53 protein-coding genes and 1 pseudogene (2 of these 54 cut by a window edge) are annotated in these 56,316 nt (G+C 69.2%); 27 read left to right on the forward strand and 27 right to left on the reverse strand.

The features are described 5' to 3' along the window. On the reverse strand, window positions 1-853 hold the 5' portion of the coding sequence (amaB, locus tag ACWGKS_RS08535; RefSeq protein ID WP_452522196.1) for an L-piperidine-6-carboxylate dehydrogenase. Its footprint begins 695 nt before the window's first position; the window shows 853 of its 1,548 coding nt (coding positions 1-853); the start codon lies at window positions 851-853; its stop codon lies off the left edge, out of view. Window positions 854-1,028: 175 nt separating this feature from the next. Between amaB and ACWGKS_RS08540 the strand changes: the two genes are divergently transcribed. The 3 genes from ACWGKS_RS08540 (at window position 1,029) to ACWGKS_RS08550 (ending at window position 4,827) form a co-directional block, all read left to right on the forward strand. Beyond that, on the forward strand, window positions 1,029-2,099 hold the full coding sequence (locus tag ACWGKS_RS08540; protein WP_452522198.1) for a pyroglutamyl peptidase: 1,071 nt from the start codon (window positions 1,029-1,031) through the stop codon (window positions 2,097-2,099). A gap of 148 nt (window positions 2,100-2,247) precedes the next feature. Next, window positions 2,248-3,909 carry a polysaccharide deacetylase family protein gene (locus ACWGKS_RS08545; protein ID WP_452522200.1) on the forward strand — a complete coding sequence of 554 codons (1,662 nt, stop codon included), beginning with the start codon at window positions 2,248-2,250 and terminating at the stop codon, window positions 3,907-3,909. A gap of 195 nt (window positions 3,910-4,104) precedes the next feature. Then, on the forward strand, window positions 4,105-4,827 hold the full coding sequence (locus tag ACWGKS_RS08550; RefSeq protein WP_452522201.1) for a polysaccharide deacetylase family protein: 723 nt from the start codon (window positions 4,105-4,107) through the stop codon (window positions 4,825-4,827). Window positions 4,828-4,933: 106 nt separating this feature from the next. Here ACWGKS_RS08550 and ACWGKS_RS08555 read toward each other — a convergent pair whose 3' ends face one another. Continuing rightward, window positions 4,934-6,343, reverse strand: coding sequence for an aldehyde dehydrogenase family protein (locus tag ACWGKS_RS08555; RefSeq protein ID WP_452522203.1), 1,410 nt, complete (start codon window positions 6,341-6,343; stop codon window positions 4,934-4,936). Window positions 6,344-6,405: 62 nt separating this feature from the next. On the opposite strand from ACWGKS_RS08555, the gene ACWGKS_RS08560 reads away from it, so the two are divergent. Continuing rightward, a complete protein-coding gene (locus tag ACWGKS_RS08560; RefSeq protein WP_452522205.1) occupies window positions 6,406-7,032 on the forward strand; it encodes a TetR/AcrR family transcriptional regulator in 627 nt (208 codons plus the stop codon). A 21-nt stretch (window positions 7,033-7,053) separates the two neighbouring features. On the opposite strand, the gene ACWGKS_RS08565 is transcribed toward ACWGKS_RS08560, so the two are convergent. From ACWGKS_RS08565 to ACWGKS_RS08575, 3 genes are all read right to left on the reverse strand, one after another. Beyond that, complete coding sequence (locus tag ACWGKS_RS08565) at window positions 7,054-7,509, reverse strand: DUF6653 family protein (protein ID WP_452522207.1); 456 nt, start codon at window positions 7,507-7,509, stop codon at window positions 7,054-7,056. 118 nt (window positions 7,510-7,627) lie between these two features. Continuing rightward, complete coding sequence (locus tag ACWGKS_RS08570) at window positions 7,628-8,521, reverse strand: hypothetical protein (protein WP_452456751.1); 894 nt, start codon at window positions 8,519-8,521, stop codon at window positions 7,628-7,630. Continuing rightward, the gene (locus ACWGKS_RS08575; RefSeq protein ID WP_452456750.1) at window positions 8,518-9,258 is read right to left on the reverse strand and encodes a helix-turn-helix domain-containing protein; all 741 of its coding nucleotides are present in this window, start codon (window positions 9,256-9,258) and stop codon (window positions 8,518-8,520) included. The genes ACWGKS_RS08570 and ACWGKS_RS08575 overlap by 4 nt, the downstream gene beginning before the upstream one ends. A 150-nt stretch (window positions 9,259-9,408) precedes the next feature. Here ACWGKS_RS08575 and glsA point away from each other — a divergent pair, with 150 nt between their 5' ends. Together glsA and ACWGKS_RS08585 are read left to right on the forward strand one after the other, a co-directional pair. After that, window positions 9,409-10,680, forward strand: a complete 1,272-nt coding sequence (glsA, locus tag ACWGKS_RS08580) for a glutaminase A (protein WP_452456749.1) — start codon at window positions 9,409-9,411, stop codon at window positions 10,678-10,680. Window positions 10,681-10,924: 244 nt separating this feature from the next. Further along, window positions 10,925-12,028: an Rv2578c family radical SAM protein gene (locus ACWGKS_RS08585; RefSeq protein WP_358506071.1), complete on the forward strand. Its 1,104-nt coding sequence runs from the start codon at window positions 10,925-10,927 to the stop codon at window positions 12,026-12,028. Window positions 12,029-12,077: 49 nt separating this feature from the next. Here the strand turns inward: ACWGKS_RS08585 and ACWGKS_RS08590 are convergent, their stop codons facing one another. Both ACWGKS_RS08590 and ACWGKS_RS08595 read right to left on the reverse strand, forming a co-directional pair. Beyond that, on the reverse strand, window positions 12,078-13,013 hold the full coding sequence (locus tag ACWGKS_RS08590; RefSeq protein ID WP_358506074.1) for a sigma-70 family RNA polymerase sigma factor: 936 nt from the start codon (window positions 13,011-13,013) through the stop codon (window positions 12,078-12,080). Between the two features lie 10 nt (window positions 13,014-13,023). Continuing rightward, window positions 13,024-14,214 (reverse strand): NAD(P)/FAD-dependent oxidoreductase, encoded by a 1,191-nt coding sequence (locus tag ACWGKS_RS08595; RefSeq protein ID WP_358506077.1) that lies wholly within the window; start codon window positions 14,212-14,214, stop codon window positions 13,024-13,026. Window positions 14,215-14,713: 499 nt separating this feature from the next. On the opposite strand from ACWGKS_RS08595, the gene ACWGKS_RS08600 reads away from it, so the two are divergent. Both ACWGKS_RS08600 and ACWGKS_RS08605 read left to right on the forward strand, forming a co-directional pair. Continuing rightward, window positions 14,714-15,472: an ABC transporter ATP-binding protein gene (locus ACWGKS_RS08600; RefSeq protein WP_358506216.1), complete on the forward strand. Its 759-nt coding sequence runs from the start codon at window positions 14,714-14,716 to the stop codon at window positions 15,470-15,472. 6 nt (window positions 15,473-15,478) lie between these two features. After that, on the forward strand, window positions 15,479-18,076 hold the full coding sequence (locus ACWGKS_RS08605; RefSeq protein ID WP_358506080.1) for an ABC transporter permease: 2,598 nt from the start codon (window positions 15,479-15,481) through the stop codon (window positions 18,074-18,076). A 149-nt stretch (window positions 18,077-18,225) separates the two neighbouring features. Here ACWGKS_RS08605 and ACWGKS_RS08610 read toward each other — a convergent pair whose 3' ends face one another. Next, the gene (locus ACWGKS_RS08610; RefSeq protein ID WP_067603825.1) at window positions 18,226-19,731 is read right to left on the reverse strand and encodes a hypothetical protein; all 1,506 of its coding nucleotides are present in this window, start codon (window positions 19,729-19,731) and stop codon (window positions 18,226-18,228) included. A 451-nt stretch (window positions 19,732-20,182) separates the two neighbouring features. Between ACWGKS_RS08610 and ACWGKS_RS08615 the strand changes: the two are divergent. After that, window positions 20,183-20,401 (forward strand): annotated as a pseudogene (locus ACWGKS_RS08615) (Uma2 family endonuclease); the annotation flags it as partial. Window positions 20,402-20,589: 188 nt separating this feature from the next. Here the strand turns inward: ACWGKS_RS08615 and ACWGKS_RS08620 are convergent. After that, a complete protein-coding gene (locus ACWGKS_RS08620; protein ID WP_067603829.1) occupies window positions 20,590-20,775 on the reverse strand; it encodes a DUF397 domain-containing protein in 186 nt (61 codons plus the stop codon). Beyond that, window positions 20,772-21,533, reverse strand: a complete 762-nt coding sequence (locus ACWGKS_RS08625) for a Scr1 family TA system antitoxin-like transcriptional regulator (RefSeq protein WP_358506086.1) — start codon at window positions 21,531-21,533, stop codon at window positions 20,772-20,774. Before ACWGKS_RS08625 ends, ACWGKS_RS08620 begins: the two co-directional genes overlap by 4 nt. 98 nt (window positions 21,534-21,631) lie before the next feature. Here ACWGKS_RS08625 and ACWGKS_RS08630 point away from each other — a divergent pair, with 98 nt between their 5' ends. The 7 genes from ACWGKS_RS08630 to ACWGKS_RS08660 all read left to right on the forward strand — a co-directional run bounded on the left by ACWGKS_RS08630 (window position 21,632) and on the right by ACWGKS_RS08660 (window position 27,971). Further along, window positions 21,632-21,913, forward strand: a complete 282-nt coding sequence (locus ACWGKS_RS08630) for a hypothetical protein (RefSeq protein WP_358506088.1) — start codon at window positions 21,632-21,634, stop codon at window positions 21,911-21,913. Continuing rightward, window positions 21,910-22,152: a hypothetical protein gene (locus ACWGKS_RS08635; protein ID WP_067599639.1), complete on the forward strand. Its 243-nt coding sequence runs from the start codon at window positions 21,910-21,912 to the stop codon at window positions 22,150-22,152. The genes ACWGKS_RS08630 and ACWGKS_RS08635 overlap by 4 nt, the downstream gene beginning before the upstream one ends. Window positions 22,153-22,275: 123 nt before the next feature. Further along, entirely contained in the window at window positions 22,276-23,109 is an 834-nt protein-coding gene (locus tag ACWGKS_RS08640) for a MurR/RpiR family transcriptional regulator (protein ID WP_358506091.1), read from the forward strand. Window positions 23,110-23,192: 83 nt separating this feature from the next. Continuing rightward, on the forward strand, window positions 23,193-24,359 hold the full coding sequence (locus tag ACWGKS_RS08645) for an ABC transporter substrate-binding protein (protein ID WP_358506094.1): 1,167 nt from the start codon (window positions 23,193-23,195) through the stop codon (window positions 24,357-24,359). 50 nt (window positions 24,360-24,409) lie between these two features. After that, complete coding sequence (locus ACWGKS_RS08650; RefSeq protein WP_067599623.1) at window positions 24,410-26,188, forward strand: ABC transporter permease; 1,779 nt, start codon at window positions 24,410-24,412, stop codon at window positions 26,186-26,188. Window positions 26,189-26,226: 38 nt separating this feature from the next. Next, window positions 26,227-27,339 (forward strand): ABC transporter ATP-binding protein, encoded by a 1,113-nt coding sequence (locus tag ACWGKS_RS08655; protein WP_358506098.1) that lies wholly within the window; start codon window positions 26,227-26,229, stop codon window positions 27,337-27,339. Then, the gene (locus ACWGKS_RS08660; protein ID WP_067599620.1) at window positions 27,336-27,971 is read left to right on the forward strand and encodes a histidine phosphatase family protein; all 636 of its coding nucleotides are present in this window, start codon (window positions 27,336-27,338) and stop codon (window positions 27,969-27,971) included. Before ACWGKS_RS08655 ends, ACWGKS_RS08660 begins: the two co-directional genes overlap by 4 nt. A 109-nt stretch (window positions 27,972-28,080) precedes the next feature. Here the strand turns inward: ACWGKS_RS08660 and ACWGKS_RS08665 are convergent, their stop codons facing one another. Then, a complete protein-coding gene (locus tag ACWGKS_RS08665; RefSeq protein WP_358506101.1) occupies window positions 28,081-30,210 on the reverse strand; it encodes a HelD family protein in 2,130 nt (709 codons plus the stop codon). 391 nt (window positions 30,211-30,601) lie between these two features. Here ACWGKS_RS08665 and ACWGKS_RS08670 point away from each other — a divergent pair, with 391 nt between their 5' ends. Both ACWGKS_RS08670 and ACWGKS_RS08675 read left to right on the forward strand, forming a co-directional pair. Next, on the forward strand, window positions 30,602-30,724 hold the full coding sequence (locus tag ACWGKS_RS08670) for a hypothetical protein (protein ID WP_452522214.1): 123 nt from the start codon (window positions 30,602-30,604) through the stop codon (window positions 30,722-30,724). 368 nt (window positions 30,725-31,092) lie between these two features. Next, window positions 31,093-31,389 (forward strand): YrhK family protein, encoded by a 297-nt coding sequence (locus ACWGKS_RS08675; protein ID WP_067599614.1) that lies wholly within the window; start codon window positions 31,093-31,095, stop codon window positions 31,387-31,389. Window positions 31,390-31,748: 359 nt separating this feature from the next. Here ACWGKS_RS08675 and ACWGKS_RS08680 read toward each other — a convergent pair whose 3' ends face one another. The 5 genes from ACWGKS_RS08680 to ACWGKS_RS08700 all read right to left on the reverse strand — a co-directional run bounded on the left by ACWGKS_RS08680 (window position 31,749) and on the right by ACWGKS_RS08700 (window position 35,220). Continuing rightward, on the reverse strand, window positions 31,749-32,720 hold the full coding sequence (locus ACWGKS_RS08680; protein ID WP_358506105.1) for a CPBP family intramembrane glutamic endopeptidase: 972 nt from the start codon (window positions 32,718-32,720) through the stop codon (window positions 31,749-31,751). A gap of 53 nt (window positions 32,721-32,773) precedes the next feature. Continuing rightward, window positions 32,774-33,382, reverse strand: a complete 609-nt coding sequence (locus ACWGKS_RS08685; RefSeq protein ID WP_358506219.1) for a DUF3887 domain-containing protein — start codon at window positions 33,380-33,382, stop codon at window positions 32,774-32,776. Window positions 33,383-33,560: 178 nt separating this feature from the next. Continuing rightward, complete coding sequence (locus ACWGKS_RS08690; protein WP_157090958.1) at window positions 33,561-34,049, reverse strand: hypothetical protein; 489 nt, start codon at window positions 34,047-34,049, stop codon at window positions 33,561-33,563. Window positions 34,050-34,228: 179 nt separating this feature from the next. Continuing rightward, complete coding sequence (locus tag ACWGKS_RS08695) at window positions 34,229-34,963, reverse strand: SDR family oxidoreductase (RefSeq protein WP_067599601.1); 735 nt, start codon at window positions 34,961-34,963, stop codon at window positions 34,229-34,231. Then, on the reverse strand, window positions 34,963-35,220 hold the full coding sequence (locus ACWGKS_RS08700) for an Atu4866 domain-containing protein (RefSeq protein WP_067599704.1): 258 nt from the start codon (window positions 35,218-35,220) through the stop codon (window positions 34,963-34,965). The genes ACWGKS_RS08695 and ACWGKS_RS08700 overlap by 1 nt, the downstream gene beginning before the upstream one ends. A gap of 141 nt (window positions 35,221-35,361) precedes the next feature. On the opposite strand from ACWGKS_RS08700, the gene ACWGKS_RS08705 reads away from it, so the two are divergent. Then, window positions 35,362-36,189 carry a helix-turn-helix domain-containing protein gene (locus ACWGKS_RS08705; protein WP_067599598.1) on the forward strand — a complete coding sequence of 276 codons (828 nt, stop codon included), beginning with the start codon at window positions 35,362-35,364 and terminating at the stop codon, window positions 36,187-36,189. Here ACWGKS_RS08705 and ACWGKS_RS08710 read toward each other — a convergent pair. Next, a complete protein-coding gene (locus ACWGKS_RS08710) occupies window positions 36,186-37,028 on the reverse strand; it encodes a YihY/virulence factor BrkB family protein (protein WP_223809112.1) in 843 nt (280 codons plus the stop codon). The genes ACWGKS_RS08705 and ACWGKS_RS08710 overlap by 4 nt on opposite strands. A gap of 287 nt (window positions 37,029-37,315) precedes the next feature. On the opposite strand from ACWGKS_RS08710, the gene ACWGKS_RS08715 reads away from it, so the two are divergent. Continuing rightward, a complete protein-coding gene (locus tag ACWGKS_RS08715; RefSeq protein ID WP_358506111.1) occupies window positions 37,316-38,329 on the forward strand; it encodes a hypothetical protein in 1,014 nt (337 codons plus the stop codon). Window positions 38,330-38,394: 65 nt separating this feature from the next. Here ACWGKS_RS08715 and fahA read toward each other — a convergent pair whose 3' ends face one another. From fahA to ACWGKS_RS08740, 5 genes are read right to left on the reverse strand one after another with little or no spacing between them, the layout of a single operon-like run. Then, window positions 38,395-39,606 (reverse strand): fumarylacetoacetase, encoded by a 1,212-nt coding sequence (gene fahA, locus ACWGKS_RS08720; protein ID WP_358506114.1) that lies wholly within the window; start codon window positions 39,604-39,606, stop codon window positions 38,395-38,397. Window positions 39,607-39,626: 20 nt separating this feature from the next. Next, window positions 39,627-40,457, reverse strand: a complete 831-nt coding sequence (locus ACWGKS_RS08725; RefSeq protein ID WP_087101759.1) for a hypothetical protein — start codon at window positions 40,455-40,457, stop codon at window positions 39,627-39,629. An 11-nt stretch (window positions 40,458-40,468) separates the two neighbouring features. Next, a complete protein-coding gene (locus tag ACWGKS_RS08730) occupies window positions 40,469-41,674 on the reverse strand; it encodes a homogentisate 1,2-dioxygenase (protein ID WP_087101761.1) in 1,206 nt (401 codons plus the stop codon). 56 nt (window positions 41,675-41,730) lie between these two features. Next, window positions 41,731-43,413 carry an FAD-dependent monooxygenase gene (locus ACWGKS_RS08735; protein ID WP_358506120.1) on the reverse strand — a complete coding sequence of 561 codons (1,683 nt, stop codon included), beginning with the start codon at window positions 43,411-43,413 and terminating at the stop codon, window positions 41,731-41,733. A gap of 59 nt (window positions 43,414-43,472) precedes the next feature. Beyond that, entirely contained in the window at window positions 43,473-44,435 is a 963-nt protein-coding gene (locus tag ACWGKS_RS08740) for an MBL fold metallo-hydrolase (protein ID WP_087103500.1), read from the reverse strand. Window positions 44,436-44,672: 237 nt separating this feature from the next. On the opposite strand from ACWGKS_RS08740, the gene ACWGKS_RS08745 reads away from it, so the two are divergent. Together ACWGKS_RS08745 and ACWGKS_RS08750 are read left to right on the forward strand one after the other, a co-directional pair. Beyond that, window positions 44,673-45,212 carry a MarR family winged helix-turn-helix transcriptional regulator gene (locus tag ACWGKS_RS08745; RefSeq protein WP_087103498.1) on the forward strand — a complete coding sequence of 180 codons (540 nt, stop codon included), beginning with the start codon at window positions 44,673-44,675 and terminating at the stop codon, window positions 45,210-45,212. An 83-nt stretch (window positions 45,213-45,295) separates the two neighbouring features. Then, window positions 45,296-46,351 carry an aminotransferase class V-fold PLP-dependent enzyme gene (locus ACWGKS_RS08750; RefSeq protein WP_358506125.1) on the forward strand — a complete coding sequence of 352 codons (1,056 nt, stop codon included), beginning with the start codon at window positions 45,296-45,298 and terminating at the stop codon, window positions 46,349-46,351. Between the two features lie 25 nt (window positions 46,352-46,376). On the opposite strand, the gene ACWGKS_RS08755 is transcribed toward ACWGKS_RS08750, so the two are convergent. After that, window positions 46,377-47,303 carry a LysR family transcriptional regulator gene (locus ACWGKS_RS08755; RefSeq protein ID WP_358506128.1) on the reverse strand — a complete coding sequence of 309 codons (927 nt, stop codon included), beginning with the start codon at window positions 47,301-47,303 and terminating at the stop codon, window positions 46,377-46,379. Between the two features lie 114 nt (window positions 47,304-47,417). Between ACWGKS_RS08755 and ACWGKS_RS08760 the strand changes: the two genes are divergently transcribed. The 3 genes from ACWGKS_RS08760 to ACWGKS_RS08770 are packed head-to-tail and all read left to right on the forward strand — an operon-like array spanning window position 47,418 to window position 50,455. Further along, window positions 47,418-48,773, forward strand: coding sequence for a CitMHS family transporter (locus tag ACWGKS_RS08760; protein WP_358506131.1), 1,356 nt, complete (start codon window positions 47,418-47,420; stop codon window positions 48,771-48,773). 45 nt (window positions 48,774-48,818) lie between these two features. Beyond that, the gene (locus tag ACWGKS_RS08765; RefSeq protein ID WP_358506134.1) at window positions 48,819-50,126 is read left to right on the forward strand and encodes an acyclic terpene utilization AtuA family protein; all 1,308 of its coding nucleotides are present in this window, start codon (window positions 48,819-48,821) and stop codon (window positions 50,124-50,126) included. After that, window positions 50,123-50,455 (forward strand): AtuA-related protein, encoded by a 333-nt coding sequence (locus ACWGKS_RS08770; RefSeq protein ID WP_358506137.1) that lies wholly within the window; start codon window positions 50,123-50,125, stop codon window positions 50,453-50,455. The genes ACWGKS_RS08765 and ACWGKS_RS08770 overlap by 4 nt, the downstream gene beginning before the upstream one ends. A 12-nt stretch (window positions 50,456-50,467) precedes the next feature. On the opposite strand, the gene ACWGKS_RS08775 is transcribed toward ACWGKS_RS08770, so the two are convergent. After that, window positions 50,468-50,923, reverse strand: a complete 456-nt coding sequence (locus tag ACWGKS_RS08775; protein WP_358506140.1) for a nitroreductase family deazaflavin-dependent oxidoreductase — start codon at window positions 50,921-50,923, stop codon at window positions 50,468-50,470. Window positions 50,924-51,088: 165 nt separating this feature from the next. After that, complete coding sequence (locus tag ACWGKS_RS08780; RefSeq protein ID WP_087103482.1) at window positions 51,089-52,381, reverse strand: GNAT family N-acetyltransferase; 1,293 nt, start codon at window positions 52,379-52,381, stop codon at window positions 51,089-51,091. Between the two features lie 147 nt (window positions 52,382-52,528). Here ACWGKS_RS08780 and ACWGKS_RS08785 point away from each other — a divergent pair, with 147 nt between their 5' ends. Both ACWGKS_RS08785 and ACWGKS_RS08790 read left to right on the forward strand, forming a co-directional pair. Continuing rightward, entirely contained in the window at window positions 52,529-53,506 is a 978-nt protein-coding gene (locus ACWGKS_RS08785) for an N-acetylglucosamine kinase (protein WP_358506222.1), read from the forward strand. An 83-nt stretch (window positions 53,507-53,589) separates the two neighbouring features. Further along, complete coding sequence (locus ACWGKS_RS08790; protein ID WP_358506143.1) at window positions 53,590-54,438, forward strand: siderophore-interacting protein; 849 nt, start codon at window positions 53,590-53,592, stop codon at window positions 54,436-54,438. A gap of 18 nt (window positions 54,439-54,456) precedes the next feature. On the opposite strand, the gene ACWGKS_RS08795 is transcribed toward ACWGKS_RS08790, so the two are convergent. Then, window positions 54,457-55,815 (reverse strand): dihydrolipoyl dehydrogenase family protein, encoded by a 1,359-nt coding sequence (locus ACWGKS_RS08795; RefSeq protein ID WP_358506146.1) that lies wholly within the window; start codon window positions 55,813-55,815, stop codon window positions 54,457-54,459. A 31-nt stretch (window positions 55,816-55,846) separates the two neighbouring features. Then, on the reverse strand, window positions 55,847-56,316 hold the 3' portion of the coding sequence (locus ACWGKS_RS08800; protein WP_358506149.1) for an ABC transporter ATP-binding protein. It continues 460 nt past the right edge of the window; the window shows 470 of its 930 coding nt (coding positions 461-930); its start codon lies beyond the right edge, outside the window; its stop codon occupies window positions 55,847-55,849.

Consider the following 56,316-nt stretch of genomic DNA (forward strand, 5'->3'; position numbering starts at 1 on the left):
CCAGGTCCAGGTCGGCCGAGGGCGCCACCACCGCGGCGTTGTTACCCCCCAGCTCCAACAGGTACCGACCCATCCGAGCCGCCACCTTCGGCGCCACCGCGCGACCCATCGCCGTGGACCCGGTCGCCGACACCAACGCCACCCGGGCGTCCTCCACCAGCACCGAACCCACCTCGGCGCCGCCCAGCACCACCCGGTGCACCCCTTCCGGGGCGCCCACGTCCGCGGCCGCGCGCATCAACAACCCGTGGCAGGCCAACCCCGTCAGCGAGGCCGTCTCCGAGGGCTTCCACACCACCGTGTCACCGCACACCAGGGCCACACAGGTATTCCACGACCACACCGCCACCGGGAAGTTGAAGGCGGTGATCACCCCGACCACCCCCAAGGGGTGCCAGGTCTCCATCAGCCGGTGCCCGGGACGCTCCGAGGGCATGGTGCGCCCGTACAACTGGCGTGACAACCCCACCGCGAAGTCGCAGATGTCGATCATCTCCTGCACCTCGCCCAGCGCCTCGGAGCGGATCTTGCCCGCCTCGATGGTCACCAGCTCGGCCAGGTCCCCCTTGTGTTCGCGCAGCAACTCGCCCAGACGGTGCACCAGTTCTCCGCGCCGGGGCGCGGGGGTGTCACGCCAGGTGGAAGCGAAGGTCTCGGCGGCCTCGGTCACGGCCCGTTCGGCGCTTTGGGGGGTATCGAACTCCACGTCGAACAGGTCCTGCCCGGTGATCGGTGTGCGGGCACTCCCGCTCGCTCCGACCGGCTCGGGCAGATGGGTCACACCGCACCGTTCCAAAGCGGTCCGCGCGCGTTCGGCGAGGACCTGCGTGTCGGGTAGGGAACCGTTGGTCATCAGTTTTGCTCTCTCCGTTGAGAGGGACGACGGACACCTCACACCTTGCCAACTCCGCGCCCCACAAACCAGACCCATCGTCACTCTCGCCCCGCCCCACGGGCCTTCACGGCTTTTTCGTCACCCGTGAACGTTAGACTCGGCGGGCCCATCCCCGACTCGGACAGACCACCCCGTGCACCCTGCCACCACCCTCGAAGAGGACCGCGCCCGCCTGCCCTTCCCCCGCAGGTCGCTGGCCCGGTCCGGATTCGACGCCGCCGATCCTCTCTTCAACGCCGACCTGCGCGACTCCACCACCTACGAACAGGTCCGGGAGGTGGTCACCTCCCACGCCTCCCGCCTGTGGACCGAGGCCACCCGGACCTCCACCAACGGCCCCGTGGACGACCGCCCCCTGTACTGGGCCAGACTCACCCTCTCGGCGCGCCTACGCGCCTGGAGTCCGTCCTTCGATCTGAGCCCGGACGAGCACGCCGAACTCCTGCGCCTGTGGGAACGCACCTCCCGCGGCATCACCGACCTGGAATTCCCACCGGGAGACCGGTGGGTGCGCGTGGTCGTGACCGGTTTCGACCCCTTCGGGCTGGAGGAGGACCTGGAGTGCTCCAACCCCTCCGGGGCCGCCGCCCTGGCCCTGCACGGCTGGACCTTCCCCGTGGGCGAGCGCACCGCGGTGGTGCGCTCGGCGCTGTTCCCGGTGCGTTGGGACGACTTCGCCCACGGCCTGGTGGAGGACGCCCTGGCCACCCGGCACGGTGTCGTCGACGCCGCACTGACCCTGAGCCGTGGTCGCCCCGACCGCTTCGACCTGGAGGTGTTCAACGGCGCCTGGCGCGGAGGGGGCCTGGACAACGTCGGTGTGGGTCGCACCGGGCAGATCCCGCTACCCGAGGGGCCGGGTCCCCAGTGGACGCGTTCGTCCCTGCCGGTGGAGCGCATGGTGGAGGCGGCCTCGGGCCCCTTCATCGTGGTGGCCAACACCGAGGTCGTCGAGGTGGCGGCGGACGCGGACGAAGAGGTGCGGCGCCCCCAGGGACCGAGCGAGGGCTCTGCCGCCCGGGCCGGTGGCGGCGGGGACTACCTGTCCAACGAGATCGCCTACCGCAACACCGTGTTGCGTGATCGGACCGGCACCGGGGCGCGTTCGGGTCACGTGCACCTGCCGCGGACCACCCGCCCGGACGAGCACGTGCCGATGGGGGAACAGTTGCGCCTGCTCGTGGCCGCGGCGGTGACGGAGTAGAGCCTTCTTTCGGGGCCCGACGCGCCCGGTCGCGTGTCGGGCCCCGAACTTCGCATTCCACCCACGATGGGGCGATTTATTACTCTTTGAAATGCTAAGGTCGCGCTGCGTCCCACTCAGGACCCCCCTCCTTCGATATGGTCCACCCGTGGTTGTCACCTCACTGCAACGAAAAGTCACCGTCTGTAGCGCCCTGGGGCTGCTTCTGCTCCCCGGCTGCCAGGCGGCGGACACGACCGATCCCTACGCCGAAGCCATCGGATTCATCTCCGCCGACCTACCGGACCTGCACACACGCACCGTGTCCGTGGAAACCGACCACAACACGGTGAGCTACCGGTATCCGGTACTGGGTGAGTCGCACCCGCTTTCGATCCAAGTGCGCACCGCCATGGCCGAACGCCAGACCGCCTTCCTGGAAGAGGCACCCGAGGGGCGCGCTCCCGAACTGAACCAGGACACCGAACTGTTGGCCGCTTCCGCCGACGTCATCGGCCTACGCCTCAACGTCGTCGACTCCACCGCGCAGGGCCCCGAGTCCTCCACGCTGTGGTACGACGCCCATGGCGGGCAGGTGTTGCCCTGGACCTCCCTGTTCCGTGACGAACAGGCCCTGGCCCAGGCACACGTGAACCTGGTCGATGTCCTGCGGGAGGAGTACGAACTGGCCGACGAGGAACTGCCCGACCCGCTCGGCGAGGTCGCCGCCTACGCCGAGTCCCTGGCCACCGAACAGCAGGGCCGGGAGAGCGAGACCCAGGAGGGGGAGGGCCGCGACACCAAGGAGCAACCGGCGCCCGCCGACTCCTCCGACCAATCCAAGGACTCCGAGGACGAGGACGGCTCCGACCGTTCCGATGACACCGACGACTCCGACGGGGACGAGCGTGCGGCCCTGCCTCCGGGGGAGGCCGACCTCACCGACCCCGACCAGGCCCAAGAGGTGGCCGATGCCTGGGCCCACTCGCCACTGGCCGACCTGGCCTTCAGCACCGCCGGCGGCCTGGCCGTACGCATGGCCCCCGACCAGGTGCCCGGGTCCGGCAACGACGACGAGGTCCTGGTTCCCATCGAACCCGAGGTGGCCGAGGAGACACTGTCCGAACTGGGCTACCAGGCCCGGGACGCCGCCGTCCACGGCAACGCCTCGACCGAGAGCCTGGACCTGGGGCCCGAGGCCACCACCGAAGGCACCACCTTGGACTGTGCCCAGGCCAAATGTGTGGCCCTGACCTTCGACGACGGCCCCGGTGAGCACACCGAGGCGCTGCTGGACAGCCTGGACGACTACCAGGCCAAGGCCACCTTCTACGTCCTGGGCTCGTTGGTGGGCGAGTTCCCCGACGTGGTCGAGCGCACCGCCGCCGAAGGACACGAGGTCGCCAATCACACCTGGAAGCACGACGATCTGGCCACCATGTCCGACGACGCCATCCGAAAGGACCTACAGCGCACCGACGACGCCATCGAGGAGATCACCGGCGAGGCCCCGGTGACCATGCGCCCGCCCTACGGCTCGCTCAACGCCACCGTGCGCAGCGCCACCGGGCATCCGCTCATCCTGTGGGACGTGGACACCATGGACTGGGAGAGCCGCGACACCAAGGCCGTGTCCAAGCACGCCCTGGACGAGACCCAGGCGGGCAGCGTGGTGCTCTTCCACGACATCCACAAGTCCACCGTGGACGCCATCCCGAAGGTCCTGGCGGGCCTGCACGAGGAGGGCTACCACTTCGTGACGGTCAAGGACCTGTTCGGATTGAACGATATGGAGGCGGGCGAGGTCATCACCGACGCCCGACTGAATTGATCGGGGGTAGAAGGGGCCGGGGCGTGGACGACGCCCCGGCCCCTTCTGCGTGTGCCATCCGGCCCCCGCATCCCCTGGGGCACGGCGCGACCCTCGTTCCATCCCCCTGACGGAGCGAGGAGTCCTTGCTCACTTCGAGGCTCTGAACTGGGCTTACCTTTGCCCCCACCCGAAACTTCGCATACATTTCGACGCGTGAACGTTACCTCTTTGATGCGTAAGGCCGCCGCTGGCGGGGTATTGGCCACCACCGGGCTCTTGACCCTGACCACGCTCCCCGCGGCCGCGGACACCGAACGCCCCCGACCCGACTGCGCCGACGTCAAGTGCGTGGCCCTGACCTTCGACGACGGCCCCGGTGAGCACACCGACGAACTCCTCGACATCCTCGACGAGAACGACGCCAAGGCCACCTTCTACGTCCTGGGCACCAAACTCGACTCCCACACCGAGGAGGTCGAGCGCATGGTCCGGGAAGACCACGAGGTCGGCAACCACACCTGGGACCACGCCGACCTGGCCACTCTGTCGGCGAGCAAGATCAAGGACGACCTCCAGCGCACCGACAAGGCCATCAAGGACGTCACCGGTCAGACGCCCACCACCATGCGCCCGCCCTACGGCTCCCTCAGCGACACCGCCCGCGAGACCATCGACAAGCCCATGCTCCTGTGGGACGTCGACACCCTGGACTGGCAGCACCGTGACCCCGAGACCACCGTGGACATCGCCGAAGAGGAGACCGACGAGGGCAGCGTCCTGCTCTTCCACGACATCCACGAGACCACCGTCGAGGCCATCCCCGACGTGCTGGAGACCCTCTCCGAGGACGGCTACGAGTTCGTGACCGTCGACGAGATGATGGGCTCCGAGGTCGAGGCCGGCACCGCCTACTCCGACGCCCGTTCCCTGGGTTGACCGGGCGGGTCGGAACCGTGAGGGGTAACACACCGCGGTCCGAACACGCGGAGGATCCCCCTCGTGTTCGGACCGCCCGGCCGACCTTCGCGATACCGGCGCCGCCTCACACCATCCGACGCATCAGTTTCTCCTTGAACTCCGTGATCGGGGCGTAGGCCAGCTTCATCGTGTCCAGCGCCAACGACTTGTCCAACACCGGCTTGACGTGCGAGAACGTTTCGATGGAGGCCTCGGCGTGGTAGGCGCCCATCCCGCTCTCACCCACACCGCCGAAGGGCAGGTCCGGCACGGCCAGGTGCGCGATCGGCAGCCCGAACGCGACCCCGCCCGAGGACGTCTCGGTGATCAACCGTCGCTTGGTGACCTCTGAGTCGGTGAACCCGTACAGCGCCAACGGCTTGTCCCGCTCATTGACGAACCGGATCGCCGCGTCCAGGTCCGGGACCGTGATCACCGGCAGGATCGGACCGAAGATCTCCTCCGCCATCACCGGGCTGTCGGGGTCCACACCGCCCAACACCGTGGGCTCCATGTACAGCGAATCACGATCGGCGCGTCCACCGGCGACGACCTCACCACTGTCCAACAACGCGCTGAGCCGGTCGAAGTGCCGCTCGTTGACGATGCGCCCGTAGTCGGGACTCGTCTTGGGGTCGGAGCCGAACATCTCGGTGATCGCCGTCGCCAACTCACGCTGGAGCCCTCGCGCGGTGTCGCCGATGGCCAACACGTAGTCCGGGGCCACACAGGTCTGGCCCGCGTTGGTGAACTTGCCCCAGACCAGACGCCGAGCCGTGGTGGCCAGGTCCACGCCCGGCTCCACCACCGCCGGGCTCTTGCCGCCGAGCTCCAACGTCACCGGTGTCAGGTGCTTGACCGCGGCCGCCATCACGATCCGCGCCACCGCCGCGTTGCCGGTGTAGAAGATGTGGTCGAACCGCTCCTCCAGCAGGGCGGTGCTCTCGGGCACCCCGCCCTCGACCACGGCCACGGCCTCGGTGTCCAGGTAGCGCGGCACCAACTCGGCGAGCGCGCCGGAGGTGGCCGGGGCCAGCTCGCTGGGTTTGACCACCGCGCTGTTACCCGCCGCGATGGCGCCGGCCAACGGCGCCAACGCCAGGTTCAGTGGATAGTTCCACGGGCTGATGATCAGCACCGTGCCCAACGGCTCACGCACCCATCGCGCCTTGGCCGGGGCCAGCGCCATCGGCACCCCCACCCGCTTGGGCCGCAGCCACGAGGCCAGGTTCCTCAGAATGTGGTCGATCTCATTGACCACGTACCCGATCTCGGTGGTGTGCGCCTCCAGGGAGGGCTTGCCCAGATCGTCCTTCAGGGCCTTGTCCCAGGTGGGACGCTCCTCGGTGAGCATCCGGCGCAACGCCCGCAGCTGGGCCCTTCGCCAGGAGATCGGCTTGGTCCGGCCGTTGTCGAAGGTGGACCGAAGACGCGCGACCACAGGCGGGATCTCGGTGGTCAACGTCAGGGGTTGGGGAGTCTCGGTGTCAGCCATGCCCTGGATACTAAACGAAAACGTTTCGTTTTTACCAGGTGCCGGCCACTAGGATTCATCCCATGACGACGGACCATCTGCCCGACACGACCGCACCGGCCGCCCCCCGAGGGAGGCCCCGCGACGCCGGCCGGGACCGCGCGCTGATGGACGCCACCCTCACCGAACTCCGACTCAACGGCTACAGCGGCCTGACCACCGCCGCCGTCGCACGACGCGCCGGTGTCTCCACCGCCACCCTCTACCGGCGCTGGAGTTCCAAACAGGACCTGGTCGTGGGAGCCGCACAGGCCTGGGCCGAGGACCTGGGGCCCGACCACGACACCGGCACCCTGCCCGGCGACCTCGGCGCCCTGCTGCACGACAAGGCCGCCGCGCTCCAGGGCCCCTCCGGGTTGCTGTTGCGCGCCATCCTGGGCGAGGCCGCCCACAACCGTGCCCTGGCCGACGTCCTCTACGACGCGTTCATCCTGCCCCTGCAAAACCGGGTCCTGGCCCTGCTGGAGCGCGGTGTGCTGCGCGAGGAGATCCCACCGGTGGAGGACCCACTGGTCGTCGCCGAGATGGTCATCGGCCCCATGGTCAGCCACACCTTCCTCCTACCGGACGACGACGGCCGTGACCACGGCGACGACATCGCCGACCGCCTCCTGCCCTATCTCCTGCGCGCCCTGGGCCATCGCCCCTGAGACGAGGACTCTTCGAGGCCCTCACCACGCGGGCTCTCCCCGTCGCGGCGAGCGGTCGTGGTAGCGGACCATCTGCTCCCAGTACACGAGCGTGAGCGCCATCTGCGCCGCACAGGCCACCGCCGTGGGCAACGGGCGACGGTACCTCGCCCCGATCAACGCGACCACTGCCGCCGCCGTGGCCGCGGCGTTGACGGCCAGGGCCGCGTCCCGGGGCCGCTCCAGCATCCACCGCTCCTCACCGAGCATCGCCCGCGTCGACCACGCCCGCTCATGGGCGGGCCGGGGGAAGATCACCGGATTGAGGGCGAACCAGACGGCCACCGCGGCGGCCTGTCCTCGACTGCGCGTCCAGACGGGGAGCAGGACCAGCGGGATGGTGGCCCACCGGCTCCAGGCACTCCACGGATTCGAGTGGCGGGCGAACACCGCCCGCCTGATCCGAGCGAACCCGCCACCCGGGGAAGTCTTGCTCATGTGCGCTGCGCTCCCTCTCGCGAACCACGGACGCTATCCCCGGAGCGGAAACGGTTCAACTCCCCTCCCCGGCCCTACCGCCCCACTCCCGGGATGAGCCCTCAGGCGACCTCGCGCCTCATCGGCCGTTGGCGCGAAGAACGGCCACCGCGGAGACGGTCGTGTACCCGCGCCACTCCAGGGCCGCGGCTTCGGAGTGACTCGAAAAGTCGACGGCCCAACCCCCGTCTGGGCGCCGGCCCCGCTCCAAACGGTCCAGGTCACGGGTGACGGCGGCGGCGTCGACGACATCGCGCATCGGGTGTTCGGGCAAGGGCGCCAGGTCCAGCAGGTGGAGCGTCTCACCCTCGGTGCCTCCCTCGACCGGGAGCGCCCCATCGGCGGGAACGAACCGTGCCAGGCGCGCCCGCTGCTCACGCGCCTGGGGATGTGTGTCCGCGGCGGCGTCGAGGAACCCCAGCGCGAATAACAGGACGTAGGCGAACGGGGCCTCCTCGATTCGGGCGATCGCGTCCAGGCAGTACCTCGTCGCTCGCGCGGTCCAGGGATGCGTCCTCGCCTCGGCGTCGAATCGCCCCACGCGGAGGGCCTGGGCCGCGACCGCCGCGGTGATCTGCAACGACGACACCCGGGGGTCGGCCTGGGCCCAGAAGGGCGCGCACGCGGTCGGATCGGCGACGGGCAACGCGAAGGGCAGGCCGCCGTCGGGCAGGGTCACCGAGTCCAGCCAGTCGAGCAACCCGAGGGTCGCGGGCGTGGTGGTGGGTCCGGCTTCGGCGATGGCCTCCAGTGCGTGCAGGGCGCCGGCCGGTTGGCTCTCGGGGGCGCGCAGATCCGGCTCGATCCCCCAGCCGTAGCCGCCGTCGTCGTTGCGGTAGCCCTCCAGCGCGGCGAGGACGGCCCGCCGGTCGCGCTCGGTGGCCTCGCCGGTGAGCAGGGCGAAGCGGCGCCGATCCAACACACGTGCGTGGGCCGTCATGAACGAGGTGGCCCGGTCGATGTCGATGCTCATGCCGTCGACGGTGTCATGCGCGGAGCCGATCGTCTTGAAGGAATCGGCCGGCCTCGGCCCAGGAGGTCTCCGGGGGTCGTTCCGGCCAGGCGTCGCACGTCGCGGTTCAAGTGGGACTGGTCGGCGTAGCCGGCCGCGGTCGACGCCTGGGCCAACGATGTGCCGGAACGTGCCAGGTGGAGCGCGTGCTGGAAACGGTGGATGGTGGTCAGGGTCTTGGGTCCGTACCCGAAGACGCGGTCGCCCAGGCGGCGCAGGGTACGTTCGGACATCTCGTGCCGGTACGCGAGGTCGGGGACGTCGAGCCCGGCCCGGGCGAAGCGGTCCAACGACTCCGCCAGGTTCAAGAGGATCGGGTCGGGTTCGGTCCGTCGCCACAGCGTCACGTAGAGGTCCTCCAACGCCGCGACCGGATCACCGTAAGCGCTTTCCCTGATTCGGGGCGGGATCGTGGTCAGCTCCTCCAACTCCAAGCGCCGATCGGTCAACTCAAGGGCGGGGACACCCAACAGCGAATACGCCACGCCGGGGGCCAGTCTCAGTCCCCAGGTCACCGCACCGTCCTCGCCCGGAGAGACCATGGCGGTGGTGTCCGCGCCGGCGAACAGGAAGCGGCCTTTGGACCACATCAGGTCCATGACGGCGTCGGGCAGGATACGCACCTCGCCGGAGCCGGTCCGAACCCGCCACAGCGTCGCCCCCGTGCGGGGACCGCGCCATGCCCGGTAGTCGTCCATCGCCGGCGCCTCCTCGCCTCGACCGTACCGCCGCCGCTGCGCCGAAGGGGTGTGCGCGCATGTCGGCCCGGGCGCGGGCACGATCGTGGTTACCGTGGGGTTAGTCGGCCAAGGGTGCCTCCACGGCACAGCGTCCACGAGGGGAACCCGATGCGCTCACCGATCATGGACTACCTGGACGACATCATCGCCCAGACCGCCCACGTCGATTCCGGGGCCCCGGCCGACTACATCCCCGAACTCGCCGCCGCCGACCCCGAGCGCGTGGCGGTGGCCCTGTGCACGGTCAACGGCACCGTGTACGCGAGCGGAGAGGCCGACCATGAGTTCAGCATCCAGTCGATGTCCAAACCGTTCGCCTACGCGCTGGCCATCGAGGACCGCGGACTGGACGACATCCTCGACCGTGTCGGTGTGGAGCCCAGTGGCGAGGCCTTCAACGAACTCTCGTTGGACCCCGAGACCGGCAAACCGCGCAACCCGATGATCAACGCCGGGGCCATCGCCACCCACGCGCTCATCCACGACGAACCGGCGCCGGCGGTGGACCGGTTGCTCGCGCTCTACTCCGAACTCGCCCAACGGCCGATCGTGATCGACGAGTCGTTGGCCGCCTCTGAACTGGCGACCGGCGACCGCAACCTCGGTCTGGCCTACCTGCTGCACGCCTCGGAACGCTTGTCCAAGGACCCCGCCGCCGCCGTGCAGGGATACATCCGCCAGTGTTCGGCCTCGGTCACCGTGCGCGACCTGGCCCTGATGGCCTCGACCCTGGCCAACGGCGGAGTCCAGCCCAACACCGGCCGGTCACTGTTCGGCCGCCAGACCACCCGGCACCTGCTGAGCGTGATGACCACCTGCGGCATGTACGACGCGGCCGGGGACTGGCTCACCTCGGTGGGCATCCCCGCCAAGAGCGGCGTGGCCGGCGGCATCATCGGGGTACTTCCCGGACAGGTGGGCGTGGCGGCGTTCTCACCCCGGCTGGACGAGCACGGCAACAGCGCCCGCGGCGTGGTGATGATGGAGAAGCTCTCGCAGGACCTGGGGCTGCACCTGATGGAACCGGGTCGGCCGGCGCGTTCGGCGCTGCGCGAAATCCGAAAGGAGACGGTCGAGGGTGAACCTGCCACCATCTACGTGCTCCAGGGCGACATGGTGCTGAGCAGCATCGAGGCGCTGGTGCACGAACTGGTCCACAACCCGCCCTCCACCGACCTGGTCATCTTCGACATGAGTCGGGTGGACGAAGTACTGCCGGTGGCGCGCCGCACGTCGGCGGCGATGGCGACCAAACTCATCGACGCCGGCCACACCCTCATCCTGATCGACCCCGAGGAGACCATGCCGGGGTTCCAGGACGCTCAGGGACGTGGGATGCAGCGCTGGACGAGCGCGTACCTGGCGCGTCACCTGGACTAGCCGGGCCTGGAGTCGGCGGAACCGCCGAGGTGCCCGGGGTGGTGGGGCGGCGGGGGTCGTTCGAGGTGTGGGCAGCGCGAAGTGGGCGAAGACCGTGGCTCCCCCATATCAATGGGACACCACGCGAACCCTCCCGCGCCACCTCGGCCCCTCGCGCCTGTGGACGGCCCGCCCTCTCCCCCGCGAGAATCCCTGCCCTGTCGGAAGACTGGACAGTCATTCGAAAACATGTTCGAATCAGGGCATGCGCTGGGAGAACCTGCGAGAAGACAGCGACTCAGGACAGACCGCACTGTTCGAAGCACCCACCACATCACCGGCCCGAGGCAGCGGCCGGGCCGGGCTCACCGCGCCCTCCCCCGCGCCCATCCAGGCGGGCGCGGACGGCGAACCGGTCGCCATCGAGATCCGGGCCCGCTCCATCATCAACCGCGTCCCCGGCGCCGACCCCATGTTCCGGTGGACCATCAATCCGTATCGGGGGTGCGCGCACGCCTGCGTGTACTGCTTCGCCCGACGCACCCACGAGTACCTGGACCTGGACAGCGGCCGGGACTTCGACACCCGCATCCTGGTCAAGACCAACGCCGGTGAGCTGTTGCGCGCCCAACTGGCTCGTTCCTCCTGGCGGGGCGAACACATCGCCATGGGCACCAACACCGATCCCTACCAGCGGGCCGAGGGCCACTACCGGCTCATGCCACAGATCATCTCCGCGCTGCGCGACGCCGCCAACCCCTTCTCCATCCTCACCAAGGGCACCCTGATCCTGCGCGACGCCGACCTGCTCCAGCAGGCCGCCCGCGTCACCGAGGTGGGGCTGGCGGTCTCGGTGGGTTCGGTCGACGAACAGGTCTGGCGCACCGTGGAACCGGGCACCCCCGCGCCCCGGGCCCGCCTGGACATGGTGCGCCGACTGGCCGACCGAGGGTTGAAGTGTTCGGTGCTGATGGCGCCGATCCTGCCCGGTCTGACCGACTCGGTCGAGCAGATCGAACGCACCGTCGCCGCCATCGCCGAGGCCGGAGCCCAACGCCTGACCCCGATCGTGCTGCACCTGCGCCCCGGCGCCCGCGAGTGGTATCGGTCCTGGCTCGAACGCGAACACCCGCGCCTGGTACCGCTGTATCGGGAGCTGTACGGCAACGGTTCCTACGCCCGCGCCTCCTACCGGCGCATCGTCACCTCGGCGGTACGCGAGATCGCCGCCCGCCACGGCCTGAACCGCCCGGGCTCACCCCGCGACGCCGGCCGAGAGCCCCCCGTCGCCGAGACCGACACCGACGGGCGACTCCCCCTCGACCTGCCCGCCCCCACCGACCGAACCGGGGCATACTCGTCCGCGTGAGCGCTCCGTGTACCGGCCTCGGCGCGGAACGGCCATCGAAGGACCCGGGTCACCACTGTTCGATGAGCGGGTCGTCGTGCTCGGCGCGACGCCAGAGTTCGTTGAGGCGTTCCAACCGGCCCCGGGAGGACACACCGACCAGGTTCACGACCTTGCCCTCCCGCAGTCCCAGGGCCACCACACCCACGACCCGGTCCCCCAGCGCCGCGACCATGGCGGGCGTTCCGTTGACCACGGCCGCGTGGATCGACGGCGACCCACCGACGAGCCTGCGCTTGGCCGGGGTCGGTTTGAAACCGGCCCGCAGGTTCGCGGCGATCGGTCCCACACCCGTGCGGCGCATCAGCTTGCCGCCCACACCGGCACCCTCGCTGACCACCGTGGCGTCGTCGGTCAACAACTCCACCAACCGTTCGGTCCTACCCGAGGACGCGGCCTCGACGAACGCCTCGACGATGCGCCGCGCAGCCGAACGGTCGGCCTCCCCCGCGACCCTCTCCGAGGCCACCCGCCGCCGGGCACGGTGCACATGCTGCTGACTGGAGGTCTCGGTGATGTCGAGGATGTCGGCGACCTCCGCGTGACTGTAGGAGAACGCCTCGCGCAGCACGTAGACGGCGCGTTCGACCGGACTGAGGCGCTCCATGAGCAGCAACACCGCCAGGGTCACCGACTCGCGTTGTTCGACGGTCTGGGCCGGGCCCAGCATCGGGTCTCCGTCCAGCAGGGGTTCGGGCAACCAGTCGCCGGCCGCGCGTTCCCGCCTGACCTGCGCGGACCGGAGCCGGTCCAGGGCGAGGTTGGTGACCACCTTGGTCAGCCACGCCTCGGGCACCTCTATGCGAGCGGGGTCGGAGGCCTGCCAACGCAGGTAGGCGTCCTGGACGGTGTCCTCGGCGTCGGCGGCCGAGCCGAGCAGGCGATAGGCGAGGGAGGCCAACCGGTCGCGGTTGGCCTCGAACCGTTCAACGGTGACGGTGTCCACGAAGGCCACGTTAGTCGGCGACCACCTTCCCCGTATCGACGGACACCGGCCGGATCCGGCGTCTGCGTGTGGGCAGCCCGAAGGTGGGGTGACCCATGCTCCAGGCGACGGTGCGGAGCACGGCCGACTTGACCCTGGTGGCCGCCCATCCCCGCAGCGCCCAGGTCTTGGGGCGGGCCCGGCCGTCGACCACCTGGAAGAACGCGTCCCGGGAGCCGAGGCTGACACAGTTGCCCAGGTAGGACAGCGGGACCTTCGCGGGTTCGGTCCCGGTCAGCTCGGCGATGATCGCGGACGTGGCCTGCATCCGGGTGAATCCGGCCGAGGCGCAGGACATCGGCAGCGGCCGACCGTGGTCGTCGATGGCGTGGACGCTGTCTCCGGCGGCGTGGATCTGGGGGTGGGAGACCGAGCGCATCCGCCGGTCGACGCTGATCCGACCATCGGCGGCCACCGCCAGTCCGCTGTCGGCGGCGATGGGGTGGACGGCGAACCCGGCCGCCCACACGGTCACGTCGGTCTCGAACACCTGGCCATCGGCCGCGATGGCCTCCCCTTCTCCGACCTTGGTGATGGTGGTGTGTTCGTGCACCTCGATGCCGAACCGGGCGAAGGCCCGGGCCAGGTGGTCTCGGGCCTGGGAGCCCGACCAACCGACCGGCTCGCCGGTGGTGGCCAGGGCGACCCGCAGCCGCGGGTGGGCTTCGGCGATCTCGGTGGCGGCCTCGACCGCGGTGAGGTTGCCGCCCACCACGAGCACTCGGCCGCCCGGCTCCAGTGTGTCCAGCCTTTGCCGCAACCGTTCGGCGGCGGGCCGTCCGGCGACGTGGAAGGCGTGTTCGCGTACTCCCGGCACACCGTGGTCGGCGATGGTGCTGCCCAGTGTGTACAGCAGGGTGTCGTACTCCAGTTCCTCGGTGCCCGACTCCCCCACCACGGTGACGGTCCGTCGCTCGGGGGCCAGAGCGGTCACCCGGGCGATCTTCAAGTGGACGCCGGTGCCGGCGAACATGTCCGCGAGCCCGCGGCGACGCGGTGGTCGTCCGGCGGCGACCTGGTGCAGGCGCATTCGTTCCACGAAGTCGGATTCGGCGTTGACGACGGTGATGTGGACGTCGTCGGGGTGCAGGTGACGGGCGAGGTATCCGGTCGCGGCGGCTCCGGCGTAGCCGGCCCCGAGGACGATGACGCGGTGTCGCATGAGCTTGCTCCTGTCCGTTCGTGTGCCCCTTGAACGAGACGGCTCGCGTGTTCCTGACAGGGTCTTGACGTGACTTGAGTCACATGACTTCTAAGGGTGTGAATAGATCCGAACCAGCACCTTGACGACGTAGATTCACAATCGAAATCGAAGTGCCCGGGACCAGCGAGCCCGGCTCCCCGTCGGCCACCCCCACCGATTCACGCCCACGGGACCGCCACACGCCGAACACCCACCTCACACACCCCGGTACGGACCCGGGCCCGGGTCCGTACCGGAACGCGCCCCCGGTGGAACCCCCGACGAAAGTAGGGGGCCCTCCCCCACTTAGGCGTCGCGAACCCGCCCCGCATCATGCCTTTGGCCGACAAGCGGTTCGGCCTGTGGGTGGAGGTTTCGGGCACCTTCGCGGACCTAGCGTGATGAACACGCCCGGTTCAGGTCCGCCCTACCGGAGTCGACCAGTCACCGTCCCATCCAGGAGTCACCCGCCGTGAGCATGCCGTCAGCACAACCCCAGTCCCCCATCCAGGCCCCTCCGGTCGTGGTGGCCCGGGCCCTGACCAAGACCTACGACACCGGCGGCACCCAGGTCCACGCCCTGGCCGGCGTCGACGTCGACTTCCACCGCGGTGCCTTCACCGCGATCATGGGCCCCTCCGGGTCCGGTAAATCCACCCTCATGCACTGCCTGGCCGGGCTCGATGTTCCGACCTCCGGCAGTGTGCACCTGGGGCGCACCCAGATCACCGGCATGCGCGATGGCGACCTCACCCTGCTGCGCCGGGACCGGATCGGGTTCATCTTCCAGTCCTTCAACCTGCTGCCGATGCTGACCGCCGAGCAGAACATCCTGTTGCCCTCCCAGATCGCCAAGCGCAAGGTCGACCCCGCCCGTTTCGACCACATCGTCGACGTGGTGGGGCTGCGCGATCGCCTCGGGCACCTGCCCGCCAAGCTCTCCGGCGGCCAGCAACAGCGCGTGGCCGTGGCCCGTGCCCTGCTCAACGCCCCCGAGGTGGTCTACGCCGACGAGCCCACCGGTAACCTCGACTCCCGCTCCGGCGCCGAGATCCTCACCTTCCTGCGCGATTCGGCTCGTGATCTGAACCAGACCATCGTGATGGTCACCCACGACCCCGTCGCCGCCTCCTACGCCGACCGTGTGGTGTTCCTGCGCGATGGGCGTCTGGTGGACGAGGTCAGCGACCCCACCGCCGAGCTGGTCTCCGAGCGCCTGCTGAAGCTGGAGGCCTGAGCCACCATGTTGCGCACCACCCTGGCCGGCCTACGCATGCACAAGGCCCGCTACGTCACCACCACCCTGGCCATCCTGCTCGGAGTCATGTTCATCTCCGGCACCATGGTCTTCGCCGACACCCTCAAGGCCAGCTACGAGAAGTCCGTGATGGGGTCGGCCTCCAGCGTCGACACCATCGCCGTCCCCGAGGCTTTGGAGGCCCAGGACGGGACCTGGGAGGATCCGGAGCCCTTCACCCAAGAACAGCTCGACCAGATCCGGGACCTGCCCGAGGTCGCCGATGCCGACGGAGTTCGGCAAGGCCCCGGCCTGCTCCTGGACGCCGAGGGACGCGCCTTCAGTCATGTTCCTCCCGAGGCCATGGCCGTGGAAGAGGTGACCCGCTACGAGATCACCGAGGGGGAACTTCCCGACAGCTACGACGAGATGGTTCTGGCCACCACCATCAGTGACCAGACCGGTTTCGAGGTGGGCGATTCGGTCACCGTGCTCGACGCCGAGCAGCAGGAGCAGGAGTTCACCGTCACCGGCCTGCTCGACGTGGGGGTGGGCTCCGAGCTGAGCTACCGTGGAGCCTTCATCCTGACCCCCGAGGCCTTCGCGTCGGTGACCGGCGCCGAGGGCTACCACGAGATCGACGCCCTGGCCGCCGACGGGACCTCCGAAGAGGACCTCGCCACCGCCGTGGCCGGGGTGCTCGGTGAGGGCTCCGACGTGAAGACCTCCACCGAGTTCGGTGATGAGATGGCCGCTCAGGCCGGCGCGAGCGCCGATATGATCCGCACCGGCCTGATGCTGTTCGCGCTCATCGCCGTCTTCGTCGCGGGCATCGTCATCTACAACACCTTCGCGATCCTCGTCGCCCAGCGCCAGCGAGAGATGGCCCTGCTGCGCTGCGTGGGAGCCAAGCGCGGCCAGGTCTTCCGTTCCATGCTGACCGAGTCCTTCGTGGTCGGCCTGGTGGCCTCGACCTTGGGCGTACTGGCCGGAGTCGGCCTCGGGATGTTGGGGTTCCGCTTCGTCGGCCCACTCATGGGTGAGGACATGGACGTCGCCACCGTGATCAGCCCGACCGCCGTGATCATCGGTCTGACCGTGGGCGTGACCATCACCGTGTTCTCCGCGATGGTCCCGGCCATGCGCGCCACCCGAGTGCCCCCGTTGGCCGCGCTGAGCACCAGCGCCACCGCGGCCGGCATGGAGAAGGGCACCGGCAAGCTGCGCGCGGTCATGGGGATCCTGTTGTTCCTGGTCTCCGGCGGGATCGTGGCGCTGGGGCTGCAGGGCGACCCCGACAGCTCGGCGATGTGGATCGTGGCCGTCGGCGCCATCGTCGCCTTCCTGGGCGTGGTCGTGCTCGGCCCCCTGCTGGTGCGCGCCATCGTGGGTCTGATCGGTGTCCCGTTGCGTCACGTCGGTGTGCCGAGCAGGCTGGCGGTGGACAACTCCACCCGCAGCCCGCGCCGCGCCGCCACCGCCATGATCGCCCTGACCGTGGGCGCCACCCTCATCACCGGATACTCGGTGATCAACGCGACCATGCAGGAGAGCATCGCCCAGGAGTTGGACGGTAAGTACCCCGTGGACTACCAGCTCTCGCCGATGCTGGACCTGGGGGGCGAGTCAGCGGAGGAAGGCACGGAGGAGACCTCCGAGGAGGTCGGCGGCACCGACCTGAGCACCATCCCCGAGTCGGTGCGTTCGGACCTGGCGGCGCGCTCGGAGATCGATCAGGTCTTCGCCAATCGCTTCGACTCCGTGGACAGCGATGACGACAGGATCACCAACGACGACGGAACCGTCCCGGTGTCCTCCGTGGTGGGCGCCACCGTGGGCGAGGAGGTCGAGGTCGACGTGGTCAAGGGCGACCTCACCGACTTCGGCCCGGGCAGCGTGCTGATCACCGAGGAGCGGGCAGGATCCCTCGAAGCCGGCGACACCATCTCCCTGGGCGATCCCGAACACGAGTTCGAGATCGCTGCCGTGGTCGCGGACACCGGGATGTTCTACGGCGTCAACCTGGACCCGGCCGACTACGAGCAGGTGGTTCCCGAGATCACGGGTGACTCCAGCGTCATGATCCGGGGCAGTGACTCCGCGTCGTCCTCGGAGCTGCGCGAGGTCGTCTACTCCGCGGTGGACGACCACCCGACCCTGAACGTCATGTCCATGGGCGAGATGCGCCAGCAGTTCGAGGACATGTTGGACATCGCCTTCTACGCGATCGCGGCGATGCTCGGTCTGGCCATCATCATCGCGGTGTTCGGTATCTCCAACACCATGGCGCTGTCGGTGCTGGAGCGCACCCGCGAGTCCGCGATCCTGCGGGCCCTGGGCTTGAACAAGGCACAAATGCGCCGCATGTTGGGGGTCGAGGCGGTGCTGCTGTGCCTGATCGGTGCCGGCATCGGTGTCCTGCTCGGCGTGGTATTCGGTTGGGCTGCCATCTCCGCGACCCTGCCCAACATCGTCTTCGGGTTCCCCATCGGTCAGGTGGCCACGTTCTTGGCCATCGCGATCGTGGCCGGTTTGGTCGCCTCCCTGCTGCCCGCTCGCCGGGCGGCGCGTACCTCCATCACCGGGGCGCTCGCCTCGCAGTGACCCGAACCGGGAGCGTGTGACCCGACCGGGGTGGCCCCACCGTCCAGGTGGCCACCCCGGTCTTCGCATGTCCGGGGACGATCGTGCGACGCCACCGACCCGGCACCTTTACCTCGTAGATTACATCGGGTGTCATCGTGGAGGACCAATCATGTCCCGGACGACTCCGGAACAACCCACATCGCCCGCGCAGTCGTCAGATCCAGGGCCGTTCGTGGTGGCGGGACCAGGCCCTCGGCGCGCCCCTTGCCGAGTTCCGTGCGCAGTCCGTCGAGGACGGTCCGGCTCGTGGGCGAGATGCCCGAGCCCAGGGTCTTCCATGGGCCGGCGTCGGGTACCGAGGGCGGCGGCGGAGCCGATCCGCCCGCCCTCTCCAAGGAGGCGGCGATGAGCGCTCGAAGTGCCGGATCCAGCCCTTCCTCGGGGACGGCGGGGAGTTCCGGTACCGCTTTCAGTGCGATGGGAGCGGACCTCCGGTCCTCGGATGGAGCGGTCGTTTCCGGCAGAGGATCGTGCATGAGTTCGTTCGGCACCGACCGACACCGCCGGCCACAGATCGCACAGGTGCCACCGGGTTCGTTACGGGTGCTCTGGTGCACCGGGCAGGTCTGGTCGGCCTTGCCCTGGCTGTCCAGCAGGAACCGTTCGGGTAGGGCGAAGGGTTCGGGCTCGCCGGTGGTCGGCCAAATCGTGGGCGGTCCCGCCCACGAGGGCCCCGAAGCGTCCATGCCCCTGCCCAGGGTTCCGGCCAGGAACGCGTGGGCGGCTTGCAGACTGCGCATTCGGATCATCAGGGCCGGGAAGGGCCGCCGCACCCCGTCGAGCCCCGAAAGTAGGGCTCGCGTCTGCCCCACGCTCAGGCCTTGACTCAGGAGGTGGTCCACCGCTTCGCCGAGCTGTTGTCGGTCGGCTTGCGGATCGGACAGGAACCGATCATGAATGCGATCGATGATTCCGTGCGGTCCGTTTTCCGACTTTTGCCGCCTTTGCCGATTTTCTTCCTCTGTGGTTTCGCTGCCACGGACGGAACCACCCACCCCATTCCCCGAACAGTCGCCATCAAAAGAGTCTGTAGCTCGATCTGAGCTGGGGCCCAGCCCATTCTGAGCTCGGGTCCCGGCCTTCGGTATCCGCTTCAAAGGGGGACGATTGTGCGGGGTGAGCGGCTCCTCCCCCAGGCTCTCCCGGCAGGCGTTGATCTCGGCCAAAACCGGCTCGGGGTAGACCTCGGCCGGGACCAGGACCTCCAGCACGCACGGCAGCCGGTAGATGGAACGGCCACGGGCGATGTCGGCGGCGAAGAAGTCCAGCGTCTCCGAACGGCTCAACTTGCGGATCAGACCCGCCTCAATCAGGTCCTCGATGGCCCGCTTGATGCTGCTGACGCTGAGGAACCCATTGCAGCGTTCGGGCAGGTTCTCCAGGTAACAGAAGCTCCAGCGGCCGTCGACGTCCACCAGTTCGGCCAGGGCCACCAGGAACAGGAACGAGCGGGCCGTGGGCAGCCGCCCCTTGCGGTACAGCCGTTGAACCCACAGGGAGAGGATGAAGCCGATGCCCTCGAACTCACCCTTGCGACGCTTGCGGGCCGGAGAAAGACCGGGCGGATTCGGCGATTGGGCTGTGGTGGCGGGGGCCGAGGCGGTAGAGTTCACGGCGAGTCGCCTTCCTGGTGCGTACAGGTAGGTGGCACGGCCGACACACCTGTTTGCGCAGGCGTCGACCAAAACCCGACCTGGTGTTGATTGCACCCGGTCGGGTTTTTTCTTGTCGACATTCAAGCTAGCCGAACTAAACCGAGTTCGTGGGTCTTTCTCTCAAATCCACACTTGCCCGAGAGTGGAGTTTGGCCCCACCGGTTCACAATGTCGGCATTTCCCGATTGGTTCGATTTGGATCGATATGCCAGCTTATTGACCGCAGTGAGAGCTGGGATTCCTACCCAAACCCCTTTCCAAGATGGGCCTTGGAAAGCCCCGACCCGCTTCAAGGCCACCTTCGACCCTTCGCGTAACACGCTCGGCGAGGCCATTCCACAGAGCCCGGCGATCGGCCCGGGTAGGTTCTGCGGGACCCCTCGCATACGCCTGCCCTGAAGGGCAGGCCCACGACCGGAACCGTGTCGAGAAGCCGGCCGCTTACGCGGCGACAGGCATCGGCGTCTACCTGCTGGTGGATCGCGACACCAACACCGTCGTAGTCCACAGCCGCCCCGCCCACGGTCAGTACCTGGAACGCAGCACCCATTTCCATGGCGAGGCCGTCCCCATTCCGGGCCTCGGGGTCGCCCTGGACACCGAGTCTCTCAAGCGTTTCGCCCGCTGATCACCGAAGGGCCGTTGCGGGGGCCTGCGGCGAGACGGCTAAGTGAGGCACTTCGACAACTCCTCACGGGCCGGCCACCAGCGATAGGCGAGGCTCCACGAAGACAGCACCGGATCCAGGAATGGATTGAGGACCTCCAACACGGAAACGGCCCCTCGCCGGAGCGAAGGGCCGTTGTGGTTTATGAGTCAGCGCAAGTCGGAGCGCACCCCGGACAGCAATGCCACCCATTCATCGCGGGCAAAGGTCAGGTGCCCGGCCTCGCGGTTCTGGGTGTCACGCACGTCCGCTCCGTCAACACCCTCGCGCAGCTCGACACAGTTTCCACCATTAGCGCTGTAGCTGGACTTGTGCCATTCGGAGGTGGTGTTCATGTGAGCTTCCTCAGTACTTCGAGTGAGAATGTGAGTGGCAAAGACGCTGCCAGCGCTGCGGTGGCCTGACTGGACAGCCTGTCATGCGAACCGTCTTCGTGGATCACGTTACCGTCAGCGTGATCGCTCACGACCGCCAGTTCCCCCGAAGCGAGACGGAACAGCATCAGTGGAGCGGAAGGCGCCAGCAGCGTTGTCCCCTCTGGTACGAGATGGACGCCCACACGCCCGGTTTCGACCCACTCAATGAGATGAAGCGCCTGGGCCCGACGGAGCGGCTCGGTGAGAGCGGAGACGGCCGTCACCGGAAAGACAGCGGTCACTTCCAGTTCGGGGAGTTCCTTCAACCTGCCGGTACGCAGCGCGACCAATCGGTCGAGGTCGTCCGAGGTGGCGAGCGGATGCGCCGCCCGGAACACCCCCCGAGCCACCTCGGAGCACTGAAGCAGGCCGGGCACGAGCGCGGGAGCCACGATCGTCACCTGTCTTGCCGCTCTCTCTATGGCGTCAAGGTTCCTGGCCCACTCAGGCAATCCGTTGCCCGTGGTCACGGCACGCCAAGCCGCCAGCAGTGTCCCGTCTGCTTGTAGGGCTTCATCCAAGGCTTCAACGTTGTCCCGTTTTGGGAGGGAGCCACCCTTTTCCCAACGGTTCACGGATGAGTGCGCCGTCTGAGATCTCTTGGCCAACTGCAACTGGGTGAGACCTGCGACTTCACGCAATCGAGCGAGGGCTTCGGCGAAATCATTGGGGGCCACGTCTTCATTTTTACCCTCAAGACTCCAACCTCGCACAGCAAATCCCAAGTTTGATCGAAACCCTGTGAGATGCCTCTTGGAGTGCACACCATCGGACCATGACTCCTCGTAAAGACCCCGTAACAGACTCAGAAGAAATCGCGCTGTGTGCGCTGCTCTCCGCCTTGCGGCGACGCGGGCTCGCACCCTGGGAGAATCCCGACGACGGATCGGTGACCGTGGAGTTCGGCTACCGCCGGGTCACCGTCCACCTCACCGATGACGGCTGGGTGCGACACCTTCCCGAACGTCCCGGCTCCGCCGTCCGCTTGGCGGCCCAGGGCTGCGAGGAAGCCCTGGGCCGGCAACTGGCGCGGGAGCTCCTGGACCGGTTGCCATGACCGACCGGCACGCCACCACCACACCTCAGGAGCAGGCCGACTTCCTCTTCGACGAACTCTCCGCCGCGCTACGCCACATCCCTGACGACCCGGCCCAAGCACTCGACGCCCTGCGTGTCGCGGACCGGGCCTTCGACGCCCTCCACGCCTGGCTGCGCGCCGGTAAACCACTCCCCCAACCCTGGCGTGACAAAGCCAAGGCGCGACCTCCCGAAGAGGGACCGGGAGACACCGGCTGAGCACGGGCGCTCGGGTGAACACGGCGCCAACCTCCAGGTGGGACGGTGAAGCCCTCATGAACTGCAACTAAAATTGCCATCTCACACCTTGTCGCAAGAAAAATTGCTCGTAATGTGGGCGTCGTGAACCTACAGGAGCGAATGAACAGGTACCGCGACCGGCTGACCAAGTCGGATCGCGTCCTTCTCGACGAACTTCTCTCCAACCCGGCCGAGGCCCCGCTGTGGCGGGGCGGAGAGGTCGCCCAACGTGCGGGGGTCCACCCCGCCGCCGCCACCCGGCTGGCGCAACGGCTCGGGTACCAGGGCTACCTGGAACTACGCGAAGACCTGCGCGAAGCCCACGAAGCACACCTCAACGGTGCCGGCGACCGGTTCCGCGCGGAACTTCGAGAGCAGGGTCAGAGCAGTGTCCTGGACACACTCCTTGCCACCGAACTCGACTCCCTCGCCGCGGTCGCCCACCACGTGGACCAGGCACGGATCGACGAGGTCGCCGACCGCCTCGTCGGCGCGCGCGTGGTCTACCTCTTCGCCCGCGGCAACGCGGGGGTCCTGGCCGAGCTTCTCGATAGTCGGTTGCGACGGTTCGGGATGCACGCGGTCAACCTCCTCGGCCCCGGCCGGCAGGTCGCCGAGCGTGTCCTGGCGATGTCGGACTCCGACGTCGTGGTGTCGTTCGCGTTTCGTCGCGCTCCACGCAACCTCACGGATCTATACGCCCACGCCGCCGAGGTGGGGGCTCGTTCCGTGCTCGTCACGGACACCCTCCACACCCTCGACCCGGCTCCCACCACCGTGCTCTCGGCCCCGCGCGGGCATCAGGAGGGCTTCTCCTCCCTGAGCGTCCCGATGATGATCGCGAACGCCATCGTGCTCACCATCGCCCAGCGGCACCCGGAAACCATCCTGCCCGCCCTGGACCGACTGGACGACCTGCTCACAGCGTTCGACTGACACCTCGGTCCCCCCTTCCACACGACGGCCGGTTCGCACCGGTCTCGCTCCCCCATGCGCGAAAACCGACACAAAGGACTGTCATGCGCTCCTCGAAACTGCTCACCACCTCCATCGCCCTCCCACTCGTCGTGACGCTCGCCGCCTGCGGTGGCGGCACTCCCCAGACCCCCGACGCCGACGCGGCCGCCCAATCCCACGAACTCGACGACGCCACCCATGAGGAACTCGTCGAACTGGCCGAGGAGGAGGGAGAGGTCACCGTCTACTCCTTCACCTCACGCATCACCTCGGTCGAGGAGGCCTTCGAGGCGGAGTACCCCGGCATCGACTTCGTCGGCCACGACATCTCCTCCTCCGAGCAGATCACCCGGTTGCAGTCCGAGGCACAGGCCGGAACCCCATCGGCGGACGTCGCCTACATCTCCGACGCGCCGGTGGTCATCACCGAACTGCTCGCGAGCGGCATCCTGCGGAACCACGTGCCACAGCGCGTCGCGGACTCCGTGCCCGAGGAGTACCAGGAGCCGCTGCTGGCCAACCGACTCTCGACCAAGATCCTCATGTACAACGAGGAGGCCCACCCCGACGGCAGCCCGATCGAGAACCTGTGGCAGCTGACCGAGGACGAGTGGAACGGCAAGGTCGTCATGGTCGACCCCGGGGTGCGCGGCGACTACCTCGACCTCATGACGGAGATCGTCCGCCAGTCCGAGGAGATGGCCCAGGCCTACGAGGAGCTGAACGGGTCCGAGATCGAGCTCGACGACGACGTCGAGAACGCCGGACAGCAGTTCGTCAAGGACCTTTACGCCAACGGACTGGTCCTGGTCGACGACACGGACAACGTCAACGCCGCCGTGGGCCAGACCGGGCAGGAGGACCCGCCGGTCGGCATCACCTCCTACTCCGACCGCCGGGACAACGAGGAGGAGGGCTGGGCGCTCCAGGCCTCCCTGGACACCACTCCCTCGCTCGGCATCACCTTCCCCGCCTACATCGGCATGGTGCAGGACGCCGAGAACCCCGCCGCCGCACGCCTGGTCGCGGACTTCCTCATGGGCGACGACTCCGCGACCGGCGGCGCCGGCTACGAGCCCTTCTACGTCCCCGGTGACTACCCGGTCCGCACCGACATGGACCAGCCCGAGGACGCCGCCTCCCTCGACGAGCTCGGTGCCTGGGACATCGACCCCGAGGCGACCGCGGAGATCCGCTCGGACGTGGCGGACTTCCTGCTGACCCTGTGACCCCATAGCCCCGCCCCTCTCTCCATCTCCTCACCGCCCGAAAGGACCCGATGTCAACGGCACCCGCTCCCCGCCGCACCACGGTCGGCCGTACGGTGGCCCGTGCGCGCACGGCGCTCACCCGGCCGACCGTGGTGCTGGGGGCCGGCACCCTGCTCGTCCTCCTGGTCCTGGTGATGGCACCGCTCATCGGGCTGGTCAACACGACCTTGCAGAGCGATAACCGCCAGGCGTGGTCGGACGTGTTCGCCAGCCCGATGTCGCAGAACCTGCTGTGGCGGCCCATGGGCAACTCGATCCTCATGGGGGTCGCCACGGCCGTGGGCTCCACGGTGATCGGTGGATTCCTCGCCTGGGTCGTGGTGATGACCCGCGTCCCCGGGCGAAGGCTCCTTGGATTGCTGGCGATGATCCCCTTCGCGCTACCGAGCTTCGCGCTGGCGCTGGCGTGGGAGTCGGTCTTTCGCAACGACCTGGTGGGCGGATCCACCGGAATCCTCGTGAACCTGGGGATCTCCGTCCCGGACTGGTTGGCCTGGGGCCCGGTGCCGATCGCCGCGACCTTGACGGCCCACTACTTCTCACTGTCGTTCATGCTCATCGCGGCGGCGCTGGCCGGTGTCAACGGCGACCTCATGGAGGCCGCTGAGATGACGGGCGCCTCCACGCTGCGGGTGGCCAAGGACATCGCGTTGCCCGTGGTGGCCCCGGCGATGATCTCCGGCGCGCTGCTCGCGTTCGCCGAAGGGGTCTCCAACTTCGTCTCACCCGCCCTGCTGGGTCTGCCGGTCCGGTTCCACACGCTCTCGACCCGGTTGTACGGGGCGATCTCGACCGGTGACGTCTCACGCGGATACGTGTTGTCGATCGTGCTCATCCTCGTCGCGGCGCTGATCATGTACGCGTCGACCCGCGTCACCGGGGGTCGACGGAGCTTCGAGACGATCACCGGCAAGGGCGGCCGTCGACGGGGCGTCGAACTCGGGATCCTGGGGCGCCCCGTGGCCGGGCTCGCGTGGCTGCTGGTCACGTGCACCACGATCGTGCCCGGCATCGTGCTGGTGCTCAGTTCGCTGACCCGACACACGAACGACTTCACCTCCGGGCTGACCCTGCACTACTGGATCGGTGGTTCGGACCCCGCGCTCGCCCAGGGACAGCCGGGTGTGCTGAACAACCCGCAGATCCTTCAGGCCACCTGGAACACCGTCCTGCTCGGGGTGTGCGTGGCGATCGGCGCCGGTGTCCTCGGGCTGCTCATCTCCTATGTCATCACCCGGTCGAGCGGCCCGAAGTGGCTGGTGGGGACCTTGAACGTCACCTCGTTCGTGCCGTTCCTCATCCCGGGAATCGCGCTGGGCGCGGCGTTCATCGCGCAGTTCGGGGCGCCCATCGGCCCTCTTCCGAGCCTGTACGGAACGTTCGCGATCCTCGTGTTGGCCGGGATCGCGGCGACGATCCCGTTCTCGGTCCGGTCGGGCACCGCGGCCCTGAGCCAGGTCTCCAAGGACGTCGAGGAGTCCGCGGTGATGGCCGGCGCCGGTCTGTTCCGCAGGATCGGCGCCATCATCGCGCCGTTGACGGCCCGTGGTCTGTTCACCGGCGGGGTGCTCGTGTTCGTCCAGATGGTGCGCGACCTCTCCCTGGTCGTGCTGCTGGCGACCCCGGCGATGCCGGTCCTGGCCGTCCTCACCTACCAGTACTCCTCGGAGAACTTCACTCAATTGGCCAACGCGGTCACGGTCGTCATCGCGGTGATCTCGGTCGCGGCGACCATCATCGCCCGGCGTTTCGAAGGCGCCGCCCAGCCCTGGAACTCGAACTCATGACCTCAAGGACCGGCCTTCACCGGGTCGAAAGGACCGACATGCGACCCCGAGCCTCCTCGGCCTCCCTGACCATCACCGACCTGCGCAAGGACTTCGGCGACACCCCGGCCGTCGACGGCATATCGATCGACGTACCGGAGGGCTCGTTCCTGGTGCTGCTCGGGCCGTCCGGGTGCGGAAAGACGACGACTCTGCGGATGCTCGCGGGGTTGGAGGATCCCACCGGGGGTGAGATCCGCTTCGGCGACCGCGTCATCGCCCGCGGTGACGGAACCGAGATGGTGCCACCCGCCGAACGCGAGGCCGGTCTGGTCTTCCAGTCCTACGCGTTGTGGCCGCACAAGACCGTGTTCCAGAACGTCACCTGGCCGCTGACCGTGGCCAAGTGGTCGAAGGAGGCGCGGCGGGCCCGGGGCGAGGAGGTGTTGTCGTTGCTGTCGATCTCCGACCTGGCCGACCGGTATCCGGGAGAGATCAGTGGCGGTCAACAGCAGCGCGTGGCGATCGCCCGCATGATCGCCCCGCAGCCCAAGGTGTTGCTGTTCGACGAACCGTTGTCCAACCTCGACGCGAAACTTCGGGTGGACACCCGTGGCGAACTGATGCGCGTGCACAGGTCGACCGGTGCCACGAGCGTCTACGTCACGCACGACCAGGTCGAGGCGATGACCATGGCCACGCACATCGCGCTGATGAAGGACGGCCGGATCGAACAGTTCGGCACTCCGCGGGAACTGCTCGAATCACCGCGTACCGCGTTCACCGCCACGTTCATCGGCACCCCACCGGCGAACATCATCGATTGCGAGGTCGCCGGCGGGCGTCTGTCGGCGTTCGGCGTCGACTGCGGCGCCGCCCCCGCTTCGGTCCGGGGCGGGGCGCTCAAGGCGATGTACCGGGCGGGTTCGATCGAAATCGATCTTGGGGCGTCGGCTTCCGGATGTCTGGAGGCGACGTTCGCCGACCAGGTTCCGATGGCCGACAAGTGGGTCGTGGGCGTGGACCTTCTCGACGGTACGCGGGTGAGCGTCTCCCGCGACACACCGGTCGACCTGTTGCCCGGCGACGGGATCGGGCTGCGGCCACCGCAGGCTCCGGACGCCTACTTCGACGTCGATGGCGCCCTTCTGGACACCGAGGTGGTCCGATGACGCGACTGATCCTGGTCCGCCACGGCGAAACCGCGTGGAACGGACAGCGCCGTCTCCAAGGGCAGCAGGACATCGGCCTGTCGCAGGACGGGCGCCGGCAGGTCGCCGCGCTGGCGCGGACGGTCGCTCACCTGGCCCCCGGGTACGTCGTCACTTCGAGTCTGTGTCGCACGCGGGAGACCGCCGAGGTGCTCGGTGTCGAACCGGATGTGTGCGATCCCAGGCTCAACGAGGCCTACCTGGGCGACTGGGAGGGGCGGTACTCGGCGCAGATCAAGGAGGAGGACGCCGCAGAGTACACCGAGTGGCGGGCGGGGAGGTTCCACCCCCCGGGCGCCGAGAGCTTCGGCGAACTCACCGATCGGGTGGTCGCCGGGGTGGACGCCGCCGTGCGGCGGGCGAGGGAGGGTGACCATGGGACGCTCCTGGTCGTCACCCATGGCGGGCCGGTCCGGGCCTTCCTCGGGGCCGCCGTGGGACTGGACCCGAGTCGCACGGTGCCGAGCCATCCGGCGAGTCTGAGCATCGTCGACGTCGCTTCGGGTTTCGTCTCCCTCATCGAACCGGGGGCGGCCAAACTCCGGTTGTTCAACCACTCCCCCGCGATGTCACCGCTGGACCCGCCGGACTGACGGCCGTGCGAAGGTCGACGACCGGACCCGGTGGTCGACCACGCACGGCGCTCGGCCGGGGAACCCCGGCCGAGCGTCCGGCGAAGCGATCGGTGGGAACGGGATCCCTTCACGTCAGATGCAGTCGCCCCAGTTCCTGGGTGCATCGGGTGAGCGCGACATAGAGCCCGTTCCAGCCTCGCGGTTCAGCGACGATGCCCGGGGCGTCGATGAGCAGGGTGGCGTCCCATTCCAGGCCCTTGGCCTCGGTCGCGGAGAGAACCGATACGTCGGGTAGCGCCGCGCGCAAAGCCGGCACGCGTTCGAGGGGCGCGATGACACCGACCAGCCCTCCCGTCCATCGTTTCGACAGCTCCTCGACGACACGTGCCGCCTCGGCCACGAGATGGCCCTCTTCCACAGCGCGTTCCCAGGGCTCGACGCCTGAGGCCCGGACCGCGCGAGGCGGCTCGTTCCGGCTACCCGCGTTCTGGAGCACCGGCCCGGTGAGAGCCATGACCTCGAACGGAGTGCGGTAACAGATGGTCAATCGGGCCTCCGTCCACCTCTCGCCGAAGGCCGCACCGACCGCCTCCTCCCAGGTGGTGTGCCGGTGCGGCGCCTCGGCCTGGTCGATGTCGCCTACAGCGGTGATCGACCGCGAAGGGCATCGGCGCATCACCATCTGCCACTGCATCTCCGAGAGCTCCTGGGCTTCGTCGATGACGACGTGTCCGTAGACCCAGTCCCTGCGCGCCGCGGCACGATCGGTCAGAAACTCCCCCTGCTCACCGTTCGACCGAGCATCACCCAGCGAGTCGGCCAGGGCATCGAACAGGGGGATGTCGCTGCTCGCCCACTCCCGCGGTTCAGCGAGAACCATTCCTCTTTCGGTGTCGGTGAGCCCCGGCACCCATCGGCGCAAGAGCGCTTCGTCACCAAGGAGCCGACGTAGTTCCACCTTCGTATCGCGGGTCGGCCACCATTCCCGCAACGTCGCGGCCACGCCGGGGTCGGTGGCGATCCGGTCGTGCAGCCGCTCCAGGTCCTCCTCCGTGAGTTCCCCGTCGACATCGGTGCCGGTGGTGCCATTGCTCGCGGCACGATTGTCGGAGTGAGCGAATCCGGCGTCGAACCGATCGAGTATGTCCTCGAAGCCCTCCTCCATTCTCGCCAGTGTCTCTTCGTTGCGTTCGGCTATCGCATCGGTCAGAAGATGGTGGACCTGTTCGCTGAAGCCGGCGCGCGCCGCGTGGTAGGAGTGCCCCGAGGTAGCCGAGGCGAGGGCTCTGGCGACCCGTCGTTCATCGATCGTGTACCGCTCCCCCTCCCACTCCAGTTCGAGGTCGACGGGCCGCGGGACGAGCGTCGCGGAGTACTCGGAGAGTGCCTGTTGCCAGAGCGCCCGACCTTTGATCTCCGCGACTTCGCGCGACTCGGCACGCTCCACACCGATTCCCGGCACGAGGGTGTCGCAGGTCGCCGAGACGATGGCGGTCTCCCCGAGTGCCGGCAGCACCTGGGTGATGTAGTCCAGGAAACGCAGTGACGGTCCGAGAACCAGTACGCCCTGTGCGGCGAGCCGCGGATGGGTGAAGAGCAGGTACGCCACTCGGTGCAGTGCCACCACGGTCTTGCCGGTGCCCGGGCCGCCTTGGACGACCAGCGGCCCGCGGGGGTCGGCGCGGATCACATAGTCCTGCTCACGTTGCAGGGTGGCCGCGGCGGTGCCCATTCGGCCGGTGCGCCGCTCGTCGAGGGCTGCGAGCAGGGCGCCCTCACCGACCAGCTCGTTCGCACCCGACCCATCGAGTGGTTCGTCATCGACGCCGATCACCACGCACCCGTCGACGCGTACGTGGCGACGTCGGCCCTGGCCCTGGGGGTCGATCGGTGTCGCGGTGTAGAAGGCCCGTGCGGCCGGTGCACGCCAATCGATCACCAGGGGATCATCGTCGTCTCCGGCGCTGGAGATGCCGACCCGCCCCACATGCAGGACCGTCCGGTCGAGCGCGTCGAGTCGGCCGAAGATCAGACCCTGGTCGGCGCGCCGCAGCTCCTCGCGGTGGGCGGCCAACACGCGCATCCGGGCATGCCCGGTCGCGTCGCCCGCCGGGATCGCGAGTTCGGCGTCGAGGTGTTGGAGTAGCTCGTCGCGGCGGGCGAAGGCCTCGTCGAGGACCGACTGCTCCTCGGCCACGGCCGCCGCGTGCGCGGCGGAGTCTTCGTTCAGTGGTGTGGAGACACTGTCCAGGTGCACTCGCACTCCGTTCTCTATGCTTCACGATGATCGGAAAGAGCGAACCATCACGACGTCGTGGGATATCAGGGGCGTCCGCGAGGAGAGTCATACCTGAGTCGTGCTTGCCGGAAAGGACGACCCGGGGCGCTTATCGCCCATCGGGTTCGATGGGCGTCATGAACGCTAGGCCACATCTTCGATGTTAATGCAACCCGTCATCCGATGGCGCGGAAGTCCCTGACATCACAGTGACCGTCGATGGCATTATACCTATCTTGTGGTCACGGCCAGACGGTTGCGTGAGGCCCCGGTGTCTGTTAGCGAATACCGAATTCCGCATTCTCGATTGTCATCCCGAATTCCGAACCCGGTTTCCCAGAGTCTTCCCCTCGACCGAGGAGGAACAGGAATGCCGAAGGTGGTGTCCTGGCTCATCGGACGGTGGCCGTTCGCGTGTTCGGGGAATGACCACACCAGCGCGGTCGAGCATCCCCGAACGACCGCGAACCGGCTCGTGGCCACCAAGACCTGAGATTCGACCGGAGTCTCATCCCGCCTTCGTTCCGCGCGGGTCGGTCTCCGCACCTTCCTCGGGAAGACACGTCAACAGGTCGTCCGCGTTCGTTCGTGCTCCAACGATTCGAGCCACGATCCGGTCCTGGATCGAACGCGGAACCATCCGACTCAACACGTTCATCACTCGGGCACCGGACGGTGACAGCACGCAGAACGACCGGCGGGCACTCCTGCGGGAGCACCCCTCGCGGAGAGGGATGGACGAGGCGCTCAGACCCCGGATACGAGCGGGAAAAACGGATTCTGGGCGACACGCCCCATCACGGAGCGTGTCCGGCATGTACAGCACGTGCAGGATACGAGGAGGTACCCGAGGGAGGACACATGCCCGAGCACCGGCCATTGACCGTGCACATCGGCCACCATGAGCTGGTCATCCGGCGTCGCTACGAAGTCGTCAGCATCTGCAACGACATCCTGATCGCGGCGTGGTTCATCGCCGGGAGCATCATGTTCTTCTATTCGAGCATGATGGTCCCCGGGACCTGGTGCTTTCTCATCGGCAGCATCGAACTCCTGATCCGCCCGGCCATTCGACTCACCCGCCTGGTGCACATTCGGAGCATTCAGGGCCAAGGTGGATCCGGCGGCACGTCCTCGGAGACCGCGATGGACTTCTAGTGCCCCGGTCAGGACGCGAAAAGGCACAAGAGGGAGTAGGCGGTGAGGAAGCTCAGAACGAGGGCCGCCACGAGTACGAGCAGGTCCGGGCGAAATCGGGTTCTCTCGTGCGCCTCCCCTTCCACATCCCGGAGCCGAGAGCGGTCGAATTCGTTCTGGAGAAGGGTGCCCGGGGCGTGGCGAAGCCGGGGACCGGCCGATGTCCGCCATCGGTCAGCACCAGGGCGAGCCCTCCGGTGATGGCCGGCGTCAACAGGGCGGTGAAGGACATCAGAGACGTGAGGGTGGCGGCGTTGACCGTGCGGCATACCGGTTTCGTCCGCATCGTCGCCTACCGGTTCGCTTCTTTTCGCGAACGCCTAGTGTTCCGAGTCGTTGATTCGATGGGTAGATGGTGACGGTGACTCGGATTTCCGTGGCGGGGTGGTCGGGTGCTTGGCCGGGTCGAACTGTTCGGTGGCGATCAGGATCACCACGAACGCGAGCGGTACGATCCAACCGCTCCAGCCAAGGATCGTCGCTTGCGTGGTGTCGATGTGCTCGCCCGCCATGGCGAAGAGGAGGTAGCTGCCGCCGGCCCCGTTGAACGCGGCGTGGGCGAGGGCGGCGGGCCATACCGATCCTGATCGGAGCCGCAGCCAGCCGAAGACCGCACCGACCAGGACGCACATGATGACCATCGCGGTCAGGCCGAGCCGGCCCGGCGCGCCGGGGTAGTTGTACCCGAGCAGGATGAGCGGGGCGTGCCAAAGGCCCCAGATCACGCCGGAGACCAGCAGAGCCGGAAGAGTGCCTAGAGGCATCAGCTTGGGAAGCAGCCATCCCCGCCACCCGAGTTCCTCGCCCAGCGCTGGGATGAGGTTGATGAACGCCGCCAGGGGGAGTGTGGCGAGCTGGAGGGCGATGAGCGCGCCGATCGGGATCGGGGTTTCGGCCGCTCCCGATGTGCCCACTTGCTCGTCGAGGGACTGCTGGAAGGCGGAGAAGTTCGCGAAGTCGGCCGGGTAGACCCCCAGGAGCGCGCCGACTGGGAGCGCAACCAGGACGAGTGCGATGGGCACGAAGATCCCCAGGGCGGCGTAGCCGAGCAGCCTTGGAGCCGGCCTGAGCGGCCATAGTCCCAGCGTCCACGCCTTGTGCCGCGGTCGTTCCATGAAGAACACGACGATCAGGGCGGCGATCGTCGGTGTCATCATCGTCGCGACGGCGACGGCGGGGAACCAAGGGCTGGTGAGTCCATCGCCGAGCCAGAGCGGGAGCGCGAGCAACCAGGCGAGCGCGAACGACAAGATGGTGAACACGCTGATGGATCGCAGGTCGCGTCTGTTCATGCGGGGTCCGCCTCGGGCCTGGGCCGTCTTCGAGCCGACTGGAGGTTTCATGGTCACGACGTCTGCCTTTCGAGGATGTGCAGCCCGGCGATGGTGCGGTCGTCACGGAACGTGATCCGTGCGGTGTAGTCGCCCGCCTCGAACGAGATCGGCGTGTTCGTGACCGTCAATTCACCGGCCCGGGCGACCTCCGGTTCTCCCTGCCCCTCGAACGCTCCCGACAGGCCGACGATCTGCGCCCACGCGGCGGCGAGCGCGTCCTCTGAAAGTCCGTCGCGCATGGTCGGGTCGAACTGCTCGGTGACACGTGACCAGTGCCCGGAGGCGAGGTCTTCGATCACGGAAGCGACCAGTTCGACGGTGCCGGGGAGCGGGGTGTTGTTCATGGGTTGTCCTGTTCTGGGGTCGATGGGTTTGCCGTAGCGCTGAAACGCCGCTTGCCTGCTCACGCCGAGGGCGTCGCCGATCACCTGCCACGTAGCGCCGTTCTGGCGTGCTTGCTCCACGACCGCGCGCACAACGTCCTCGGCTGCCGTTTGCATGCTCACGGCGTGCCCGATCGGGTTGGCCCAGTCGTTGGTGGCGGTCAGGACGCGTGACGCGAGGAGGGCGTCCGTGTGGGATTTCAAAGCCCGCAGCGCTTCTGTTAACTTCTCTTGCATGCGTAAAGCATAAGTTGACACGTAGGGCTCTTGTCAAGCCAGCGAGCGCAACGGTGTGGCGCGACGGGGGCGCGGAGGCATCCTCAGGGGCGTCGTCGAAGTCGGTCGCGGAGGCGGTGGACTACGCGGCGGAGTTCGGTACCTCCGCGGAGAGCGCGATGGACTTCTGGTGCTGCTGTCAGGACGCGAAGAGGTACTCGATAGCCTGGGCGGAGAGGAAGCTCAAAACCAGGGTCGCCACGAGTACGAGCAGGTCCGGCCGGAACCGAGTCGTCTCGTGCGCCTCCCCTTCCACGTCCCGAAGCCGAGAGCGGTCGAGTTCCTCCTGAAGTCGATCCCCCGGGGCGTGGTGGAGCCGGTAGCGCCGCATTTCCCCATAGGGCGAGGGGTCGAATCCGGGAATCGGCCGATGTCCGCCATCGGTCAGCACCAGGGCGAGCCCTCCGGTGATGGTCACGAAGTCGACCAGGTGGAAGGGCACGAAGCGGTCGACGAACATGCCCCGCAACTCGAATCCTGTGTCGGTGATCAACACTTGACGGGTGGCCACCTTGAAGGTGAGCCACAGGACGACGGCCAGGGCGAGCGATCCCCATAGGTGGATTCGCAGGAGTGTGTCCGAGGAATTGACACCGCTCTTGGTCGACATCACGAAGATGACCAGCATCAAAAGAACGATAAAGGACATCAAAGACGTGAGGGTGACGGCGTTGACCGTGTGGCGTACCGGATTCGTCTGCATCGTCGCCCATCTGTTCGATTCTTTTCGCGAGAGCCTAGCGAGAACGGGACCGGTGCGTCCCTCGGGCCCCTGGGAACCACGTAGGACGCACCGGCCGCTTCACCTCAACGCTGCGCGGTCGGCCGCACCACGATCTCGTTGACGTCGACCTCTTCTGGCTGCTCGATGGCGAAGGCGATGGCGCGGGCGATCGCCGCCGCCGGGATCGTGTTGGCCCGATAGGCGACCATCGCCTCGCGTGCGGTGCGGTCGGTGATCGTCTCCGCGAGTTCGGACTCGACCACGCCGGGCGTGATCGTCGATACGCGCAGCCAGGGTTCGCTCTCCAGGCGCAACCCCTCGGTGATCGCCCAGGCGGCGGACTTGGTGGCGCAGTAGACGGCCGCCGTGGGCGACACCTCGTGGGACCCGACCGAGGCGATCGTCACGACGTGGCCGCCGCGTTGGGCCTCGAACACGGGGAGTACCGCGGCCATGCCGTGCAGCAGTCCACGCACGTTGACGTCGAGCATGCGAGTCCACTCGTCCGTCTTGAGCGCGGCAAGCGGCGACAACGGCATGACGCCAGCGTTGTTGACGAGTACGTCCACGCGCCCGTGCTCGGTGACGGCGCGGTCGACGAAGGCGCGCACGTCGTCGGCGTCGGTCACGTCGAGGGGGTGGGCGTGGGCCCGCCCTCCGATCTCTTCGATGCGCTCGACCAGCGACCGCAGCCGGTCGATTCGGCGCGCTCCCAGCACCACGACGCAACCCCGCTCGGCCAGGTGCAGCGCGGTCGCCTCTCCGATGCCGCTGGAGGCTCCGGTGATGAGTACGACCTTGTCCGACATCTCCTTCATCAGGCGTTCTCCTCTTCGGCGCGACGGGTGAGCACCATGCCGGCGTGGTGCAGGGTGTTCGCTTCGACGAAGTCGCCGTCGGCGCTGAAACCGGTGTCGTCGACGTAGTCGATGTGCGTGCCGGTCACCGTGTACCGGCCGGTGTAGGCGCGTTCCCGGCTGCCTCGGGCCTCGACGTAGCGTCCCTCCGGCAACAGTTCGTGTCGGATGTGGCCGTCGGCGGTGACCCACAGGCCGACGTAGGGATGGTCTGTCATCGCGTTGCTCATCCTCTGGGCGGGAGTCCTTCTTCTGTCGGAACACCACCCTGTGCGCGCTCGGCCGACCGGACCAGGCCGGTGCGAGCCTGGGTGCACCGCACCCTCCCTCCCGGGCCCGGCGCGGGGTAGCTTTCGGCCATGACCACACCTGCCCTGGCCCGGTTCCTGCGGGCCCGCCGTGACGCGACCGCGCCGGAGAGCGTGGGATTGCGCGGTAACGCCCGGCGTCGGGTTCCCGGACTGCGCCGGGAGGAGGTCGCGATGCTCGCCGACGTGAGCGTGGACTACTACGTCCGGCTCGAACAGGGGCGTGAGACCGGTCCGTCGGCGCAGGTCCTGGACGCTCTCGCCGACGCGCTCGCCCTGGACGACGACGGGCGCGAGCACCTCTACCGCCTGGCCGGCCTGGCGCCCCGTCCACGCGCCGATCTCGGTGCGCGGCGGGTGGACCCGCACCTGTTGCGGCTGATGGACTCGTGGCCGGACACCCCCGTGCTCATCACCAACGCGGCCTACGACGTTCTCGCGCACAACGTGCTCGGCGAGGCCCTCTACCTCGGCTTTCCCGTCGGCCGCAACCTGGTGGAGCACGTGTTCCTCGCCCCGGACGCCCGCGAGTTCCACGCCGACTGGTGGCTCGCGGCGCGCAACTCGGTGGCCGCGCTCCGGTTGGCGCAGGGGCGGGCGCCGGAGCATCCGCGTATTCGTTCGCTCGTCGACGGTCTCCTCGGGGCGAGCCCGGAGTTCGCGCGGTTCTGGGAACACAACCAGGCCCGTGGCAAACGCATGGAGGTCAAGGGTTTCGTGCATCCACTGGTCGGTGAGCTGACGCTTCGGGTGCACACCTTCGACGTCGCCGAGACGCCGGGCCAACAGCTGCTCTGTTACCAGGCGGAGCCGGCGAGCCGTAGCGCCGAGGCCCTCGCGCTGCTCGGTGCTCTGTCCGCCAAGACGTACACGCCCTAGGTCGGGGCGGTCACGCGCCGACGTTCGAGTTCGGCGTTGACCACGGCCCCCAACAGCACGATCATCGAGGACAACCACAGCCACAGCATCAGTACGATCACCCCGGCGAGTGTGCCGTAGGTCGCGCCGAAGTGGCCGAACCGCTGCACGGCGAAGGTGAACACCCAGGAGCCCGCGACCCACAACACCGTCGCGATGAACACGCCCGGGGTGAGCCGGCGGCCCGAGGGTGACTCGCGGTGGGGCGCGATCCGGTAGACGACGGCCAGGCCCATGACGGTCACGCACCCGAGCACGATCCACTGGCCGACGATGACCAGGAGTGCGGCGATCCGGTTCAGGCCGACCTGGTCCAGCAGTACCGGGATGACGACCATCGAACCGGCACCGACGCACAGGAAGGCGCCCACGCCCAGGGCCAACGACAGGGCGATGCCGCGCTTGACGAGGTAGTTGCGCCTGTCCACGACGTCGTAGGCGGCGTTGCAGCCCTGCATCAGCCCGTACATGCCGCCGGAGGCACTCCAGGTCGCCAGGAGGACGGAGCCGCCGAACGCGAACCCGAGGGTCCCGGTGTCGGTCGCGATGATGGTGCGGAGCTGGTCCTCGATCAGCTCCCGTGCGGCTTTGGGGACGGCGTGCAGCCAGGTGCCGATCTGGTCGGTGAGGTCGTCCGGGTCGGCGAGGATTCCGAAGACGCTGACCACGGCGATGAGGGCGGGGAACAGCGCGAGGAGCGCCCGGAACGCCATTCCCGCGGCGAGCAGGCTGAACTGGCTCTCCTTCAGGTCCCGCCAGACCCGTGCGGCGACGGCGCGCAGGTCCGCTTTGGAAAGCAAGGCCGGTCGCCACGCGACGGCACCCGACGCGCGGCGCGCTCCTTCGCTCCGACCCCGCTCTTCCGACATCCGCCCTCCCTGGCCCTGGGCCCCTCATTGTCGGCGACAAGAGGGCGAGAACCACGTGACCCGGCCGAGGCCCGGAATTCCGATGATCTTGCTCGTAGCGCCATGTTGGGCGCCCAAATGGGCGCTACGAGCAAGATCATCGCCAGGGAGAGGGCCGGTTATCCACAGTTCGGAAGAACGGGCTGGCGTCCTTCGCGCCGTCGACACACCGTGGTGTCATGAGCTCCACCTCTCCCGGGCCCAGAGCCGGGAATCGTCATGTCATCGCGTCCGTGCGCGACGTGCCGGCGGACGGCACGTACACCGCCGTGCTCGGGATCGCGGCACGTCAGTACGGACTCCTCACATGGGAGCAGGCCCTCAGAACCGGGCTCACCTGGAGCGACATCCGTAGATTCCTACGGGCCGGGCAGTGGGGGCACCCCCTCCCCCGGGTGTATTCCGTCCGTGCCCTACTCAGCGTCGACGACCCCGAACAGCACCTTCGCACGAAGGTCATGGCGGCCCAGTTGGCTTTGGGTCCCGCTTCCTTCGCGGGCGCCGAAACCGCCGCCCACTTGTGGCGGATGCAAGGGCTACCGCGCTGGGATGGCGAGACCGTCCACATGGTCCTCCCGGCTCTGGGCGCGCAACGGCACATCCGTGGCATCGTCCTCCACACCTGGGACACACTGCCCGATGAGGTCACCGGCATCGATGAGGTTCTGCGCTTGACGACCCCCGGAAGGACCCTGCGTGACACCCTTTTGCGCGTCGGCCGGGATACCGCCGTCTGCCTCATGGACTCGGTTCTCAACCAGAGGCTCGTGGGCGAGGAGGAGTTCGAGCACTTGGAATCGGCCAATCGCGGGCGCAGGGGGTGTGTACGGGTCCGTCCGTGGTGGCACCTGGCCGATGGTCGTTCACAGAGCCCGCTGGAGACCAGAATTCGTCTGATCTGCACCGATGGTGGTCTCCCTCCCACCGAACTGCAACGTCCCTTCTACGACGCCGGAGGAAGTCTCATCGGCGTGGTCGATTTCTGGTGGGAAGGCTTGCGAGTGATCGGAGAAGCGGACGGGATCGGCCCGCACAGTCTGCCCGAGGTCCTCGCCCGAGACCGAGTCAGGCAGAACGGTTTGCAGGCCTGGCACCCGGGGACTCGACTCGTACGCTTCACCTGGCAGGACCTCAAGCGTCCCCAGTACGTCTTGGCGACCCTCATCAAAGCCGGGGCCACTTCCTCACCCTGACGATCTTGCTCGCAGCGCCATGTTGGGCGCCCAAATGGGCGCTGCGAGCAAGATCATCGCTGGGTTCAGCGGGCAGGGAGGATCTTGCCGGTGACCTCGCCGAAGTCCACCCTGGTTCCGTCGGGGCCCGGGGCGGTGGCGGTGATGGTGACCTCGTCACCGTCCTCCAGGAACGCGCGTTCGGTGCCGTCGGGCAGCTTGATGGGCTCCTTGCCGGACCAGGTCAGTTCCAGGAGGCAACCACGCTGTTCCACCTCGGGGCCGCTGACGGTACCGGAGGCGTACACGTCGCCGGTGCGCAACGAAGCCCCGTTGACGGTCATGTGCGCCAACTGTTGGGCGGCGGTCCAGTACATCTGGGAGAAGGGCGGGTTGGACACCACGTGTCCGTTGAGCCGCACCTCCAGGCGCAGGTCCAAGCCCCACGACCGCTCGCCCTTCAGGTAGGGCAGCGGCTCCGGGTCCTGGGCGGGCTGTTCCACGCGGGCCGACTCCAGGGCGGCGACCGGCACGATCCACGGCGAGATGGACGTGGCGAACGACTTGCCCAGGAACGGGCCCAACGGCACGTACTCCCAGGCCTGGAGGTCGCGCGAGGACCAGTCGTTGAGCAGGAACACCCCGAACACGTGGTCGGCGAAGTCGTCCACCGGCACCCGTTCGCCCATGGCGCTGGGTGTGCCGACGACGAATCCGACCTCGGCCTCGATGTCCAGGCGCGCGGAGGGACCGAACACCGGGACGGGTTCGGTGGGCGGTTTGCGCTGGCCGGTGGGGCGCACGATGTCGGTGCCCGAGACCACGATGGTGCCCGAACGGCCGTGGTAGCCGATGGGCAGGTGCTTCCAGTTGGGAGTCAGTGGCTCCTGCTCGGGCCGGAAGATGCGACCGACGTTGGTGGCGTGGTGCTCGGAGGCGTAGAAGTCCACGTAGTCGCCGACGGTGAACGGCAGGTGCAGCGTCACCGCGGCGCGGTCCACCAGGTGGGGGCGCACGACCTGCTCGTGGACGGGGTCGGTGAGCCAGGTGGTCAGGCTCTGGCGCACCTGGTCCCACACCGGCCGACCGGCGGCCATCAGGGCGTCCAGGTTCGGGCCGCTCACCGCCTCGGCGAACGGTGCCCCCTGGGCGCGGGCCACCGCGCCCAGGTCCAGCACGTACTCGCCCACGGCCACGCCCACGCGGGGGCGCGCGCCGTCGACGGTGTACACCCCATAGGGCAGGGTCGCCGGGCCGAACTGCGCGTCGGGGGCGATGTCGAGCCAACTGTCGGGCATGGAACTCGCTTTCCGGGTCGTTAGAGGGCCCCGAGGACGGTGAGGTCCTCCAGGGGGTCGATGATGCTGCACGTGCCGAAAGAACGGAACCGGGCTCTGATCTCGGCCTGTTCGAGGTCGGACAGGGCGGCGATACGGGCGGCCAGTGCGCGACCGTCCCGGTCGGCCAGGGCCGCTTCGGCGTCGGCCGCCGACCCCGCGTTCAGCAGGGTATGGGTGGCCAGCAGGACGTTGAGGAATCCGTGCTGTTCGAAGCCCTCGTCGGTGGTGTGGCGGACGGCGTGGTGCAGTCCGGCCGTGCACTTGAACGGGACCCCGGCGGTGATGGCCGCCCAGAGCAGGTCGGCCAGTTCGGCCTCGGTGGGATGGGCCTCGGCCTTCACCCCGCCGGTGCGGAACTTGGCGTTGGCGCCGGTGCCGGCCAGGGCGGCGATGTCGGCGCCCGCCTTCACTCCTCGGGCCACCTCGACGTAGCCGACCGCGCCGCCCGGCAGTGCCTTGGTGAGCGCGGTGGCGGTGTCGGAGGCCTCGCCCGGTGCGGCGGCGACCTCCATGCCGACCAGGTTCAGGACCGGGTCGACGCCGAGCGAGTCGAGGGCGCCGGGTACGTCGTCGGCGCCACCGGGGACGGTGATGACCACGTCCAGCGGTTCGGACGCTGGTTCCTCGCGGGCCAGGACGGCGCGCAGTTCACCCACGCGACCGCCCGAGACCAGGAAGGGACCCACGTAGCGGGCACGCCCGGACGCGCGGTGCTCCCGGTGCGCGGGCAGGGCCTGGCCCATGGGCGCGTTGCCGGGTGGGAACAGCGCGGCGTCGTCGAACAGGCCTCGGTAGAGGACGTCACCCATGCCTTCTCCCGTCACTTGTCCCGCCGGCCCTTGGACCAGGTCCAGGCGTAGACGCCGTCGTCGACGGCGACGCCGCCCTCGCCCAGGTCCAGGGGTCGGAAGGTGTCGACCATGACGGCGAGTTCGTCGAAGGCCTGCACGCCGACGCTGCGCTCGTAGGCGCCGGGCTGGGGGCCGTGGGAGTGCCCGCCCGGGTGCAGGGAGATGGAGCCCTGCCCGATGCCGGACCCCTTGCGGGCCTCGTAGTCGCCGCCGCAGTAGAACATGACCTCGTCGGAGTCGACGTTGGAGTGGTAGTAGGGCACCGGAATGGAAGCGGGGTGGTAGTCGACCTTGCGGGGCACGAAGTTGCAGATGACGAAGTTGTTGCCCTCGAAGACCTGGTGGACGGGCGGCGGCTGGTGGACGCGGCCGGTGATGGGTTGGAAGTCCTCGACGTTGAACGCGTACGGGTACAGGCAGCCGTCCCAACCCACGACGTCGAAGGGGTGGGTGGGGTAGGTGTAGACGGTGCCGGAGATGCCGCCGGGGCCGTCGCCTCGGTGCTTGATGAGCACGTCGACGTTCTCGCCCTCGGCCAGCAGTGGTCCCTGGGGGCCGCGCAGGTCGCGTTCGCAGTAGGGCGAGTGCTCCAGGAACTGGCCGTAGCGGGACAGGTAACGCTTGGGCGGGGCGATGTGGCTGTTGGCCTCGATGGCGTAGGCGCGCAGCGGTTCGTCGCCGGTGGGCACCCAGCGGTGGGTGGTGGCCCGGGGCAGGATGACGTAGTCGCCGCGGCCCACCTCCAGCACACCGAAGACGGTCTCCACGCGGGCGGTGCCGGATTCGACGTAGACGCACTCGTCGCCGATGCCGTTGCGGTACAGGCGCGAGGGCGCCCCCGCCACGACGTAGGAGATGCGCACGTCGTCGTTGCCCATGACCAGGCGGCGGGACTCCACGACGTCGGCGGCCTTCCACTCCTGGCCCTGGAAGAGGTCGTGGAGCTTGAGGTGGCGAGGGATCATCGGGGCGTTGCGCTTGCGGGACTGGTCGGGGACCTCCCACTCGGCGGCGTCGACGATGGCCGACGGGATAGCCCGGTGGTAGAGCAGGGAGGAGTCGGCGGAGAAGCCCTCCTCCCCCATGAGCTCCTCGTAGTACAGGCCGCCGTCGGGGTTGTGGTGCTGGGTGTGACGGGTGCGGGGCACCTCGCCGACCTGGCGGTAGTGGGCCATCGTCGTCCTCCTGGAGTTCGTGGGTCTGCTGGTGGGATGCCCGGGCGGGCGGTGTCCTACGTCAGGGCGGTGGACCACGCGGGCGCGGTCTCGGTGACGGCCCGGCCCAGGGCCGTGCCTACGGCGGCGCGCACGGCGTCGGTGTCGGTGCCGGCGACGACCGCGGCGACGTGGGCGTCGGGGCGGATCAGCCACACCTGCCCGGGCTCGGGGGTCAGGGCCTGGCACAGGGCACCGGTGGGATCGACGTCGACCAGGTGGTGGGTGGCGACCGGGGCGGGGGTGGCCCGGGAGGCGATGGTGTGCACGGCGGCGCGCAGGGTCTCGGCGTCGGTTCCCTCGGGGGCGGGGCCCAGCAGCAGGGTGAGGCCTTCGCGCAGCAGGGGTCGCAGTCGGATGAGGTCGGGTCGCTCGGCCAGGGCCAGCGGCACGTCGGGCAGGATCACGCCGGGGCAGGGCGTGGGCGCCTGACCGCGCGGGGGTCGACCGCCGAAGGGCCGTTCGGGGCAGGGTGTGGTGAGGGTCGAGTCGCAGTACCAGAACGGTTCGGCCAGGCGCCCGGAGTCGACCTTCGGGTGGACGTCGGGGTCGGTGAGGGCGCGCTGGAGCACTTCCAGGCGCATCCGGTGATCGGCCTCGTCGTGGGGGACGAGGAAGCGCATGGTGGCGCTGGTGATGTCGGCGTTCTCCAGGGCGGCGGCGTGACGTTCGGTGTGGTAGCTCTCCAGGAGCGTCTCGTCGGCCCACCCGTGGCGGACGTAGGCGATCTTCCAGGCGGCGTTCTCGACGTCCTGGACCCCGGAGTTGAGGCCGCGGGCGCCGAACGGGGCGACCAGGTGGGCGTTGTCCCCGGCGAGCAGGACCCGGCCTCGGCGCATGCGGTCGGCCACCCGGGTGTGGAAGCGGTACACCGAGTGCCACACGATCTCGTAGGGGGTCTCGCCCACGATCTGGCGGATGCGGGCGTCGAGGCGGCCGCTGGACTCCTCGGTCTCCAGGTCGAAGTCGGCGGGGACCTGCCAATCGATGCGGAACACCGAGTCGGGACAGGGGTGGATGAGGACCTGTCGGCCGGGGTTCCACTCGGGGTCGAAGTAGAAGCGGCGTTCGCGTTCCCAGTCGCCCAGGTCGGCGCGGATGTCGCAGATGAGGAAGCGGTCGTCGAAGCTGGTGCCGGTGAAGTCCACGCCCAGTGCCTCGCGGACGACGCCGCCGTGGGCGCCCAGGCAGGAGATCGCGTGGGAGCCGCGCAGGCGGACGGGTCCGTGCGGGGTGGCGCACTCGACGTTGACACCGTGTTCGTCCTGGTCCAGGCCGGTGACCTCGTGGTTCCAGCCGATGACGATCCCGGCCTCGGCGAGGAGGTCGTCGAGGACCTCCTCGGTGCGGGACTGGGAGAGGTTGACGAAGGAGGGCAGGGAGGAGGCTCCCGGGTCGGGCAGGCGCACGCTGAACAGTTCGTGGCCCTGGTAGAAGGTGCGAGCGGTGTTCCAGGTCAGGCCTTCTTCGGCGATGATGCCGCCGCCGAGCCATTCCCACACGTCCAGGACGTCGCGTTGCTGGCAGATGGCCTTGGAACCGACCGCGTCGCGCCCGGGGCGGGCGTCGACGATCCGTACGGGGACCCCGCGTCGGGCGAGCAGTAGGGCCGCGGTCTGTCCGACCGGTCCCGCGCCGAGCACCAGGACGGGGTCGGTGGTGGGGTCCGCGGGTGGTCGGGGCGCCGGGGGGTGCGGCATGGTGGGCTCCGTATCTCGGGGCGCCCCGTACGGGCGCGGTGGATGGTGGAGAGGGAGGGTCAGTCCTGCAACTGATCCCAGACCTGGCGGTCGCGCTCCGCGGTCCAGATGACGGGTCGTTCGATGCCGGAGAACTCGTCCCACAGGCGCGAGACGTCGAAGGGCAGGCAGTGCTCGAAGATGGGCCAGTGGCCGTAGTCGTCGACCAGCGCGACGTGGGTGGCGGTGAAGGCCTCCTTGAGGGTGCCGCCGCGTTCGTGGACGGCGCCGACCTCGCGGATCATCACGTCGAGGAAGTTGCGGGTCTGTTCGATGGCGGCGTCCACCTCGGCGCGGCCGCGGCTGACGGCGCCGCGTCCGCCGACGAGCATCTCGGCCTGGAGGGCCTTGACGTTGTCGAGGGTGGCGCCGGCCCAGTCCTTGTGGAAGGCGTCGCCGGTGTAGAGGGCGGCCTGGGCCTCGACGAGGTCGCCGGCGAAGAGGATCTTCTGTTCGGGCAGCCAGGCGACGATGTCGCCCTCGGTGTGGCCGCGTCCGAAGTACTGCAGGACGAGTTCGCCGCGGTCGCCGCCCAGGTCGATGGTGGTGCGGTCGGCGAAGGTCTGGGTGGGCCAGGTCAGGCCGGGCACGGAGTCGGCGTCCTTGGCCAGGCGCGGCATGCGGCCGAACTCGCTGTCCCAGTCCTCCTTGCCGCGTTCGCGGATGAGTTCGTGGGTCTTCTCGTGGGTGAGGATGATGGTGGCGTCGAAGGCGCTGGCGCCCAGGACGCGGACCGCGTGGTAGTGCGAGAGCACCAGGTAGCGGACGGGCTTGTCGGTGTGCTCGCGCAGTTTGGCGAGCCATTCCCCGGCGGCGGTGGGGGTGGCCAGTGCCTCGAAGGCCACGACGAAGTCCTCGCCCTCGATGGCGCCCACGTTGGGGTCGCCCTCCGCGGTGAGGGCGTAGACGCCGTCGGCCAGGACTTCGAGGGTCTGTTCCTTGGCCTGGGTGTCGGCGGAGGAGGCGAACGGCTTGGCTGCCATGGTCGAAGGGCCCTTCACTCGTCGCGGACGGCTCGAACCGCCCAAATGATCAAATGTTTGATGAATCTGACCATAACGTGTCGCGCACCACAGCACCATGGGTCCCAGACCCCAAGCATCGGTGACGCGGCTCACAGAAGCAGGCTACTCCTTCGCCCTTCGAGCGCCGATCCACGACGTGCCCGCCACCGCGACCGAGAACGACCCGACGAAGGGCCGAGTTATAGGCTGGCCGTCGTGACTCACAACACCGCACCCCCCGACGAGCTCACCTTCTGGTCATTCGTGGACTACGCGGTGCACAAGGCCGAACGCGAGCTTCCCTCCGTCAACGCCGAGGCCATGCGCATGATCCTCACCCTCAACCGGGCGACGAGCATGGTCGTCTACGACCTGGAGTCCTCGGTACACCGCCCACGGGGTTGGACCTGGCCGGGCTTTCGTGTGCTCTTCGCGCTCTGGCTCGCCGGACCCATGGAGGCCAAGACCACCGCCCAGATCTCCGGCATGAGCCGCGCTGCTCTGTCCGCCCTGCTCAACACCCTGGAACGGGACGGACTGCTCTCCCGCGAACGCGCCACCCACGACCGGCGCGCGCTCCAGCTCAGCCTGACCGAGGCCGGCTACGGGGCGATCCTGGGCGTGTTCCGCGCGCACAACCGCCGCGAGAGCGCCTGGGCCGAGGCCCTCGAACCCGAGGAACGCCGCGAACTGGTCCGCCTGCTCAACAAACTCATGGCCGGCTCCACCGACGCACAGGCCAAGTTCCGCAACTGACCGGGCCGGCCCGACCGAGAAGGGGCCACTCCCGACCGGATCGGCCCTTGAAGCGCTCCCCTTGCCCTGTGACCATGCCTCCCATGGACCAGACGGCACAGCGCCTGCAAGAGGCGCAACGGGAGTTCTCCGCGCACGGCACCTACGTCAACACCGCCACCCACGGCCTGACGCCCCACCCGGCGAGTCGGGCCCTCCAAGAGCACATCCACGAGGTGGCCACGGGGCGGTTCTCCGCCGGTGCCCAGGACCCGGGCATCGAACGCGCCCGCGCCGCCTACGCCCGCCTGACCGGACTCACCCCGGACCGCGTGGCCATCGGCACGCACACCTCCCAGTTCACCGGAACGGTCGCCGCGAGCCTGCCCGCCGGGTCCGAGGTCCTGGTCGCCGAGAACGAGTTCAGCTCCACCGTGCACCCGTTCTCCGTCCGCTCCGAACTACGGGTGCGCGAGGTACCCCTGGACCGACTGCCCGACGAGGTGCGCCCCGACACCGCGCTGGTGGCGGTCTCGGCGGTCCAGTCCGCCGACGGTGCCCTGGCCCCGCTGGACGATCTCGTCGTGGCCTGCGCCGACCACGGCGCCCGGACCCTGGTGGACACCACCCAGTCCACGGGTTGGCTGCCCAGCGACGACGATCGGTTCGACTACGTGGTGTGCAGCGCCTACAAGTGGCTGTTGGGCACCCGGGGTTCGGCGTTCCTGTCCGGGACCACCGAGGCGCTGAGCGAACTGCGACCCCTGGCCGCCAACTGGTACTCGGCCGTGGATCAGTGGGACTCGCTGTACGGGGCCGCGATCGAACACGGCACCGAGGCGAACCGCCTGGACATGGCACCGGTGTGGCCGGCGTTCGTCTCCCTGGAACACTCCCTGGCCCTGATCGAACGGGTGGGAGTGCCGGCCATCCACGAGCACGACGTCGCCCTGGCCGACCGGTTCCGCGCCGAGGCGGGTCTGGAAGGCAAGGGATCGGCGATCGTTTCGCTGCCCGCGCCGGAGGGCGCGGCCGAGCGTCTGGCCGAGGCGGGTATCGCGGCGGCCGTGCGCGATGGCCGACTGCGGGTGGCGTTCCACCTGTACAACACCGATACCGACGTGGACCGCCTGTTGGAGGTCCTGGCCGACCCGCGCTGAGGCCGGCGGCACCGGCCGGGAACCGTCAGGGCTCCCAGACGGCGCCCTCGGGCAGGGGATGTTCCAGGGCGCGCATCCGCCGCAACACCCGCAGCAGGCGGGCGGCGGCCGGCCCCAGGGTCCGGTGTTCGGGTACGACCACGCTGATGCGGCGTTCGGTCACCGGACCCTGGAGCGGCACCCGCGCGTGTTCGGCGAAGCCCATCAACGGCAGGGTGAGCGCGGGCAGGGCCGAGACCCCGATTCCCGCGCCGATCAGACCGCCCACGGTGGAGATGTTGCCGGCCTGGATCAGGTGCGGCTCGTCCACGCCCGAGTCGCGTAGGGCGTCCTCCACGACCCTGCGGACACTGGAGTCCCCACCGGTGACGACGAAGGGCTCGGCGGCCAGTTCGGCCCAGGTGGTCTCGTCCCGCTCCGCGAGGTGGTGCCCCGGTGGCAGGACCGCCAGGAAGCGGTCACGGACCAGGGCCGAGGCGTGGAGTCCCGGACGGAGCCGGCCCACGGCCACCAACGCCAGGTCGCTCTCGCCCGCCTCCAACCGGTCCAGGGCCGACTCGGCCATGCCGTCAAGGACGTGCACGTCGACCTCGGGGGCCTCCTCGCGCAGGCGCACGATCGCCGGGGGCAACAGGGTGGCCGCCAGGGAGGGCAGGGTCGACACGGTGACCGTGCCGCGATCACCTCGCAGGTAGCGTTCCAGGCCGTTCATCTCCGCCCGGTGCCGGGAGAGCAGGCGTTCGGCCACCGCGAGCACCTCCTCGCCCTCGGGGGTGCAGCGCACCCTGCGGGTGGTGCGCTCCAGCAGGGACACGCCCAGGCTCCGCTCCATCGACTTCACGGTGCGGCTCAGGGAGGACTGGGCGACGTGGAGCCGTTCGGCGGCCTCGGTGAAACTCCCGCGACGGGCGACGGTCGCGAAGACCTCCAACTGCCTCAGCGTTAGATCCATGCTCTCAGAGCATAGGTCAATGCCCGATCGATGCTGGACAGGCAAGGACGACCAGGGCGAACATGGCGCGTGTGGCCCGCGCCACAACCCCCTGGAAGCCGAGGAGCCGACCGCATGTTGACCGTCATGGGATTCGCGACCATCGCCGTGGTGCTCGCGCTGTTGTTGTCCAACCGCGTGGGCGCGGTGGTCGCCCTGATCGGGGTACCCGTCGCCGCGGCGTTCCTGATGGGTTTCGGTCCCGACGAGGTCGCGGAGTTCGCGACGGCGGGCATCGGCGGGGTCGCCGCGACCACGGCCATGTTCGTCTTCGCCATCCTGTACTTCGGGGTGATGCGCGACGCGGGCCTGTTCGACCCCATCGTCCGCCGGGTGCTGCGGTTCGCTGGCGACAACCCGGTGACCATCGCGGTGGCCACGGTGGTGTTGGCGATGGTGGCCCACCTGGACGGGGCCGGGGCCACCACGTTCCTCATCACCATCCCGGCGATGCTGCCGCTCTACGACGCGCTCGGCATGCGACGCGTGGTCCTGGCCGCGCTCACCGGCCTGGGCGCGGGAATCATGAACTTCGTCCCCTGGGGCGGACCGACCGCGCGGGCCGCGACCGCCAGCGGGATCCCCGCCAACGACCTGTGGGTCCCGCTGATCCCCGCCCAGATCATCGGCATGATCACCTGCGTGGCCATCGCCTACTACCTGGGGGTGCGCGAGCGGAACCGGCTCCGCGCGGTCCCGACCGAGGAACGGGCGCCGAGTCGCGTGGGCGGCGGCGACCACACCGCGAGCGGAGCGGCGGAGCAGGCCCCCGTCTACGAGTCCGAGAACCCCGAACTGCTGCGCCCGCGCCTGTACCGGCTCAACGCGCTGCTGACCCTGGCGACCGTGGGCGTGCTCATCTCGGGGGTGCTGCCGCCTGAGCTGGTGTTCATGCTCGCCCTGGTCGTCGCGCTCGTCCTGAACTACCCCGGCATGAAGGAGCAGACCGCCCGCATCGACGCCCACGCCAAGGGCGCGATTCTCATGGCCAGCACCCTGCTGGCCGCCGGGGTGTTCCTCGGGGTCATGGAGGAGAGCGGGATGATCGACGCGATGGCCCAGGCCATGACCGGGGCGATGCCCACCTTCCTCGGCCCGGGTCTGCCGCTGCTCATCGGGGTCCTCGCGGTGCCCATGAGCCTGCTCTTCGGACCGGACGCCTACTACTTCGCCGTGATGCCGGTGCTGACGGCCGTGGGCGCGGAATTCGGGGTGGAACCGTCGCACGTGGCCCAGGCCTCCATCACCGGTCAGGAGACCGTGGGCTTCCCGATCAGCCCGATGACCGGTTCCTTCTACCTGCTGGTGGGGCTGAGCGGGGTCTCCATCGGCTCGCACATCCGCTTCCTGTTGCCGTGGGCCTGGCTGGTGAGCCTGGTGGTCTTCGGCGCGGCGGTGGCCACGGGCGTCATCCCGCTCTGGGTGTCCTGACCCCGCGCGGAACCGAACACACGTACCGATACCGAAGGAGTGCACGTGTCCGAAGTCGTCCGTATCGGCTGTGGGGCGGGGTTCGCGGGCGACCGCCTCGAACCCGCCGTCGACCTGGTGGAGCGCGGCGCGCTCGACACGCTGGTCCTGGAGTGCCTGGGCGAGAGGACGGTGTCGTTGGCGTCCCTGCGCGCCACCGACGGTTCCGGCCCCGGCCACGACCCGCTGTTGCGCAGACGCCTGTCGTCGTTGTTGGAGCCCCTGGCCCGCCGGGGCACCCGGTTGGTGACCAACGCCGGGGCGGCCGACCCGATCGGCGCCGCGCGCATGGCCCGCGAACTGGCCCTCGAACTGGGTGTGTCGCCCAGGATCGCGGCGGTCACCGGTGACGACGTGCTGGACCGGATCGACCTTTCGGCGCCGGCCTGGGAGGACGGCCGCCCTCTGGAGGAACACGGCGAGTTGGTCTCGGCCAACGCCTATCTGGGGGTCGACGCCCTACTGCCCGCGCTGCGCGGGGGCGCCGACGTCGTCATCGCCGGGCGGGCCGCCGACCCCTCCCTGTTCCTGGCGCCGCTGCTGGACTCCCTGGGGTGGGACCCTCGGGACGAGGAGCCGATGGCGGCGGGAACGCTGGTGGGGCACCTGTTGGAGTGCGCCGGTCAGGTCACCGGCGGCTACTTCGCCGACCCGGGTGTCAAGGACGTCCCGGACCTGGCGAACCTGGGGTTCCCGCTGGCCGAGGTCTCCCGGGACGGTACGGCGGTGATCACCAAGCTCCCCGGGACGGGCGGGCGGGTGGACCGGTGGACCGTGACCGAGCAGCTGACGTACGAGGTCACCGACCCCACCGCCTATCTGACCCCGGACGTGACCCTGGACCTGACCGGGGTGCGGCCCGAGGAGGTCGGAGCGGACCGGGTGCGGGTGTCGGGGGCGCGCGGCCGTGCGCGGCCGGAGCGGCTCAAGGTGAGCGTGGGGTACTGGGCGGGTTTTCGCGGCGAGGGCGAGATCTCCTACGCCGGGCCCGGGGCTCGGGCGCGTGCCCGGCTGGCCGGTGAGGTGGTGCGCGAACGGTTGCGCGGACTGCTTCCGGTGCGGGTGGACCTCGTCGGTGGCGGGGACGACCCCGCCGAGGTCGGTGAGTGCAGGCTGCGGGTGGCGGGACTGGGCGCGGACCGGACCATCGCCCAGGCCGTGGAGGAGGAGGTCACCGCGTTGTACACGTGCGGGCCGGCCGGTGGCGGCGGGGTCCGCACCCGCGCCTCGGAGGTGATCGGGATCCTGTCGACCACGGTGGGACGCGACCTGGTCGAGCCCCGCACCACCTATGTCGGGGAGGGAACGGTATGAGCGTGGTCCTGCGCGAGATCGCGCACACCAGGGCCGGGGACAAGGGCAACCTCAACACGATCGCGGTCATCGCCCGGCAGGAGCGCTGGTACCCGGTGTTGTGCGCGGGCCTGACCCCGGAGCTGGTGCGCGAGGTGTTGTCCGATCGGGTGCGCGGCCCGGTGGAGGTACACCGTATGGACGACGTGCACGCCCTGATCGTGGTGTGCGCGCGGGCGTCCGATGACACGGTGACCACGTCCCCGCACACGGACACCCACGGCAAGACGTTGGGGTCGGTGCTCTCGGCGGCCCGGGTTCCGTTCCCCGAGGAACGGGACCGGGCCTGACGGGGTGGCCGCTCAGGAGGCCTTGGTGATAACGAAGACGGGGATGTGGCGGTCGGTCTTCTTCTGGTAGTCGGCGTAGGGCGGGTAGGCGGCCACGGCCCGGTCCCACCAGCGGCCCCGTTCGTCGCCCTCGACCTCGCGGGCGTGGGCGGCGAAGGGCTCGGGGCCGTCCTGGAGGGCGACCTCGTCGGGGGCGGCGCGCAGGTTGTGCACCCAGGCCGGGTGGGTGGGAGCGCCGCCCTCGGAGCCGATCACGGCGTACTCGCCGTCGTGTTCGACCCGCATGAGGGCGGTCTTGCGCACGTCGCCGCTCTTGCGGCCGCGGGTGGTGAGGATGATGACGGGCATGCCGGTGTCCATGAGGGTGTTGGCCTCACGGCCGCCGGTGCGCTCGTACTGCTCCACCTGGTCCCTGGTCCGTTGGGAGGCGCTGGGCCGGTACTCGCCTTCGAGGATCTGCTTGGTCATGTCGCTCCCTGGGTCGGTGGTCGGGCCGATCCGATGGTGGCACGTGTGCGCGTCGGCGGTGGGACACGACATGCCCACCGGGGGAGGCGGACGCTCAGAACCCCACCCCGCGCGGTGGTGACCGTTCCCGGTGCGGGGCGGTGTCCGCGTATCCCTCCCCGCTTCTTAGAAGACGACGCCGCAGAAGGGCGCGTCGGTGCGGTGCAGGGCGGTGTCCAGGCGCTCGACGGTGCCCGGGGTGTGCTCGGTGATCAGGCCGGCGTTCAGGTAACCGGTGAGCGGGATCTGCCCCAGGTGGGCCGCACCCAGGTGGGAGGCGTCCAGGGCCAGGTCGGCGGCGGCCTCGGTGGCCTCCACGTGGGCGCCGTCGGTGTCGGCCTTGACCCGCCAGCGGCCGGCGTTCCAGGGGGCGTAGCGGTCGGTGACCTCCAGGACCGTTTCGAAGGGCGCCTTGTAGGTGCGTTCGCGCAGCGCGCCGGGCACGTCCACCAGGCGCACCCACAGGGAGTTCTGCGGGGTGAGACGGGCGCGTTCGGGGTCGACCAACAGGTGCGGGATCGGGGTGTCGGCGGGCAGCTCGTGGAAGGTCACCGTGGCGGTCAGGTCCCGGTTGAACAGGTGTTCCAGCAGGGCCACCCGGGCGGTGGGGGTGGTGGCGGTGAACTCCAGGACGTGCACCTGCCCCTGGGACCCGTCCGACCCCCAGTCGGCCTTGGCGCGGTACAAGGCGTATCCGAGCGGGGCGTGGCCGGCGTAGACCACCACGGCCATCAACGGACTCTGGTCGCGGCGCTGCTTGGGGCCGTCGCGCAATTGCTTGTCCCACCACGCCTGGGAGCGTTGGAACTGTCCCAGTTGGACGGCGGCGACCTCGCGGTGCACGCGTTCCAGGTCCGCGCGGACCGATTCGGGGTCGGACAGGATGACGCGCAGGTTCGGGTCACGCGGCGCGTCGGCGCGCAGCACGGTGTGGCGGCGGTGGACCGTCAGCGAGGTCTCGATGGCGGACAGGCCATAGCCGAAGCGTCCGTAGATGGAACCCTCGGAGGCCCACAGGGCGGCGTGGTGGACCCCGGACTCGTGGATCTCGGTGAGCTGGCGGCGCATGAGGGAGCTGAGCACGCCCTGGCGGCGGTGGGTGGGCCACACGCCCACGCCGGTCACTCCGGCGACCGCCCGGGGACCGCCGGGCAGGGTCATCTCGTAGGGGAAGTGGTTGGTGGAACCGACCACTTCCTCACGCCCCTCGCGGTCGTCCACCGCGTACAGCACCCGGTCGTAGCCCTCGGCGTCGTGCAGGGGCCGCATGCGCTCCAGCATGGACTCCGGGGACTCGTCGGCCAGGAGTGCCAGGCCGACGACCCGGGCCACCTCGGCGAAGTCGTCGCGGTCCCCGTGGCGCACGGTCCACGCGCGCGGGGCCCCGTTCATGGGTACGGCCTGCTGGTTCTTCGTCATGGTCGATGACTATCAGGCCACGGGAGATGACGGCCACCGCTTTTTCCGGCGCTGGTCGGGCGAGTAAGGGGGCCGGGGTCGGGGCACCCTCTGTTCGTGACGACACGACGAAATCCTCTCTCCTCCTCCCCCGCCCTGGTCGTAGGGGTGGACGCGGGGGGCACCACCACCCGTGCCCTGGTGACCACCCTGACCGGTGAGCGGCGGGGCGAGGCCCGGTCCGGGGGCGCCAACCCCAACACCCACGGTCCCGAAAGGGCCGCGGAGCAACTGACCGAGGCGATCGGCACCGCGTTGGACCGGTCCGGTACCGGAGCCCGGGAGGCCGTGGCCGCCACCGTCGTCGGACTGGCCGGGGTGTCCGGACTGCGCGAGGAGGCCGTCCGCGCCCGGATGGATCGGGCGATGACCAAGGCGGGGCTGACCCCGAGCGCCGTGCGCTTCATCGGTGACGACGTGGTGGCCTTCGCCTCGGGCACGCCCGAACGCGACGGCACCATCCTCATCGCCGGAACCGGGGCGATCGCCACCCGGATCGAGGGGCGACGGCGCGCCCGGTCGGCGGACGGGATGGGGTGGCTGATCGGCGACGAGGGGTCGGCGTTCTGGATCGGGCATCAGGCGGCCCGAGAGACCGCCCGGCAGTTGGGGATCGGCGGTGAGCTCAGTCCCCTGGCGCGCTCCATCGCCAAGAGGGTCATCCCCGGCCAGCGCCCCAACGGGCCCGACCACCTGCCCGAGGAGCACGCCCGCAACTTCGCCCGGACACTGACGGCCGGCCCGCCGATCGCCCTGGCCGAGTTCGCGCCGCTGGTCACCGAGGCCCACCACCAGGGCGACGCCGCCGCGCAGGTGATCGTGAACGCGGCCGCCGGTCACCTGGCCCAGTCGGTGCACCAGGTGCGTGTTCCGGGTGAACGGTCGCCGGTGGTGTTGGCCGGCGGGGTGCTGGCCCGATCCGCTCCGGTGCGTGAGTCGTTGACGCACAAGCTCACCCTGGGCACGGCCTCGCCGGTGCTGGGAGCGGGCTGCACCGCGGGCGGCGCGGCCTGGGTGGCGGCGCTGTGGGCCGGCGCCGACGAGCACGACGCCCGATTGCACACCGCGTTCACGGTTCCCACCTGATGGAAGCCGGTTTGCCCGGTTCGGTCGTGGTGGCCTACGGTGTCCTTGGTTAGGTTCACCTAACCTGAGCGAGAGGGGGCGCCGTGTCGGAGCGGCCATCACGTCCGAAGCAGGTCGTACACACCGGTCGGGTCGAGCGCGTGGAGCGCCTGACCCCGCACATGATCCGGGTCGTACTGGGCGGTGAGGGACTCGCCGCTTTCGACACCAACGGCTCCACCGACAGCTACGTGAAGCTGCTGTTCCCCGCGCCCACCCCGCAGGACCCCGAGACCTTCGACCTGGAGGCCGCGCGCGCCGAGCTGCCCCGGGAGCAGTGGCCGGTCACCCGCACCTACACCGTGCGTTCCTGGGACCCGGCCGCGCGTGAGATGAGCATCGACTTCGTCCACCACGGCGACCTCGGGTTGGCCGGGGTGTGGGCCGCCGGTGCCCGCCACGGGGACCGGCTGCGTTTCCTGGGCCCCGGCGGCGCCTACGCCCCCGACCCGGAGGCCGCCTGGCACCTGTTGGCCGGGGACGAGAGCTCCCTTCCCGCCATCGCCGCCGCCCTGGACCACCTGCCCGAGGGCGCCATCGCGCACGTGTTCCTGGAGGTGGAGAACACCGCCGAGGAGCAGAAGCTCACCGAGGGCGAGAACGTGCACGTGCGGTGGCTGCACCGCGGCGACGCCACCCCCGGATCGTTGCTGGTCCCGGCCGTGCGGGAACTGGAATTCCCCGACGGCCGGGTGCACGCGTTCGTGCACGGCGAGGCGGGTTTCGTACGCGACCTGCGCCGAATGCTGCGGGTGGAGCTGGGTCTGGCCAAGGAACAGCTCTCGATCTCCGGGTACTGGAGGCTGGGCCGTAACGAGGACGGCTGGCAGGCCTCCAAGGCCGAGTGGAACAAGAGTGTGGAGGCCGAGGAGGCCGCCGCGCTCCAGGGCTGAGCCCCTGCCCTGGGCGCCTCACACGTCGAGCGCGTCCAGGGCCGCCAGGTAGCCCTCGTTGAAGGTGGGGAACTGCGGGATGGAGTCGCGCAGCGCCTCCACCGGCAGCCTCATCCGGATCGCCAGGGCCGCGGTGTGGATCCACTCCGCGGCCAGCGGCCCGAACGCCCAGGCTCCCACCAATACCCCGTGCTCGCGGTCGGCGACCAGCCCGAGGTGGCCGACCGGATCGGTGGCGTAGGTCCAGGGACGGGCCAGCGCCTCGGTGAGGTCGACCTCGGAGGTGACCACGTCCACGCCCGCCTCGCGCGCCTGTTCCTCGGTCAGGCCCACGGCGGCGATCTCGGGGGTGGAGAAGACCACGCGGGGCACGGCCGTGTAGTCGGCGGTGCGCGGGGAGCCGAGGACACCGTCGGCCGCGATCCGCCCCTGGTACTTGGCCACGTGGGTGAACATCGCGCGCGCGTTGACGTCGCCCACCGCCCACAGTCCCGGGGCCACCCGACAGTGCTCGTCGATGGGCAGCGCCGACCCGTCCATCTCCACGCCCAGTTCGGCCAGGCCGAGCTCGTCTCCTCGGGGACGTCGTCCGGTGGCCAGTACCACCACGTCGGTGCGCACCTTCGAGCCGTCGGAGAGGGTGGCCAGGACACCGTCACCATCCCGGCGCACGGACTCGACCTGGGCACCGGTGCGCACGTCCACACCGTCGGCCTCGAACCGTTCGGTGATGAGGGCGCACAGCCGCGGATCCTCGCGGTCCAACAGCCGTGATCCGCGCTGGACGATCGTCACCTTGGTGCCCATCCCGGCCAGGAAGGCGCCCAACTCGACACCGACGGCGCTGCCACCGATGACCAGGGCGCGGGGCGGGATCTCGGTGAGGGTCGTGGCCTCACGGTTGGTCCACACCAGGTCGGGACCCAGGTCGTCCAGTCCGTCCACCGGCGGGCGCACCGCGCTGGAGCCGGTGGCCACCACCACGTGGTCGGCGGTCACCTCGGTCTCGCCCACCGCCACCCGCCAGGGGTCGCGGCCCACCACCCTGGCGACGCCGCGCAGGACCCGGGCGCCGCGTTCGCGGTAGCCCTCGACCTGCTTGGAGTCGTCCAGGTGGCGGATCATCTGGTCGCGGTGATCGCGCAGGGCCGACCAGTCCAGGTCGGGAGTGGTGGTCCCGGCCGCTTCGGTGGCCTCCGCGCGCACCTCGGGGGCGCGCAGCAGAACCTTGGTGGGGATGCACGCCCAGTAGCCGCATTCACCGCCGATGAGTTCGCGTTCGACCACCCCCACCCGGCGTCCCTCGGTGAGCAGCCTGTCGGCCACCACCTCTCCCCCGGGTCCCATGCCGATGACGATCGCGTCCAGGTGTTCCATGGTCTCTGTTTCCGCCCTCTGGTCGGTGGTCTCACCCGATGCTCCCTCCGAGCCGGGTCGGTGGGAAGACCGACACGCGATTCTCCTCTCCGCGCGGGCGAAACCGCCAGGGGCGGCGGATCGCGCGGGCGCTGTGGACGGCCCAACGGCCGTCCACACGGGTGAGGCGGATCGGGTGGTCGAAGCAGGCGCCGATCCCTTCGCCGGTCAGGACCCCCTCGACCGGGCCCGCGGCCTGGCGGGTCCCCTCGCGCAGCAACAGCGCGTGCGTGGTGCCGGGCGGCAACTCCTCCAGGTGGTGGGTGACCAGGACCGTGGCCGGCTCGGGACAGGTGTACTGGAGGGTGTCGATCCGTTCGATGAGCTGTTCGCGTCCGGCCACGTCCAGGCCGGTGGCGGGTTCGTCGAGCAGCAGCAGGCGCGGGTCGGGCATCAGGGCGCGGGCGATGAGCGCGCGTCCCCGCTCCCCCTGGGACAGGGTGGTCCAGGGGGCGTCGACGC

The sequence above is a fragment of the Nocardiopsis sp. NPDC055879 genome (genome assembly GCF_053615935.1).

Coding starts and splice junctions, on each gene's coding strand:
- ACWGKS_RS08645 (WP_358506094.1), top strand. CDS start 23,193: ATGCGCTCCTCGAAACTGCTCACCACCTCCATCGCCCTCCCACTCGTC.
- ACWGKS_RS08585 (WP_358506071.1), top strand. CDS start 10,925: ATGCGCTGGGAGAACCTGCGAGAAGACAGCGACTCAGGACAGACCGCA.
- ACWGKS_RS08690 (WP_157090958.1), bottom strand. CDS start 34,049: ATGCTGGTCATCTTCGTGATGTCGACCAAGAGCGGTGTCAATTCCTCG.
- ACWGKS_RS08570 (WP_452456751.1), bottom strand. CDS start 8,521: ATGAGCATCGACATCGACCGGGCCACCTCGTTCATGACGGCCCACGCA.
- ACWGKS_RS08620 (WP_067603829.1), bottom strand. CDS start 20,775: ATGAACACCACCTCCGAATGGCACAAGTCCAGCTACAGCGCTAATGGT.
- ACWGKS_RS08725 (WP_087101759.1), bottom strand. CDS start 40,457: ATGGGTGACGTCCTCTACCGAGGCCTGTTCGACGACGCCGCGCTGTTC.
- ACWGKS_RS08565 (WP_452522207.1), bottom strand. CDS start 7,509: ATGAGCAAGACTTCCCCGGGTGGCGGGTTCGCTCGGATCAGGCGGGCG.
- ACWGKS_RS08605 (WP_358506080.1), top strand. CDS start 15,479: ATGTTGCGCACCACCCTGGCCGGCCTACGCATGCACAAGGCCCGCTAC.
- ACWGKS_RS08695 (WP_067599601.1), bottom strand. CDS start 34,963: ATGAAGGAGATGTCGGACAAGGTCGTACTCATCACCGGAGCCTCCAGC.
- ACWGKS_RS08780 (WP_087103482.1), bottom strand. CDS start 52,381: ATGACGAAGAACCAGCAGGCCGTACCCATGAACGGGGCCCCGCGCGCG.
- ACWGKS_RS08655 (WP_358506098.1), top strand. CDS start 26,227: ATGCGACCCCGAGCCTCCTCGGCCTCCCTGACCATCACCGACCTGCGC.
- ACWGKS_RS08635 (WP_067599639.1), top strand. CDS start 21,910: ATGACCGACCGGCACGCCACCACCACACCTCAGGAGCAGGCCGACTTC.
- ACWGKS_RS08770 (WP_358506137.1), top strand. CDS start 50,123: ATGAGCGTGGTCCTGCGCGAGATCGCGCACACCAGGGCCGGGGACAAG.
- ACWGKS_RS08700 (WP_067599704.1), bottom strand. CDS start 35,220: ATGACAGACCATCCCTACGTCGGCCTGTGGGTCACCGCCGACGGCCAC.
- ACWGKS_RS08685 (WP_358506219.1), bottom strand. CDS start 33,382: ATGCAAGAGAAGTTAACAGAAGCGCTGCGGGCTTTGAAATCCCACACG.
- ACWGKS_RS08740 (WP_087103500.1), bottom strand. CDS start 44,435: ATGGCAGCCAAGCCGTTCGCCTCCTCCGCCGACACCCAGGCCAAGGAA.
- ACWGKS_RS08650 (WP_067599623.1), top strand. CDS start 24,410: ATGTCAACGGCACCCGCTCCCCGCCGCACCACGGTCGGCCGTACGGTG.
- ACWGKS_RS08560 (WP_452522205.1), top strand. CDS start 6,406: ATGACGACGGACCATCTGCCCGACACGACCGCACCGGCCGCCCCCCGA.
- ACWGKS_RS08680 (WP_358506105.1), bottom strand. CDS start 32,720: ATGAACAGACGCGACCTGCGATCCATCAGCGTGTTCACCATCTTGTCG.
- ACWGKS_RS08775 (WP_358506140.1), bottom strand. CDS start 50,923: ATGACCAAGCAGATCCTCGAAGGCGAGTACCGGCCCAGCGCCTCCCAA.
- fahA (WP_358506114.1), bottom strand. CDS start 39,606: ATGCCCGACAGTTGGCTCGACATCGCCCCCGACGCGCAGTTCGGCCCG.
- ACWGKS_RS08595 (WP_358506077.1), bottom strand. CDS start 14,214: ATGCGACACCGCGTCATCGTCCTCGGGGCCGGCTACGCCGGAGCCGCC.
- ACWGKS_RS08760 (WP_358506131.1), top strand. CDS start 47,418: ATGTTGACCGTCATGGGATTCGCGACCATCGCCGTGGTGCTCGCGCTG.
- ACWGKS_RS08750 (WP_358506125.1), top strand. CDS start 45,296: ATGGACCAGACGGCACAGCGCCTGCAAGAGGCGCAACGGGAGTTCTCC.
- ACWGKS_RS08705 (WP_067599598.1), top strand. CDS start 35,362: ATGACCACACCTGCCCTGGCCCGGTTCCTGCGGGCCCGCCGTGACGCG.
- ACWGKS_RS08735 (WP_358506120.1), bottom strand. CDS start 43,413: ATGCCGCACCCCCCGGCGCCCCGACCACCCGCGGACCCCACCACCGAC.
- ACWGKS_RS08670 (WP_452522214.1), top strand. CDS start 30,602: ATGCCGAAGGTGGTGTCCTGGCTCATCGGACGGTGGCCGTTCGCGTGT.
- ACWGKS_RS08730 (WP_087101761.1), bottom strand. CDS start 41,674: ATGGCCCACTACCGCCAGGTCGGCGAGGTGCCCCGCACCCGTCACACC.
- ACWGKS_RS08755 (WP_358506128.1), bottom strand. CDS start 47,303: ATGGATCTAACGCTGAGGCAGTTGGAGGTCTTCGCGACCGTCGCCCGT.
- ACWGKS_RS08555 (WP_452522203.1), bottom strand. CDS start 6,343: ATGGCTGACACCGAGACTCCCCAACCCCTGACGTTGACCACCGAGATC.
- ACWGKS_RS08630 (WP_358506088.1), top strand. CDS start 21,632: ATGACTCCTCGTAAAGACCCCGTAACAGACTCAGAAGAAATCGCGCTG.
- ACWGKS_RS08660 (WP_067599620.1), top strand. CDS start 27,336: ATGACGCGACTGATCCTGGTCCGCCACGGCGAAACCGCGTGGAACGGA.
- glsA (WP_452456749.1), top strand. CDS start 9,409: ATGCGCTCACCGATCATGGACTACCTGGACGACATCATCGCCCAGACC.
- ACWGKS_RS08715 (WP_358506111.1), top strand. CDS start 37,316: ATGAGCTCCACCTCTCCCGGGCCCAGAGCCGGGAATCGTCATGTCATC.
- ACWGKS_RS08600 (WP_358506216.1), top strand. CDS start 14,714: ATGCCGTCAGCACAACCCCAGTCCCCCATCCAGGCCCCTCCGGTCGTG.
- ACWGKS_RS08575 (WP_452456750.1), bottom strand. CDS start 9,258: ATGGACGACTACCGGGCATGGCGCGGTCCCCGCACGGGGGCGACGCTG.
- ACWGKS_RS08675 (WP_067599614.1), top strand. CDS start 31,093: ATGCCCGAGCACCGGCCATTGACCGTGCACATCGGCCACCATGAGCTG.
- ACWGKS_RS08795 (WP_358506146.1), bottom strand. CDS start 55,815: ATGGAACACCTGGACGCGATCGTCATCGGCATGGGACCCGGGGGAGAG.